At 60.4% G+C, this 55,918-nt stretch carries 57 protein-coding genes and 1 riboswitch (2 of these 58 only partly in view); of the genes, 33 read left to right on the plus strand and 24 right to left on the minus strand.

Annotated features, from left to right (window positions below):
• Together P0D73_RS25715 and P0D73_RS25720 are read left to right on the plus strand one after the other, a co-directional pair.
• Positions 1-189, plus strand: partial view of a class II aldolase/adducin family protein gene (locus tag P0D73_RS25715; RefSeq protein ID WP_408433291.1) — the end only. Its footprint begins 681 nt before the window's first position; only the last 189 of its 870 coding nucleotides appear in the window; the start codon falls outside the window, past its left edge; it ends in the stop codon at positions 187-189.
• A gap of 84 nt (positions 190-273) precedes the next feature.
• The gene (locus tag P0D73_RS25720; RefSeq protein ID WP_408433294.1) at positions 274-1,578 is read left to right on the plus strand and encodes an MFS transporter; all 1,305 of its coding nucleotides are present in this window, start codon (positions 274-276) and stop codon (positions 1,576-1,578) included.
• 99 nt (positions 1,579-1,677) lie between these two features.
• Here P0D73_RS25720 and P0D73_RS25725 read toward each other — a convergent pair whose 3' ends face one another.
• The gene (locus tag P0D73_RS25725; protein WP_408176797.1) at positions 1,678-4,419 is read right to left on the minus strand and encodes an MGH1-like glycoside hydrolase domain-containing protein; all 2,742 of its coding nucleotides are present in this window, start codon (positions 4,417-4,419) and stop codon (positions 1,678-1,680) included.
• A gap of 138 nt (positions 4,420-4,557) precedes the next feature.
• On the opposite strand from P0D73_RS25725, the gene P0D73_RS25730 reads away from it, so the two are divergent.
• Complete coding sequence (locus P0D73_RS25730; RefSeq protein ID WP_408176798.1) at positions 4,558-5,505, plus strand: pseudouridine-5'-phosphate glycosidase; 948 nt, start codon at positions 4,558-4,560, stop codon at positions 5,503-5,505.
• 118 nt (positions 5,506-5,623) lie between these two features.
• On the opposite strand, the gene P0D73_RS25735 is transcribed toward P0D73_RS25730, so the two are convergent.
• Positions 5,624-6,925: an aspartate aminotransferase family protein gene (locus P0D73_RS25735; protein WP_132374532.1), complete on the minus strand. Its 1,302-nt coding sequence runs from the start codon at positions 6,923-6,925 to the stop codon at positions 5,624-5,626.
• 105 nt (positions 6,926-7,030) lie between these two features.
• Between P0D73_RS25735 and P0D73_RS25740 the strand changes: the two genes are divergently transcribed.
• Both P0D73_RS25740 and P0D73_RS25745 read left to right on the plus strand, forming a co-directional pair.
• Positions 7,031-7,888, plus strand: coding sequence for a LysR family transcriptional regulator (locus P0D73_RS25740; RefSeq protein WP_408433296.1), 858 nt, complete (start codon positions 7,031-7,033; stop codon positions 7,886-7,888).
• A gap of 306 nt (positions 7,889-8,194) precedes the next feature.
• Positions 8,195-9,148, plus strand: coding sequence for a LysR family transcriptional regulator (locus tag P0D73_RS25745; RefSeq protein WP_408433298.1), 954 nt, complete (start codon positions 8,195-8,197; stop codon positions 9,146-9,148).
• Here the strand turns inward: P0D73_RS25745 and P0D73_RS25750 are convergent.
• Together P0D73_RS25750 and P0D73_RS25755 are read right to left on the minus strand one after the other, a co-directional pair.
• On the minus strand, positions 9,145-10,089 hold the full coding sequence (locus tag P0D73_RS25750; protein WP_408282431.1) for a cupin domain-containing protein: 945 nt from the start codon (positions 10,087-10,089) through the stop codon (positions 9,145-9,147). The genes P0D73_RS25745 and P0D73_RS25750 overlap by 4 nt on opposite strands.
• Positions 10,090-10,285: 196 nt before the next feature.
• Positions 10,286-10,438: a hypothetical protein gene (locus tag P0D73_RS25755; RefSeq protein WP_408433300.1), complete on the minus strand. Its 153-nt coding sequence runs from the start codon at positions 10,436-10,438 to the stop codon at positions 10,286-10,288.
• A gap of 232 nt (positions 10,439-10,670) precedes the next feature.
• Here P0D73_RS25755 and P0D73_RS25760 point away from each other — a divergent pair, with 232 nt between their 5' ends.
• Together P0D73_RS25760 and P0D73_RS25765 are read left to right on the plus strand one after the other, a co-directional pair.
• The gene (locus P0D73_RS25760; protein ID WP_408433369.1) at positions 10,671-12,125 is read left to right on the plus strand and encodes a catalase; all 1,455 of its coding nucleotides are present in this window, start codon (positions 10,671-10,673) and stop codon (positions 12,123-12,125) included.
• A gap of 72 nt (positions 12,126-12,197) precedes the next feature.
• Complete coding sequence (locus tag P0D73_RS25765) at positions 12,198-12,812, plus strand: ankyrin repeat domain-containing protein (RefSeq protein WP_408176805.1); 615 nt, start codon at positions 12,198-12,200, stop codon at positions 12,810-12,812.
• Positions 12,813-12,916: 104 nt separating this feature from the next.
• On the opposite strand, the gene P0D73_RS25770 is transcribed toward P0D73_RS25765, so the two are convergent.
• The 4 genes from P0D73_RS25770 to P0D73_RS25785 all read right to left on the minus strand — a co-directional run bounded on the left by P0D73_RS25770 (position 12,917) and on the right by P0D73_RS25785 (position 17,026).
• The gene (locus P0D73_RS25770; RefSeq protein ID WP_408433302.1) at positions 12,917-15,181 is read right to left on the minus strand and encodes a xanthine dehydrogenase family protein molybdopterin-binding subunit; all 2,265 of its coding nucleotides are present in this window, start codon (positions 15,179-15,181) and stop codon (positions 12,917-12,919) included.
• Positions 15,178-15,630 carry a (2Fe-2S)-binding protein gene (locus tag P0D73_RS25775; protein WP_132374537.1) on the minus strand — a complete coding sequence of 151 codons (453 nt, stop codon included), beginning with the start codon at positions 15,628-15,630 and terminating at the stop codon, positions 15,178-15,180. The genes P0D73_RS25770 and P0D73_RS25775 overlap by 4 nt, the downstream gene beginning before the upstream one ends.
• Positions 15,631-15,701: 71 nt before the next feature.
• Positions 15,702-16,013, minus strand: coding sequence for a high-potential iron-sulfur protein (locus tag P0D73_RS25780; RefSeq protein ID WP_408176807.1), 312 nt, complete (start codon positions 16,011-16,013; stop codon positions 15,702-15,704).
• Positions 16,014-16,027: 14 nt separating this feature from the next.
• Positions 16,028-17,026: an aldo/keto reductase gene (locus P0D73_RS25785; RefSeq protein WP_408176808.1), complete on the minus strand. Its 999-nt coding sequence runs from the start codon at positions 17,024-17,026 to the stop codon at positions 16,028-16,030.
• A gap of 157 nt (positions 17,027-17,183) precedes the next feature.
• Between P0D73_RS25785 and P0D73_RS25790 the strand changes: the two genes are divergently transcribed.
• Complete coding sequence (locus P0D73_RS25790) at positions 17,184-17,618, plus strand: winged helix-turn-helix transcriptional regulator (RefSeq protein WP_408176810.1); 435 nt, start codon at positions 17,184-17,186, stop codon at positions 17,616-17,618.
• Between the two features lie 113 nt (positions 17,619-17,731).
• Positions 17,732-18,949 carry an MFS transporter gene (locus tag P0D73_RS25795; protein ID WP_408282439.1) on the plus strand — a complete coding sequence of 406 codons (1,218 nt, stop codon included), beginning with the start codon at positions 17,732-17,734 and terminating at the stop codon, positions 18,947-18,949.
• 158 nt (positions 18,950-19,107) lie between these two features.
• Here the strand turns inward: P0D73_RS25795 and P0D73_RS25800 are convergent, their stop codons facing one another.
• Positions 19,108-19,965: an oxidoreductase gene (locus P0D73_RS25800; RefSeq protein WP_408176812.1), complete on the minus strand. Its 858-nt coding sequence runs from the start codon at positions 19,963-19,965 to the stop codon at positions 19,108-19,110.
• 116 nt (positions 19,966-20,081) lie between these two features.
• Here P0D73_RS25800 and P0D73_RS25805 point away from each other — a divergent pair, with 116 nt between their 5' ends.
• Positions 20,082-21,017: a LysR family transcriptional regulator gene (locus P0D73_RS25805; RefSeq protein ID WP_408311685.1), complete on the plus strand. Its 936-nt coding sequence runs from the start codon at positions 20,082-20,084 to the stop codon at positions 21,015-21,017.
• A gap of 43 nt (positions 21,018-21,060) precedes the next feature.
• Here P0D73_RS25805 and P0D73_RS25810 read toward each other — a convergent pair whose 3' ends face one another.
• Positions 21,061-21,477, minus strand: coding sequence for a response regulator (locus tag P0D73_RS25810; RefSeq protein WP_408176815.1), 417 nt, complete (start codon positions 21,475-21,477; stop codon positions 21,061-21,063).
• A 131-nt stretch (positions 21,478-21,608) separates the two neighbouring features.
• Here P0D73_RS25810 and P0D73_RS25815 point away from each other — a divergent pair, with 131 nt between their 5' ends.
• From P0D73_RS25815 to P0D73_RS25845, 7 genes are all read left to right on the plus strand, one after another.
• Complete coding sequence (locus tag P0D73_RS25815; protein ID WP_408176816.1) at positions 21,609-22,730, plus strand: ATP-binding protein; 1,122 nt, start codon at positions 21,609-21,611, stop codon at positions 22,728-22,730.
• Positions 22,731-23,148: 418 nt separating this feature from the next.
• Entirely contained in the window at positions 23,149-24,021 is an 873-nt protein-coding gene (locus P0D73_RS25820) for a manganese catalase family protein (protein ID WP_132374546.1), read from the plus strand.
• A 283-nt stretch (positions 24,022-24,304) separates the two neighbouring features.
• Positions 24,305-25,087: an ABC transporter substrate-binding protein gene (locus P0D73_RS25825; RefSeq protein WP_408176817.1), complete on the plus strand. Its 783-nt coding sequence runs from the start codon at positions 24,305-24,307 to the stop codon at positions 25,085-25,087.
• Positions 25,088-25,428: 341 nt separating this feature from the next.
• Entirely contained in the window at positions 25,429-26,628 is a 1,200-nt protein-coding gene (locus P0D73_RS25830; RefSeq protein ID WP_408433304.1) for a DesA family fatty acid desaturase, read from the plus strand.
• A 276-nt stretch (positions 26,629-26,904) separates the two neighbouring features.
• Positions 26,905-28,878, plus strand: coding sequence for an acetate--CoA ligase (gene acs / locus P0D73_RS25835; RefSeq protein ID WP_408433371.1), 1,974 nt, complete (start codon positions 26,905-26,907; stop codon positions 28,876-28,878).
• A gap of 55 nt (positions 28,879-28,933) precedes the next feature.
• Complete coding sequence (locus P0D73_RS25840) at positions 28,934-29,533, plus strand: acetate uptake transporter (RefSeq protein WP_323048661.1); 600 nt, start codon at positions 28,934-28,936, stop codon at positions 29,531-29,533.
• A 72-nt stretch (positions 29,534-29,605) separates the two neighbouring features.
• Positions 29,606-30,643, plus strand: coding sequence for a zinc-dependent alcohol dehydrogenase family protein (locus tag P0D73_RS25845; RefSeq protein WP_408311487.1), 1,038 nt, complete (start codon positions 29,606-29,608; stop codon positions 30,641-30,643).
• Between the two features lie 24 nt (positions 30,644-30,667).
• On the opposite strand, the gene P0D73_RS25850 is transcribed toward P0D73_RS25845, so the two are convergent.
• Entirely contained in the window at positions 30,668-31,192 is a 525-nt protein-coding gene (locus P0D73_RS25850) for a universal stress protein (protein ID WP_408176822.1), read from the minus strand.
• Between the two features lie 359 nt (positions 31,193-31,551).
• On the opposite strand from P0D73_RS25850, the gene P0D73_RS25855 reads away from it, so the two are divergent.
• Both P0D73_RS25855 and P0D73_RS25860 read left to right on the plus strand, forming a co-directional pair.
• Entirely contained in the window at positions 31,552-32,595 is a 1,044-nt protein-coding gene (locus P0D73_RS25855; RefSeq protein ID WP_408176824.1) for a DnaJ C-terminal domain-containing protein, read from the plus strand.
• On the plus strand, positions 32,592-32,903 hold the full coding sequence (locus tag P0D73_RS25860) for a chaperone modulator CbpM (RefSeq protein ID WP_323047375.1): 312 nt from the start codon (positions 32,592-32,594) through the stop codon (positions 32,901-32,903). The genes P0D73_RS25855 and P0D73_RS25860 overlap by 4 nt, the downstream gene beginning before the upstream one ends.
• 10 nt (positions 32,904-32,913) lie before the next feature.
• Here P0D73_RS25860 and P0D73_RS25865 read toward each other — a convergent pair whose 3' ends face one another.
• The 3 genes from P0D73_RS25865 to P0D73_RS25875 all read right to left on the minus strand — a co-directional run bounded on the left by P0D73_RS25865 (position 32,914) and on the right by P0D73_RS25875 (position 34,938).
• Positions 32,914-34,203: an NRAMP family divalent metal transporter gene (locus P0D73_RS25865; protein ID WP_408176825.1), complete on the minus strand. Its 1,290-nt coding sequence runs from the start codon at positions 34,201-34,203 to the stop codon at positions 32,914-32,916.
• A gap of 197 nt (positions 34,204-34,400) precedes the next feature.
• Positions 34,401-34,616 (minus strand): hypothetical protein, encoded by a 216-nt coding sequence (locus P0D73_RS25870; protein WP_132374555.1) that lies wholly within the window; start codon positions 34,614-34,616, stop codon positions 34,401-34,403.
• 88 nt (positions 34,617-34,704) lie between these two features.
• Positions 34,705-34,938 (minus strand): hypothetical protein, encoded by a 234-nt coding sequence (locus P0D73_RS25875; protein WP_408176826.1) that lies wholly within the window; start codon positions 34,936-34,938, stop codon positions 34,705-34,707.
• 620 nt (positions 34,939-35,558) lie between these two features.
• Here P0D73_RS25875 and P0D73_RS25880 point away from each other — a divergent pair.
• From P0D73_RS25880 to P0D73_RS25890, 3 genes are all read left to right on the plus strand, one after another.
• Positions 35,559-36,278 (plus strand): Crp/Fnr family transcriptional regulator, encoded by a 720-nt coding sequence (locus P0D73_RS25880; RefSeq protein ID WP_408176918.1) that lies wholly within the window; start codon positions 35,559-35,561, stop codon positions 36,276-36,278.
• Between the two features lie 56 nt (positions 36,279-36,334).
• Positions 36,335-36,754: a DUF1810 domain-containing protein gene (locus tag P0D73_RS25885; protein ID WP_408176828.1), complete on the plus strand. Its 420-nt coding sequence runs from the start codon at positions 36,335-36,337 to the stop codon at positions 36,752-36,754.
• Between the two features lie 198 nt (positions 36,755-36,952).
• Positions 36,953-38,347, plus strand: coding sequence for a short-chain fatty acid transporter (locus P0D73_RS25890; RefSeq protein ID WP_408433307.1), 1,395 nt, complete (start codon positions 36,953-36,955; stop codon positions 38,345-38,347).
• Here the strand turns inward: P0D73_RS25890 and P0D73_RS25895 are convergent.
• Entirely contained in the window at positions 38,292-38,666 is a 375-nt protein-coding gene (locus P0D73_RS25895) for a hypothetical protein (protein WP_408433309.1), read from the minus strand. The genes P0D73_RS25890 and P0D73_RS25895 overlap by 56 nt on opposite strands.
• A 44-nt stretch (positions 38,667-38,710) precedes the next feature.
• Here P0D73_RS25895 and P0D73_RS25900 point away from each other — a divergent pair, with 44 nt between their 5' ends.
• The 4 genes from P0D73_RS25900 to P0D73_RS25915 all read left to right on the plus strand — a co-directional run bounded on the left by P0D73_RS25900 (position 38,711) and on the right by P0D73_RS25915 (position 41,099).
• Positions 38,711-38,905: a hypothetical protein gene (locus P0D73_RS25900; RefSeq protein WP_408433311.1), complete on the plus strand. Its 195-nt coding sequence runs from the start codon at positions 38,711-38,713 to the stop codon at positions 38,903-38,905.
• A 106-nt stretch (positions 38,906-39,011) separates the two neighbouring features.
• The gene (locus tag P0D73_RS25905; protein ID WP_408433313.1) at positions 39,012-39,548 is read left to right on the plus strand and encodes a hemerythrin domain-containing protein; all 537 of its coding nucleotides are present in this window, start codon (positions 39,012-39,014) and stop codon (positions 39,546-39,548) included.
• Between the two features lie 363 nt (positions 39,549-39,911).
• Complete coding sequence (locus P0D73_RS25910; protein WP_408433373.1) at positions 39,912-40,316, plus strand: GFA family protein; 405 nt, start codon at positions 39,912-39,914, stop codon at positions 40,314-40,316.
• 270 nt (positions 40,317-40,586) lie between these two features.
• Positions 40,587-41,099 carry a low affinity iron permease family protein gene (locus P0D73_RS25915; protein WP_408433374.1) on the plus strand — a complete coding sequence of 171 codons (513 nt, stop codon included), beginning with the start codon at positions 40,587-40,589 and terminating at the stop codon, positions 41,097-41,099.
• A 245-nt stretch (positions 41,100-41,344) separates the two neighbouring features.
• Here P0D73_RS25915 and P0D73_RS25920 read toward each other — a convergent pair whose 3' ends face one another.
• The 4 genes from P0D73_RS25920 to P0D73_RS25935 form a co-directional block, all read right to left on the minus strand.
• Positions 41,345-41,629 carry a hypothetical protein gene (locus P0D73_RS25920; RefSeq protein ID WP_408311508.1) on the minus strand — a complete coding sequence of 95 codons (285 nt, stop codon included), beginning with the start codon at positions 41,627-41,629 and terminating at the stop codon, positions 41,345-41,347.
• Between the two features lie 485 nt (positions 41,630-42,114).
• Positions 42,115-42,348: a hypothetical protein gene (locus P0D73_RS25925; protein ID WP_408176834.1), complete on the minus strand. Its 234-nt coding sequence runs from the start codon at positions 42,346-42,348 to the stop codon at positions 42,115-42,117.
• A 374-nt stretch (positions 42,349-42,722) separates the two neighbouring features.
• Complete coding sequence (locus tag P0D73_RS25930) at positions 42,723-43,109, minus strand: hypothetical protein (protein ID WP_408433316.1); 387 nt, start codon at positions 43,107-43,109, stop codon at positions 42,723-42,725.
• 190 nt (positions 43,110-43,299) lie between these two features.
• Entirely contained in the window at positions 43,300-43,890 is a 591-nt protein-coding gene (locus P0D73_RS25935) for a TMEM165/GDT1 family protein (RefSeq protein ID WP_132374566.1), read from the minus strand.
• Positions 43,891-43,899: 9 nt separating this feature from the next.
• Positions 43,900-44,082: riboswitch (yybP-ykoY riboswitch) on the minus strand.
• Positions 44,083-44,572: 490 nt separating this feature from the next.
• Here P0D73_RS25935 and P0D73_RS25940 point away from each other — a divergent pair.
• Entirely contained in the window at positions 44,573-46,804 is a 2,232-nt protein-coding gene (locus P0D73_RS25940; RefSeq protein ID WP_408433318.1) for a TonB-dependent receptor, read from the plus strand.
• Between the two features lie 238 nt (positions 46,805-47,042).
• Here P0D73_RS25940 and andR read toward each other — a convergent pair whose 3' ends face one another.
• Positions 47,043-48,002, minus strand: coding sequence for an anthranilate 1,2-dioxygenase regulatory protein AndR (gene andR / locus P0D73_RS25945; RefSeq protein ID WP_408176838.1), 960 nt, complete (start codon positions 48,000-48,002; stop codon positions 47,043-47,045).
• 203 nt (positions 48,003-48,205) lie between these two features.
• Here andR and andAc point away from each other — a divergent pair, with 203 nt between their 5' ends.
• Genes andAc through P0D73_RS25965 form a run of 4 tightly spaced genes read left to right on the plus strand, consistent with a single transcriptional unit; the run spans position 48,206 to position 51,550 of the window.
• Positions 48,206-49,477, plus strand: coding sequence for an anthranilate 1,2-dioxygenase large subunit AndAc (andAc, locus tag P0D73_RS25950; protein ID WP_408433375.1), 1,272 nt, complete (start codon positions 48,206-48,208; stop codon positions 49,475-49,477).
• A gap of 18 nt (positions 49,478-49,495) precedes the next feature.
• A complete protein-coding gene (gene andAd / locus P0D73_RS25955; RefSeq protein ID WP_408433320.1) occupies positions 49,496-49,972 on the plus strand; it encodes an anthranilate 1,2-dioxygenase small subunit AndAd in 477 nt (158 codons plus the stop codon).
• 12 nt (positions 49,973-49,984) lie between these two features.
• On the plus strand, positions 49,985-50,314 hold the full coding sequence (gene andAb, locus P0D73_RS25960; protein ID WP_408433322.1) for an anthranilate 1,2-dioxygenase ferredoxin subunit AndAb: 330 nt from the start codon (positions 49,985-49,987) through the stop codon (positions 50,312-50,314).
• 27 nt (positions 50,315-50,341) lie between these two features.
• A complete protein-coding gene (locus tag P0D73_RS25965; RefSeq protein WP_408433324.1) occupies positions 50,342-51,550 on the plus strand; it encodes an NAD(P)/FAD-dependent oxidoreductase in 1,209 nt (402 codons plus the stop codon).
• 268 nt (positions 51,551-51,818) lie between these two features.
• Here P0D73_RS25965 and P0D73_RS25970 read toward each other — a convergent pair whose 3' ends face one another.
• The 3 genes from P0D73_RS25970 to P0D73_RS25980 are packed head-to-tail and all read right to left on the minus strand — an operon-like array spanning position 51,819 to position 52,920.
• Positions 51,819-52,208: a CDGSH iron-sulfur domain-containing protein gene (locus tag P0D73_RS25970; protein WP_408311694.1), complete on the minus strand. Its 390-nt coding sequence runs from the start codon at positions 52,206-52,208 to the stop codon at positions 51,819-51,821.
• The gene (locus tag P0D73_RS25975; protein WP_408311525.1) at positions 52,108-52,356 is read right to left on the minus strand and encodes a CDGSH iron-sulfur domain-containing protein; all 249 of its coding nucleotides are present in this window, start codon (positions 52,354-52,356) and stop codon (positions 52,108-52,110) included. Before P0D73_RS25975 ends, P0D73_RS25970 begins: the two co-directional genes overlap by 101 nt.
• 45 nt (positions 52,357-52,401) lie before the next feature.
• The gene (locus tag P0D73_RS25980; protein ID WP_408311528.1) at positions 52,402-52,920 is read right to left on the minus strand and encodes a flavin reductase family protein; all 519 of its coding nucleotides are present in this window, start codon (positions 52,918-52,920) and stop codon (positions 52,402-52,404) included.
• Positions 52,921-53,238: 318 nt separating this feature from the next.
• On the opposite strand from P0D73_RS25980, the gene P0D73_RS25985 reads away from it, so the two are divergent.
• Positions 53,239-54,126, plus strand: a complete 888-nt coding sequence (locus P0D73_RS25985; RefSeq protein WP_408176845.1) for a LysR family transcriptional regulator — start codon at positions 53,239-53,241, stop codon at positions 54,124-54,126.
• A gap of 356 nt (positions 54,127-54,482) precedes the next feature.
• On the plus strand, positions 54,483-55,562 hold the full coding sequence (locus P0D73_RS25990) for a porin (RefSeq protein ID WP_408433326.1): 1,080 nt from the start codon (positions 54,483-54,485) through the stop codon (positions 55,560-55,562).
• Between the two features lie 83 nt (positions 55,563-55,645).
• Here the strand turns inward: P0D73_RS25990 and P0D73_RS25995 are convergent, their stop codons facing one another.
• On the minus strand, positions 55,646-55,918 hold the 3' portion of the coding sequence (locus tag P0D73_RS25995) for a cupin domain-containing protein (RefSeq protein ID WP_408176847.1). 102 nt of this gene lie beyond the right edge of the window; the window shows 273 of its 375 coding nt (coding positions 103-375); its start codon lies off the right edge, out of view — the gene reads right to left on this strand; it ends in the stop codon at positions 55,646-55,648.

The following is a 55,918-nucleotide window of genomic DNA, read 5'->3' on the forward strand; positions in this document are numbered from 1 at the left end:
TTCATCGCGCTGGAGCGCTGCTGCCAGCAGCAGTTGCTGGTCGAGGCCACCGGCATCAAACCCGTCATGGTGCCGGAGCACAGCGCGCGCTATAGCCGCGAACACGTCGGCAGCGAATACATCGGCTGGCTGCATTTCCAGCCCATCTATGACCAGCTCGTGCAGACCAGCCCGGACATGTTCGACTGAACGGCCAGCATAGGCCGTCGCATACACAACAAGCCGCACTGGCGCGACAGTCAAGCGCGCCGGCGGCGATTCAAGGAGACAACGATGTTGAAGTCCGCTTACGGCGATGTCGTCACGCCAGCCAATGCCGACGACCGGACCTACGCCAAGGTGACGTGGCGGCTGATTCCTTTCCTCTTTATCTGTTACGTCTTCGCTTATCTGGACCGGGTCAACGTAGGCTTTGCCAAGCTGCAGATGCTGACCGACCTCAAGTTCAGCGAAACCATCTACGGCCTGGGCGCGGGTATTTTCTTTATCGGCTATTTCATCTTTGAAGTGCCGAGCAACATCGCGCTGCATCGTTTCGGCGCGCGCAAATGGATCGCCCGAATCATGCTCAGCTGGGGCGTGATTTCCGCCGCGATGATTTTCGTGAAGACGCCTACCGCCTTCTACGTGCTGCGCTTCCTGCTCGGCGTCGCTGAGGCCGGATTCTTTCCGGGCATCATCCTCTATCTGACCTACTGGTTCCCGTCCTCGCGCCGCGCAAAGATCACCGCGATGTTCATGACGGGGATTCCAATTGCCGGCGTCATTGGCGGTCCGCTGTCGGGCTGGATACTGAACACCTTCAACGGCACGGGCGGCATGGTGGGCTGGCGCTGGCTGTTCCTGCTCGAAGCGCTGCCTTCCATTATCGGCGGCATTGCCGTGCTGTTTTACCTCGACGACAAGATCAGCGCGGCGAAATGGCTGAGCGCTGAAGAAAAGTCGCAGCTCGAGAAGGGGCTCGCGAACGAGTCAGGGCACATCGAGGTGCATAGCGCAAGCGGCGCATTCACCAACAGGCGAGTGTGGGTGCTGTGCCTGTGCTACTTCGGCATCATCATGGGCCTGTACGGCATCAGCTTCTGGCTGCCCACGCTCATCAAGGCCTCGGGCGTGAACGACGCTTTCAATGTCGGCCTGCTGACGATGATCCCCTACGGCGCCGCGGCCATCGCGATGGTGCTGCTGGGACGCAGTTCGGACCGGAGCAAGGAGCGGCGCTGGCATGTGGCGCTGCCCGCCGTGATCGGCGCAATCGGCCTGGTGGCGAGCACGCTGGTGCCCCACAGCGTCGCGCTGGCTGTCGTGTCCCTCACGTTCGCCACGATCGGCATCCTTGGTGCACTGTGCCAGTTCTGGGCGATCCCGCCTGCATTCCTGGGTGGCGCGGCAGCGGCCGCGGGCATTGCGCTGATCAATTCGGTCGGCAATCTGGCGGGCTTTGTCAGTCCCTATCTGGTCGGCTGGATCAAGGATATGACGCACAGCACCGACATGGGTCTGTATTGCGTGGCAGCCTCGTTGCTCGTGGCGGCGGCCATCGTGCTGACGATGCCGAGGAGCGTGGTCAACCGTTAAGGACAAGTTTGCGCGGCAGCAATGCCCGAGATGTCGAATGCAGCGGCGGCCACCAGCTTTCGTTCCGGCTGGTGGCCGCCGATTCCAGCGGCCCAAACGCTACCGGCCCATGGCCGGTGCGGTGTCTTCCACCACTGGCGCCTCCACCGACGCAACATCAGCCGCAACATGGGACAGCTTCATCATGCGCGGCTGCAAGAGCAGCGCCACGAGCCCGCTCCAGCCGGTCTGATGCGAAGCGCCGACACCGCGTCCGTTGTCGCCGTGAAAGTACTCATGGAACAGGATGAGATCTTGCGACCGCGGGTCGGCTTGCAGCATCGGATAGGCCGCCATCGCCGGCCGCACGCCTTGTGCATCTTTGAGAAAGAGCGTGGTGACGCGCCGTGCGAGGTCGTCGGCAATCTCACTCAGCGAAAAACGCTTGCCCGATCCGGTCGGGTACTCGACGCGAAACTCATTGCCGTAGTAGCGATGGAACTCATATAGCGATTCGATCAGCAGGTAGTTGACCGGTATCCAGACCGGCCCACGCCAGTTCGAATTGCCGCCGAATACGCGCGAGTCTGATTCGGCCGGCTGGTATTGAATGCAGACGTTCACGCCATCATGGTCGAAGACATAAGGTGCGTCGCGATGCACACGGGACAGCGCCCGCACGCCGTGCCCGGAGAGAAACTCGGCTTCATCGAGTGCGCGGCGCAGCAGCGCGGTCATCCGCTGTCCGCGCAACAACGACAGCAGCGTGGTGTTACCCGTGCCGGGTTCGGTCCAGCGCGACACCAGCCTGGCGAGATTCGGCCGATGATCGAGAAACCACGCCAGCCGTTCGCGCAATCCCGGCAGATGGCCGTACACGCGATCCTCGAGCACGTGTACGGCGAATAGCGGAATCAGGCCGACGATCGAACGAATGCGCATCGGCACACGGGTGCCGTCCGGCAGGTGGAGTACGTCGTAGAAGAATTCGTCTTGTGCGTCCCATAACCCTGTTCTGCACCCTTCGCCGCAACTGACCGCTTCCGCGATGTACAGAAAGTGCTCGAAGAACTTCACCGCGATTTCGACGTACGCGCTGTTCGTCATCGCCAGTTCGAGTCCGATCTGCATCAGGTCGAGCGCGTAGGAGGCCATCCATGCCGTGCCATCGGCCTGATCAATGCGGCCGCCGGTGGGCAGCGGCGAAGACCGGTCGAAGATGCCCACGTTGTCGAGCCCGAGAAAGCCGCCCTGAAAGATGTTGTGGTCCTCGGCGTCCTTGCGGTTGACCCACCACGAGAAGTTGAGCAGCAACTTGTGGAACATGACTTCGAGAAATTCGTGGTCGCCGACGCCGGTCACCTCGCGGTCGAGTTCGTACACACGCCATGTGGCCCATGCATGAACCGGCGGATTCGCATCGCCGAACGCCCACTCGTAGGCCGGCAATTGCCCGTTCGGATGCATATAGCGTTCCTTCACGAGCAGCAGCAATTGCTTCTTCGCGAAGTCGGGATCGATCACGGCGAACGCGACCGCATGAAATGCAAGATCCCACGATGCGTACCACGGGTATTCCCACTTGTCGGGCATCGACACGATGTCGCCATTGCACATGTGCCGCCAGTCCGCGTTGCGGCCGTGCCTGCGTGCTCCCGGTGGATTCGGTTGCCCGGGGTCGCCGTCGTGCCAGCGCGTCACGTCGAACTGGTAGTACTGCTTCGTCCACAGCATGCCGGCGAGCGCCTGGCGCTGCACGAGCCGCGCATCCGCGTCGGGGATGTCGTGCTGAAGCGCAGCATAGAATTCGTCGGCTTCCGCCTGCCGGCGCGCGAAGAGCGCTTCCATGTCGAGCGGCACGGCATCCGCAGCCGATTCGGGACGCCAGCGCAGGTACAGCACCGAGCGCTCATGAGGCGCGAAGCGCAGGCACACATGCGCGGCGGCGCGGGTGCCCTTGTCGCGCCGGATTGCCAGCTCGTCGCCGTCGACGAGGTAGTCATTGAAGCCGTCCTTGAACGGCCCCGCGCCTTCGGCGCCGAAAATACGGCGCACATTTGTTTCGTTTTCGCAGAAGATCCACTCGAGCGGCTGTTGCGCCGACGCCGTCACGATCATCGTTCCGTGCGCGGGGCTGTGCGCGACGACGCGAGCGCCTTCCTTGGTGTTCGACTCAAGCGTGAGCGACGGCTTGCCGGGCTTGCCCGACCACGCCCATCTGTTGCGCGCCCAGAATTGCGGCAACACATGAAGCGCCGCGCACTGATCCGCGCGGTTTTCGACGCTGACGCGCATCACGATGTCGTCGGGTGTGTGCTTCGCATACTCGACGCAGACGTCGAAGTAGCGGTTATCGTCGAACACGCCCGTATCGAGGATTTCATATTCGGGCTGATCGGCGCCGCGCCGCATGTTTTCGTCGATCAGATCCTGGTACGGGTACGCATCATGAGGATACTTGTACAGCATCTTCATGTACGAATGCGTCGGTGTGCCGTCGAGATAGAAGTAAAGCTCCTTGACGTCCTCGCCGTGATTGCCTTGCTCATTCGTCAGCCCGAAGAGCCGTTCCTTGATGATCGGATCGCGCCCGTTCCAGAGCGCGAGCGACACGCACCAGTCGAGCGGGTCGTTGCCGAATCCGGCAATGCCGTCCTCACCCCAGCGGTACATTCGGCTGCGCGCATGATCGTGCGGAAAGTAGTCCCAGGCAGTGCCATATTCGCTGTAGTCTTCGCGAACAGTGCCCCATTGCCGCTCGCTCAGATAAGGCCCCCAACGGCGCCAGCGGTCGCGCTCCGGACCATGGAGCCGGACACCTTCCGTCGACTGGAGAAGATTGATTGCGCGTAGCGGTGGCATGGAACCTCCCGACCCGACATCGACCATCCGACATGTTCAGTACCGTAATGATAGGCGCCATCGCGCTGTAACGCGTGAACCGCGGACCAGCCCTGTGTTGCATACTTAAGCGAATCACACACTGCCGGAAACATCGACATGGTTGCGAACCTTGCACGCTCCTGGCTAACCTGCAGCGCACCCGTGGCCGCGGCACAGGCCGCTGGCCGCCCGCTCGTGGCGCTTGAATCGACCATCATCGCTCACGGCATGCCTTACCCGGAGAATGTCCGCACGGCACGCGAAGTGGAGGCCTCGATCCGTGACCTGGGCGCCGAGCCCGCCACGATCGCGCTGATCGATGGGCGAATCCGCATCGGCCTGTCGGACGACGAACTGGAACTGCTCGGCCGCGCGGACCACGTGCACAAAGTCAGCCGCCGCGACCTGCCGGCTGTGCTGGCCGGCGGCGGGCTCGGCGCCACGACAGTGGCCGGCACGATGATATGTGCCGCGCTGGCGGGCATCGAGGTCTTCGTCACCGGAGGCATTGGCGGCGTGCATCGGGGCGCGCCGGAAACCTTCGACATCTCGGCCGACCTGCAGGAACTGGCGAAGACCTCCGTGGCGGTGGTCTGTGCCGGTGCGAAGTCCATCCTGGACATCGGCCTCACATTGGAATACCTGGAGACGCACGGCGTGCCGGTGCTCAGTTGCGAGCAAGACAATTTTGCTGCGTTTTACACGCGGGACAGCGGCTTCCGCTCGGACTTCCGACTGGACGACCCGGCGCAGCAGGCACGCTTCATCCGCACCAAGTGGGACTTGGGCCTCGTGGGCGGCGTGATATTGAGCACGCCGGTGCCGGAAGCGGCAGCGATGAGGTTCGAAGAGATCGACGCGCTGACCCAGCAGGCGCTCGCCGAGGCCGCGGCGCAAGGAATCACCGGTAAGGCCGTGACACCGTTCCTGCTGGCTCGCATCAAGGCGCTGACGGGCGGGCGCAGTCTGGCGACAAACATCGCGCTCGTGAAACACAATGCCGAGGTGGGGGCAAGGCTGGCGCTGGCGTTGGCACACGCAGGGCGCGGGGCGGACGCGGCGTAGCCGCCTGAGCGTCTCGGCCATCGAACTTCCGCATCCGGCGAGCAACGGACCTGGGTCGTGGCCTCAACGCGCATCACTGAACGGGCCGCCCGTCGCTTATCGCCGAATGCCGAGGCAGCTACAGCGAACGCTCGATCGCCTGCCCGAGCAGTGCCAGGCCCAGGTCGATCTCATCCTCGTGGACGGTCAACGGAGGGGCGATCCGGAAGACACCGCCCATACCCGGCAACTGCACGATGTTCATGCTGAGCCCCAGGTTCATGCATTCGCGCGTGATCTTTGCGCCAAGCCCATCCGCCGGCTCCTTCGTGCGGCGGTCCTTGACGATCTCCATACCCAGAAGCAGCCCCCGGCCGCGAATGTCGCCGATGCACTCGAAGCGTTCCATCAGATCCAGCAGGCCGCGTTTGAGTCGCTCGCCCATCAGGTTCGCACGCGCGACCAGCCCCTCGCGCTCGACCACATCCAGCACCCGCAGACCGACGGCGGCGGGGAGGGGATCGGATACATGAGTCGTATAGAACAGGTAGCCCAATTCGTGGGCCCGCTCCTCTATCTGTGCGGAAGTTACGACGGCCGCGAGCGGCAGACCGGCGCCTAGCGTTTTCGACAGAGTAAGAATGTCGGGCGTGACGCCGTCGCGCTGGCACGCGAACATCGTGCCCGTGCGGCCGACCCCGGTTTGCGCTTCATCGAGAATCAGCAGCATGCCGCGCTCCTCGCATTTGCGCTTCAACGCGGCCATGTAGCCTTCCGGCAGTTCGATGATGCCGCCGGAACTGAGGATCGGCTCTGCAATGAAGGCGGCGAGATTGCCACTGGACTGACGATCGATGAGATCGAACGCATAGTCCAATTCCGCCAGGTAATCGTACTCACCGTGGCGCTCGAAACGCGGCCGGTACAGGAAGGGGGCAGGGATCGCAAAGGAGCCGACTGCTGCCGGACCGACGCCTTTGCGACCGGCGCTGTAGGTGGCGGAGGCTGCCGCCCCCGTCATGCCATGCCAGGACTGCGCAAAACCGACGATTTCATATTTGCCGGTGACCAGCTTCGCCATGCGAATCGCGGCCTCGTTCGATTCCGCGCCCGTGCTGAGCAACAGTGCCCGGTCGAGTCCGTCAGGCGTGATGTCGGCGAGGCGGGTCGCAAGATCGACCACCGGCCGCGAAAGCATCCCGCTGAAAAGATGGTCGAGCTTGCCGGCGTATTCGTTGATGACCGCGACGATTTCCGGATGGCTGTGCCCAAGCACCGCGCTCATCTGCCCGGAGGTGAAATCCAGAATCGCGCGGCCGTCCGCGTCATAGACGAAGCTGCCCTGGGCGCGCTCGATGATCATCGGCTCGAAGGTGCCGCCATAGCGGATCAGGTGCTGCCTGGCGTTGCGCCAGAAAACTGCATCATTGTTCAGGGACACCTTGCTTCTCCTTGGCGGGTAGCGGGAATAACTTGCAGTCTAGATGGCTCTCTGGTTTCATAGAATCGAATAGTTCTTATCGAAGCTAGAAGCGGACCTAATACCTTGAGTCTTTCACTTGAAATCGATCTGCTGCGATCGTTTACTGTCGTCGCCGAAGTTCGGGCGCTCAGCTGGGCGGCGAGCCGGATCGGCCGAACCCAGTCGGCGCTGAGTCAGCAGATGAAGCGCCTCGAAGAAATCGTCGACCAGCCGTTGTTCCAGCGCACGGGTCGTGGGGTGGTGCTGACCAATCCCGGCGAACGTCTGTTGATCCACGCCCAACGCATTCTGCGACTGCACGACGAGGCGATGGCCGATCTGTCCGGCAAAGGGCTGTCGGGGACGATCCGCTTCGGCTGCCCGGACGATTACGCCGCTGTTTTTCTGCCGCATTTACTGCGTCAGTTCTCGAGCCAGCATCCGCATGCGCTGGTCGAAGTGATCTGCGCTCCCACGCCGCGATTGCTCGAACAACTGGAGATGCATGCGCTGGACCTTGCCATGATCTCGTTGCCGGAAGACGCCTCGAACGACGACATCATTCGCCGCGAGCCGCTGGTCTGGGTTGGCTATCCGGGACTCGACTCCGCACACTTCGACCCGTTGCCGCTGGCGCTTTCCGATCCGGACACGCTCGACCACGTGGCGGCCTGCGAAGCGCTGCGACGTGCCGGCAGGGCCTACCGCATCGCCTATGCGAGCAGCAGTCTTGCCGGCCTCACGGCCCTGGTCCGCTCGGGGCAGGCCGTTGCCGTCCTCACACAGACTGCCGTCGCCCCGGATCTCTACATACTCAATGGCGATCCTGCACTTCCGCCTTTGCCGACCATAGGCATTACGCTGAAGTTCGAGCGAGAGCGGCCGGCTCATCTGGTCACGGTATTCGCGGAGCACATCAGACTGACGCTGCCGTTGCTGTGATCGAACGGGTTCAACGAGGTCGACGATCGTCGACTCGCAGTTGCTACGCTCTCGCAGTTGGCAAGCAGGGCGGCACTGGCTTTCGACGACGATCCGCGAAAAATCACGCCCCTGGCGTCGGAACGATCGGCGCCCGCGACCGCCGTAGCGCTCATGGTTTCATGCGCTCCTGCCAGTACACTACCGGTCTAAGCAAAATCCGGCTTGTCCGGTCCGCGCACATGCGCCGAAGTCTCGCGGGCAGAGCGTTGCGCGGGTCCGGTTTTGAAGTTCCCTGTAGAACGCTCGATTCGCCTCAGACATGCCATGGATTATTTTGCCGCGGTACGCGCCTTCGTTTGCGCAGCGGAACTGCAGAGCTTCAGCAAGACGGCCCATGAAATGGCAGTCAAGACCTCGACCATCTCGCGCTACGTGAGCGAACTGGAAAAGGATCTGGGCATTGCCCTGTTCAACCGGTCGACGCGGGGGCTCGTCCTGACCGAAGGCGGCAGACTATTTCGTGAGCACGCCATGCTTGCCCTGCAGGCACTCGATGACGCGCGCCAGGTGACGTCGTCATTGAACCGCACACCGCAAGGCGTGCTGCGCGTCACGATGCCGCCGGCATTTGGGCGCCGGCATATCGTGCCGCATCTGCCGGCGTTCATGACGCGCTACCCTGACATCGGCCTCGATATCGTGTCGACCGACGAAACGCTCAATATGATCGAAGGCGGCATCGACGTGGCGATCCGTATCGGCGTGCTGCCCGATTCGTCATTGATGGCCAAACGCATGGCGCCGCATCGCCGTATCGTCTGCGGCAGCCCGGCGTATTTCGAGCGGAGCGGGATGCCTCGCGTCCCTGAAGATCTGGCCACGCACGATGTGCTTCGCTTGTCCCTGCTGCCGGACGACAAATGGTCGTTCACACGCATCGCGGATGCACAGGCATCGCCCGAGCAGGTGCTGGTGGCATTGCGAGGGCGCCTGCGCGCGGACGACTCCGAAGCCGTGCTGGAACTCGCCGTGGCCGGCTGCGGGCTTGCTCTCCTGCCGACGTGGCTCGCCTCTACGGCCCTACGCGACGGGCGCCTGCAGCACGCGCTGCCTGAATGGGAAGCGCGCACGGGGCGCGCCGAACCAGCGGTCTGGGCAGTCTACCCGCCAAAGAAAATCGTATCGTCGAAGGTGCGCGCGTTCGTGGACTTCTACGCCGAGGCGATTGGCGAGCCGCCGTACTGGGACGACGGACTCGCACCGGCGCTTCGGGCTTAACGGGCGAAGCGAATGTCGAGCGTGCGCAGCCAGGTCTGCAAGCCGGCATCCTGGATCGGAATCACATAAGCGTTCTCGTCCGTTTCATTGAAGTGCGCATGCCAGTATCCCGGCGGCGTCACGAACGCCATCCCGGCTTCCCAATCGACGCGGGTGGGATGCGCGATATTGCCGCTCTCATCCAGTTCGGTGCCGACCAGCGTATACACGCCCGGCTTGCCCCCGGCGATGAAGTCGAGTGCAATCGACTGATGGCGGTGCGGCTTTTGCATCGAGTTGGGCGGCACGATGCCGAACATGGCCCACAACACATGCGTGACCGTTCGCGTCTGCGGAAAGTTGGCGTTGCCCATCAGCACGCTGATGCGGTTGCGGCGGCCCGCATTGGCTTCTTCTGAAACCCTGCGCAATTCCGCCTGCGCCTGAGCGGCCGGATAGAGCGTCGGCGCAAAGCGCGCCGTGACGCCGGTCGTGCCGAGATAGGTGAGCAGCGGCGCGTCGTTGACGTAATAGAGCGTGGCCGTCGTGCCGGCGGATAGCACAGCGGCATCGCCGCCGGGCAAGGTGAAGAAATCGCCCTGTGCGAACGGGAAGTGTGTGTCGGCCTGCGTCACGCTGCCGGTCCCGCTGATGACGTAGCAAACCTGCGAGGTCGCGTTCGGGGCGAGCGTCAATGCGTCCCCCGCGTTGATGCGCAGAAAATTGGCGCTCAGGCCGGGACCGGTCGCGGGGCTAGGGCAACCCAACTCCGCGGAGAGGTCGAGCGGCACGATCCGGGTCACTCCGTCCGCGTATAGCGAAGGCGGGAAATTGCGGAAGGGCACCCGCGAGATGAGCTTCGCGCCGATCGGATTGGCGGACGACGTGTATTCGAAGTATTGCGCATCGAGGGTCGCGTCGGCGGGTTCGGCGAGAGGCGCCAGAGACGTACGGGTCAACATGGTCTGCTCCTTTGGATTGGGAAAACTTCGTGCGGATCCATCACGAAGTTGGATTGGCGTCCGAAAGCTGAGCTGACTATAGGCGCGGGTAGCTGGCCTCAGAAGTACCGGATGTCGAAATCACCTTTGCGCAAATGGGCACGCCGCTCATTCATTGCCGTTATTCCGCGCAATGATAAGGTTTAGTTAAGGTGGTTTATAAAATAATTGAATGCGGATCAGATATTCCAGATAAAAACATATTGCTCATAAGGGTATGTGCTGAAAGACTAAATTCAATTGTAATGGCTCTCATTACAGATAAAGCACGCAGCGACTGACCACCTGCAATCGTTCTGTTTTGAGGCACTGCGCGCATCTCCTCCTCGCGTCCCGCCATTGTTATCTTTGAAAGTAATTCGGCCTCTATTGAGATGATAGGAAAAAGAGATTGGCTAATCTAATAGCTGAGCAATAGGATTCCTCCGGCTTCTAACTGAACCCAGGAATACAACGTGAAAATACTGAAGACACAGATTGCGGCAAGCATTTTCTCAATCATCTCGGCAGTCTCGATCGCTCAACCGGCGCATGCCGCGGATATGACCCGGGATAGCGGGTCGCCGGTCGGCGACAACCAGAATTCGCAGACGGCGGGCCCTGAAGGTCCGGTTCTTTTGCAGGACTCTCATCTCATCGAGAAACTGCAACGCTTCGATCGCGAGCGCATACCCGAGCGCGTCGTTCATGCGCGCGGCACAGGTCTCTTCGGCGAGTTCGTGCCGACTACGGACCTCAGTTCGCTGACCACTGCCCAGGTGTTCACGCCGGGAACGAAGACTCCGGTCTTCGTTCGATTCTCGACGGTGATGGGCTATCGCGGGTCGCCCGAGCAGGCACGAGATCCGCGCGGTTTCGCTATCAAGTTCTACACGCAGCAAGGCAACTGGGACATGGTCGGCATCAACTGGCCGATCTTCTTCATTCGCGACGCCATCAAGTTTCCTGACTTCGTGCATGCGAACAAACCGTCGGCGGTGACGGGTGTGCAGGATCCGAATCTGGCGTTCGACTTTTTTGCTCACTCGCCCGAAGCGACGAACATGCTGACGCATCTCTACACGGACGAGGGCATGCCGGATTCGTATCGTCACATGGACGGTTTCGGTGTGCACGCATTCAAGTTCGTGAACGCGAAAGGGGAAGTTCACTACGTGAAGTTCCACTGGAAAAGCCGTCAGGGCGTCGAAGGCATTCGTCCCCAGGATATCCCGCATTCGATCGGCGCCGACTGGAACATGATGACCAACGACCTGTACAACTCGGTCAAGGCGCATTCCTATCCACAATGGGATCTTTATATCCAGGTGCTCTCGCCGAAGGATCTGGACAAGTTCGATTTCGATCCGCTCGATGACACGAAAGTGTGGCCGTCCTCCATCCCGGAGCAGAAGGTGGGCACGATGACGCTCAACCGCATTCCGGATAACTACTTCGAGTCCACGGAAGAATCGGCATTCGCGCCTTCACGGCTCGTGCCGGGCATCGAGCCGTCCGAAGACCGGATGTTGCAGGGCCGCCTGTTCGCCTATGCCGACACGCAGATGTATCGCCTCGGCCCGAACTACAACCAGTTGCCGATCAACCGTCCGATCGTCCCGGTCTACAACAACAACCAGGACGGCTTGATGAATGAGGATGGTCGAAAGGGCGAAGTGAACTACGAGCCATCCGGAGTCGCTGAAATCGCACAGCAGGACAAGTACAAGTCCGTGCAGACGCCGCTGAAGGGGACAACCCAGCAGAGAGCGATTCACAAGACGCTCGACTTCCGTCAAGCCGGCGAGTACTACCGGACGCTGTCCGCGACCGACAAGACAGATCTGATTACGGCGCTGTCGGGCGACCTTGGCCGCGTGACCAACGACGCGAACAAGTACGCGATGCTCTCGTACTTCTATAAGGCTGATGCCGACTACGGCACCCGCCTCGCGCAGGCGACCCATGCGGATGTCACCCGAGTGAAGGATGCGGCAGCACACCTGAGCGATAACTGAAGCTTGCGCGGGAGGCCTGCGCAAGCAGGCTTCCCGAATGATTAGGCAGGCTTTCTCACGGAGGACGTAGTAATGCAATGCTCTTTCACCGCCCGGCGCCTTGCTCGGACCGTGGCGGCCGCCGCCCTGGCCGCACTGTTGACGGCCAGTTGTGCGCAACACGTGTATCAGCCGGGAACGTATTCGGCCGCGACGGACACGCCGCGTTACACCGAAGACTGGTTTGCCGCGGCGCGCGCGGGACGCACGGATATTGTTCAGGCGTTGATCGATGCCCATTTCCCGCTCGAGACGACGACGCCCGAGGGCTATACCGCGCTGATCCTTAGCGCGTATGACAATCATCCGGAGACATTGAAGGCTTTACTTTCCGCAGGCGCCAACGCCTGCGCCGCCGACCGGCATGGCAACACGGCGCTGATGGGCGCGCTCTTCAAAGGCGAGACGAATATTGCAATGACGCTGCTCGACACGCATTGCGCCATCGATCAAACCAACAACGCGGGGGAAACGGCATTGTCGTTCGCCGCGTTATTCGGCCGGCTCGATATGATTGCGGTGCTTGTCGCGCACGGCGCCGACGCGAATCATGTCGATGCGCGCGGCGGGACCGCGTTGCAAATGGCGATCGCACAACACAACCCGGCCGCGGAAGATGCATTGCGGCACGCCGGCGCGACACAGTGAGACGTGGCCGATGGAACGTCTCTTATGCCGTGTCGCCCGTCGGTAAATCAAGTGATCGCGAGACTCGCACAAGCTGCTGCTTCCGGCACTCAACCATTCGCCGATCACGTCCGCTTCAATAGCGCGGTATCCACCGGCAACGCCCGGATTCGCTTGCCCGTCGCATTGAAGATCGCGTTGCAGATCGCAGCCGATGTCGGCGGCACGCCCGGTTCGCCCACACCGCCGGGCGGAGCGGCGCTCGGCACGATGTACACGTGCGTGTCCGGCACGGAGTCGATACGGGCGACCCGATAGTCCGTGAAGTTCGACTGATCGGCGGCCCCGCTGCTGAAGGTCAGTTCGCTGTACAGCGTGTTGCCGAGCGCCATCACCACCGCGCCTTCGAACTGCGCGATCACACGATCGGGATTGACGATGCGTCCGCAGTCGACCGCCAGATCGACACGCGTTACACGCACCGAGCCATCGTCGGCAACCTGCACTTGCGCGACCGCCGCGACGTACGTCAGAAAGCTGCGATGAACGGCGATGCCGCGTCCATGGCGGGCGGGCAACGCGGCGGACCAGTTCGAACGCACCGCCGCCGCGCGGACCACGGCGGCATAGCGCGCGGTATCGATCGGATACTCGTCGATCGACGCGCCGTAGTTCGGATAGTCGACTCCCAGCGCATGCAGATCGACATGGCGCGGACTGCCCAGCAGCGCGAGCAGATGCCGCACCGGGTCCTGGCGCGCGGCAGCGGCGAGTTCGTCGGCGAATGAGCCCAGCGCGAAGCCGTGCGGAATGTTGTACACCGAGCGATACCAGCCGATGCGTGTATGCGCCGGCGCCGCGCCGTTTTCGCATTGCACATTGGCGACTTCATAAGGCATGTCGGTCACGCCCTGACCGAGTTCGCCCGCCGAGCCGTACACCACGTTCGGCGTGAACGTCGAACCGATCGACGGAAACACGCTGCGATGCAACCACGCAATCGTCGCGCCCTGGGCGTCGAGTCCGCCTTCCATGTGCTGCGCGCACACGGCGTGGAAATAGTCGTTACGTATGTCGTCTTCGCGTGTCCACGTCAGCTTGACGGGCGCGCCGGCTTCACGCGCCAGGAATGCGGCCTCGGCCACATAGTCCGGCTTCGACTTGCGGCCGAAGCCACCGCCGAGCAACGTGACATTGATCGTCACGGCCTGCTCCTGCACGCCGAGCATCTGTGCGACGGTGGTACGCGCCTGCTGCGGGTTTTGCGTCGCGGTCCAGACCTCGACCGCGCCGTTCGCAAACGATGCCGTCGCGGCCAGCGGCTCCATCGCCGCGTGCGCGAGGTGCGGCACGTAATAGTCGGCCGATACGTGTTGCGTGGCGTTCTTCAGCGCGCCCGATGTATCGCCGTTGTTGCGCACCACCTTCCCAGGCTGTTGCGCAGCGTCTTCAAGCGTCTTGCGATACGCGTGGCTATCGTACGTGCCGTTCGGCCCGAGGTCCCATTCGAGCTTCAGTTGCCGGCGTCCTTGCAGTGCGGCCCACGTGCTGGTCGCAATTACCGCGACGCCGCCCAGCGGCCGGAAGCCGGCGGGCAGCGGGGCGGCTGGAATACGCACCACGCGCAGCACGCCGGGCACCTTCAGCGCCTGACTCGAGTCGACGCTCTTGAGCGTTGCGCCATAAACGGGGGCACGTTCGACCGATGCGTACTTCATCCCCGGCAATACGACATCGATGCCGTACGTCGCCCGGCCATGAACGATGTCGTCGAGATCGACGATTGGCAGCGACTTGCCGATATAGCGCCACGTGTCCTCGCTTTTCAGGCGCAGCGTGGCGACGCCGGGCACCGGCTGACGTGCCGCGGCGACCGCCAACGCACCGTATGAAAGCCGCCGTCCGCTCGCCGCATGCACGACATGGCCGGGTTCAGTCCGACAGCTCGCCAGGCTCACGCGCCACTGCGCAGCGGCGGCTGCCACCAGCATCTGCCGCGCGGCGCCGCCTGCTTCACGCAGTGGCTGGAAGAACTGGCGAATGCTGCGCGAGCCATCGGTATTCTGGTCGCCGTACTTCGCATCGCCTCGCGCCTGCACGACTTCGACGGTGTTCCAGTCCGCATCGAGTTCGTCGGCGAGGATCATGGCGAGGCTGGTGCGGATGCCGGTGCCCATCTCGGAGCGATGCACGACCAGCACGATTTCGCCGGACGGCGCGACCGACACATAGACGTTCGGCGCAAATACGGTTTTGGCGCCGCTCGCCGAAGCGAGCGGGCTCGCTGCAAACGCCATGCGCGCGCCGCCGACATGCAGGCCCAGCACCATCCCGCCCGCCAACGTACCCTTCAGCGCCCGGCGCCGGCTCAGATTGACGATTTCACTCATGACGCCTGCTCCGCTGCTGCCTTGATGGCAATCTTGATGCGTTGATAGGTGCCGCAGCGGCAGACATTGCCGGACATCGCTTCGACGATCTGCTCGTCGCTCGGCTTCGGCGTCTGTTTCAGCAGCGACGCTGCCTGCATCATCTGGCCAGGCTGGCAGTAGCCGCACTGCGGCACATTGGCGGCTTTCCACGCTCGCTGCACGGGATGCTCGCCGCCTTTGCCCAAGCCTTCTATCGTCGTCACGGGCTTGCCCTGGACATCTGCCAGCGAGGTCACGCACGAACGCACCGCCACGCCATCCAGATGCACGGTGCATGCGCCGCATGCGCCCACGCCGCAGCCGAACTTGGTGCCATGCAATCCCAACAGGTCCCGCACCGCCCATAGCAGCGGCATATTCGCGTCGGCGTCGAGGTTGTGACGCACGCCATTCACAATCAGTTCCATCCGTCCACTCCTTGTTGTCGACGCACGCACCTGTCGACGCTGCATGGCATCGCCTTACCGGCGCGCACCGTTCATGTTCTTGCCTGATAGGCGTTGCACCATCCCGCGCCGTTCACCTGCTTCGGGCCGAATAGCGCACACAGCGCGCTGGCGTCGGCTGGCTTGCCCTGGAAGAACTGGCAGTTCGAGCAGCGCTGGTTGTCGCTGTAATGGGGGTATTTCGAGCGATCGACGTGAGTGGCGTCGGTCTTGTACCCGAGCGCCTGCGCAGCGGGATCGCTCTCCTGAAGTTGCGCGGGCGCGGCCCAGACAGCGCGTCCGGTGATCGCGAGCGCTGCGGCACCGATTGAACGGAGCATGAAGGTGCGTCGATGAGTTCGCATGATCGATGGCTCCTTCACGCAACGAGTACGCGTTCCGGCGGCGCCATGAATTCCGGCCCCACGGGATCCTTGACGAACTGCGCGAGAATCGCGTCGATCTGCGCGAACGCCTTCTCGTCGAGATGCCAGCCGAACACATCGTCGATCCCGTCCAGTTGCGCAGGACGGCGTGCACCCCACAGCGCGATCGTCGGACCGCGGTCGAGCACCCAGCGCACGGCCAGCGCGAGCACCGACTTGTCGAAGTTATCGCGCGCGAACACGTTCAGTGCTTTCACCGCCGCGACATACTGCTCGCGACGCGGCTCGCGAAACTTCGGATCGCGCTGGCGCAGATCGTCGCCCTCGAAACGCGTCTCGACGCCGATGCGCCCCGCCAGCAGTCCGCGGCACAATGCCCCATAGGCCAGCGCGACGAGCCCATGCTGTTTCGCATACGGCAGCACGTCACGCTCGATATCGCGCTCGAACAGGTTGTACGGCGGCTGCGTGGCCGACAGCGGCGCCACACGGCGGAACGCATCCATTTGCGCCGGCGAGAAGTTGCTCACGCCCAGCGCGCGCACCTTGCCTTCCTTGCGCAGAGCGTCGAGCACCGCGGCGGTCTCTTCGATCGGCACCAGCGGATCGGGCCAGTGGACCTGATACAGGTCGATGTAATCTGTCCGCAAGCGCCGAAGCGTATCCTCTACTTCCTGACGAATGCGCTCTGGCGACGAATTGCGAAACACTGCGCCGTCGTGCCATTCCAATGCGACCTTGGTCGCGATGACCGCCTTGTGCCGATACCCGTCGGCCAGCGCCTTGCCGACAATCTCCTCCGAAGCGCCGAAGCCATACACCGGTGCCGTGTCGATCAGATTGACACCGCTGTCGAGCGCCCGGCGGATCACCGCGATCGAGTCTTTCTCGTCGGTGCCGCCCCACATCCATCCGCCGATCGCCCAGGTGCCAAGGCCGATGCGTGAGACGGGGGTCGTTAAACCTTCAATTGCGATTGTTTCAATAGTCATGTGAAGCTCTTTAATCAAAGCACTGCGTAAAGCACCGCATACGGGTCGAATGCAATCTGACTAACGGCGACGTGCCCATCGAACGGGCAGGCGAGCCGATTATTTCAGCGGCATCCGGCGATCACAAGAAGGCACCTGACGGTTTCATACTTTCCCCATGGAAACTAATTGCTACGACGGCGCTTGCGCGCACGACAACCCGCAAAAAAAAACCGATGACCTCGCGCGCAACATCATCGAGCAGATCGCGGACAAGTGGACGATCCTCGTCATCGACGCGCTCGGCACGCACGGCGAGATGCGCTTTTCGCGGCTGCGCGAAGTGGTGGAGGGCGTGAGCCAGAAAATGCTCACCAAGACATTGCGGCAGCTGGAGCGTGACGGCCTCGTTACGCGCTACGTGCATCCGGTGATTCCGCCGCGAGTCGACTATCAGCTGACGCCATTGGGACGCAGCCTGCTCGACAAGATCTGCGGGATATGGGATTGGGTCGAAGCCCACATGAGTGAAATGGAATTGGCGCGCCGCGAGTTCGACCACGGCGAAAAGCGGAGCGATCATCTACGTCCGCGTGATGTGCCCATCGCTTAGCGTAGTCGTAGCAAGAGGAGCTCGACGCTCAGCATGAGCGTCGAGCTGTCAGCAAGGTCGTGAGAAATTGCCCATAATTGCGCGCACTGTTCGAGCAACCGTTGGGACGTTTCATGAAAGCCGCTTCTGCCGCACCGCAATCCCCGATCGCATTTCTGGCTGTCGCGTTGGCGTTCGCGATCAACATGATGGGCACTACGCTACCAACGGCGATCTATCGGTACTACGAGCTGCAATATGGTTTTACCCCGACCATCATCACGGTAATCTATGCGTCGTATGCAATCGGGGTGCTGGGTGCGCTGCTGCTGGTCGGCAACTGGTCCGATCAGCTAGGCCGTCGTCGCATGCTGCTGGCGGGACTGTGTGCGTCGGCCGCGTCGGCGCTGACATTTCTGCTCAGCGACGGGCTGGCGCTTCTGATGCTCGGCCGCCTGCTGTCGGGTATCTCCGCCGGCATCTTCACAGGAACCGCCACCGTCGCCGTGATCGAACTCGCGCCGCCTGCGTGGCGCAGCAAAGCGATGCTCGCGGCTACCGCCTCCAATATGCTGGGGCTGGGTTGCGGCCCGTTGCTAAGCGGCATCGTCGTCGAACTGTTTCCCTTGCCGATGCGCTTGCCTTATGCGGCGCATCTCGTGCTGGTCGGTGTTGCCGCACTGATCGTCCTTGGCGTGCCGGAGACCGCTGCGATTCCTTCGCGCGTGAAGCTCGGCGTCCAGAAAATTTCGCTTCCCGCCGAAGTACGCCCTGCGTTTATTCCTGCCGCGCTGGCAGGCTTTGCAGGCTTCGTCGTGGTGGGCTTCTTTGCGGCGGTCGCCCCTCAACTGATTCGCGGTGTACTCGGCTTTCACAGCGGCATCGTGACCGGCGCGATCGTGTTCCTGCTGTTCGCGTGCTCCGCCCTCGGGCAGATCGTGCAGACGTTCATTACTGCCCGATGGAGGCAAGCGGCCGGCTGCGTGGGACTCGTCGTGGGGCTGATGTGTGTCGGCCTGTGCGTGCCGGCGCAATCGCTCGGCGCGCTTTTGCTCGGCACGGCCCTGGCAGGCATCGGGCAGGGCATCAGCTTCCGCGCCGGGTTGGGCGAGATCGCGGCGGCGGCGCCTGCGCAACGGCGAGCGGAAGTCACGTCCAGCTTTTTCGTCGTGCTTTATGTGGCGATCTCGCTACCTGTGATCGGCCTTGGTATCGCCGTGCAGATGTCCGACATTCAACGCGCGACGCTGCTCTTCGTCGGCTTGACGATAGTCCTCGTGCTTATCGCGTTGCTCCTGCTGATGCGTAAGCAAGCGGATACGGAGCAAGATGCCAGAGCGATCGGTGATTGATAGGCCATTCGCTCCGCTCATCGAGACGAGCTCTGCCTACGGCGATTATTTTGTCGATCTCACCGGTGACGGCTTCGATTGCTCAATTCGCCCGGCTTGTCTTCCGGACGGAATTGCTGGCCGTCACCCGGCGCTCGTCTATCTGATCGCGTCAATTATCAATCGTTGAAGTCAGTCGATGCCGACAGGGCCTTCCAGGTTTCGGTTTCCTGCGCGACATAGGCATTCTTGTCAGCGATGGCCTTCAGCGTATCGGTGCCAAGCGGCAGACGCAGCGGAGGCGTTTGCGCATCGACCAGTTCGATCATCGCCGCTGCGAGCTTGGCGGGATTCCCCGGTTGGTTGTGGTTCAGGTTGGCAGCGATCCGACGCACGTTGCCCGATGTCGCGTCATAGTCCGCAATGACCTCGCGTGCGACGACGAGCGATGACGTGTCGAGGAAGTCAGTCCGGAAATAACCTGGCTCGACGACCGTCGCGTGAATGCCGAGCGGCTTCAGTTCGGCGTGCAATGCTTCGGTCAAGCCTTCGACCGCGAACTTCGTCGAACTGTACGCGCCGAATCCCGCCGCGGCCCGATAGCCGCCGATCGACGACATATTGATGACGTGACCGGCGCGCTGCGAGCGCATCGCCGGCAGAACGGCGCGCGTGACGGTCAGCAGCCCGAACACGTTGGTGTCGTACATGCGGCGCACGTCCGCGTCGGTGGACTCCTCGATGGCGCCGAGCAAACCGAATCCCGCGTTGTTGATCAGAACGTCGATACGGCCGAATTTTTCGAGCGCGGCTTGAACGGCGGCTTTCGCCTGCGCTTCGTCCGTGACGTCCAGCGCCACGGGCAGCAATGCCGGCGAGTCGCCGAGGCGCTCGACGATCGCCGCAACATTGCGGCCGGCGGCGACCACCGCATTGCCGTCAGCCAGGGCCGCCTCGGCGATCAGCGCGCCCAGGCCGCGCGACGCGCCCGTGATGAACCAGACACGCTTGAAGCCGTTCTTCGTGAGTTCAACCATGATGCTTCTCCTACGTTTGGGGTGGGTGTGAACGGATCATAGGAGTATTGATTCGCACGAACTAGGCGTAGATTGCTAGACTGATAATCAACTTTTATTTGCTAATGGGGGTGGCGGTGAACGAAGTTCGTGCGATCACCATATTCGTCCGGGCGGCGGAACTCGGAAGCCTGCGCAAGGCGGCCGTGGATCAGGGCATTTCGCCGCAGGCCGCGAGCCACGCGGTGATGCAACTGGAGAAGGAGCTGGGCGTGCGGCTCTTCCATCGAACCACGCGCAAGCTGAGTTTGACCGAGGAGGGGCAGGGCCTGCTCGACAGCGTGAAGCCTGCTTTGGCCGTCCTCTCGTCCGCACTCGACGACGCGCGCCGATCGAAAGCCGAGATTGCGGGCCCGCTGCGGGTGAGCGCGCCAAGGGCGATAGGGCATCTGGTGCTGTGGCCTTACTTTCTGGAATTCGCTGAATTGCATCCGAACGTGCAGCTCGATGTGCAACTCGACGACCACTTCACCGACCTGATCAACGATCGCGCCGATGTGGGGTTTCGCGGCGGGTCTCCGCCGTCGGGTGGCACCATCGCGCGGCGGCTTTTGCCGATCCAGTTGATCGTCTGCGCGTCGCCCGCCTATATCGAGCGCCATGGCGCGCCGCGCACTATCGACGAACTCGACGCTCACCGCTGCACGGGATACCGGCGCGCGAACACGGGCAAGCAGGCCCCGTGGGAATTCCTGATCGGGGATGAAATCGTCTACCGCGACGTTGCCACCGCCCTATGCGTCAATGACACCGACGCCGAGACGGCGGCCGTGATCGCCGGACTCGGCATTGGTCAACTCGGCAGCTTTTCAGCCATCGCGCCGATCAGGAGCGGCCAACTGGTTCCGTTGCTGGTTCAGCATGTCACCCAGCGCGAGGCGGTCTATATCTACTATCGTCATCGAACCGAGCAGCCGCTGCGGGTGAGGACATTTATCGACTTCATGGTCGCGCGCCTGGCGGGGAACAGGAGTTTTTATTTCGAGCCGTCCGAACTTCGTGCGGCCCGTTGAATCTGCGAGGTTGCCGGCGTGCGCATGCTCCGAGAACGGATGGTCAACAACGGCTCTGAAGCTGGGCGATGTCCGGGTCGCGGGTACGTGAGCGGAAAGCAATCGCGGAAAGAATGACCGGAAGCTGGGCCGGTTTGGCGAAATGGTGATCGAAACCGGACCTGAGCGATACGGCCCTCTCGGTCTGCGACGACAACCCGGACACCGCGACAAGCAATGGTATGGGCTTGCCCCTGAGACCCCTGATTTTCCTGGCCACCTCTCGACCGTCGAGTCGAGGCATCTGGACGTCAAGAATAACCACTGCGGGAAACCACCGGCAGTACTCGGATAACGCATCGGCTCCGTCTCGTGTGGCTCGAATCTCGTAGCCGTGAAGCTCGAAATACTGGACGTATGCGGCGAGCAGAGCAGGGTCGTCGTCTGCAATGAGTAAATGGTGAGAGCGGACAGGCTTCATCGCCGTTTCTCCGGATCGTGTAGCGGACGAACGCAATTGGCGGACCCGGACCGATCGCACGGCGGATTTCCGCGTAACATGGACGTGGCATCACCGCGCAGTTCAAGGTTTTGCCACTATTCGAGGCGCACATGCGATTGGCTGACTTCATCCTGCGGAACATGGAAGCGATCCTGGCGCAATGGGAGGCGTTCGCCGGCACCCTGTTGCCAGCCGCGGGGAATATGCAATCCCCGGCTTTACGCGACCACGCGCAACAGATTCTCGAGGCAGTGGCGAAGGATCTGTCGACCGCCCAGACGAAGGAAGCACAACTTGAAAAATCACAGGGGCGCGCGCCCCGAATGATCGATGCCCCGGAGACGGCGGCACAAACACATGCCATTCTTCGAGCACGAAGCGGTTTCGACATCCGGCAACTGACGGCCGAATACCGCGCTCTGCGCGCCAGCGTCCTGCGGCTATGGATGGACCAATGCCCGCGCGAGGAACTGGTCATGGACGACGTCATCCGCTTCAACGAAGCAATCGATCAGGCGCTCGCCGAATCGGTCAGCTTTTTCAGCGCGCAAGTGGAGCAGGCTCGCAACCTGTTGCTTGGAATGCTCGGGCACGACATGCGCAGCCCGCTTCAGACCATCCAGATGACAGCGTCGTATCTCGCCGCGTTGAATGCCGGGGAGAGGGTGGCGAGTGCTGCGAGCCGCCTGATCCGAAGCGGCTCGCGCATGCAGGCTCTGCTGGACGATCTGTGTGATTTCAACCGGACGAAGCTCGGTCTGGGTATTAACATCGTTCCGACCCACATTGATCTCGCGACCGTCTTTCGCGACGAACTGGACCAGCTTCGCACAATACATCCTGATCGCCAGTTCGATCTGGAGATGCGGGGCAAATCCGAGGGCGATTGGGACGGCAAACGTCTGCAACAATTGCTCGGCAATCTCGTTCTGAACGCAGTCAAGTACGGCGCGCCGAATACACCGGTGCATGTCATTGTGACCGGTGAGGCGGAGGATGTTCGTATCGTTGTCGCAAATAGCGGAACTTCAATTGAGCCGCTAGCCATGGAACAGATTTTTGAGCCTCTGAGGCGCGGCGTGGGTCCTGAGGAAGGCTACGAGGAGGACAGCCACCTCGGTCTCGGACTGTATATCGTGCGCGAAATTGCGAAGGCTCACGGGGGCGAGATCGAAGTGCATTCCGGACAAGGCGAAACTGCGTTCGCCGTACGACTGCCGCGCACCAGGTAGCAATTCACTGTGCCGTTACCCAAATGCCTGGCGGCGAGCACGTAAATAACTCTTCTGTACTTGCGGGCGTGCCTGTCAATTGAACTCACGAGGCGTCGGCGCCACCTCGCTGATTTTTCCGCAGAGCCATGGTGCTAGCCCCGCATGGCCAGTTGAGCAACGGTATTTGCACGATGGGCACAGCGCATGCTGAACAACGATCGGCAATGCGTTGCCATGCACGGCATTTCCGCCGTGCATCCGCCAGAGCGTCCGCTCTGAGAGCCGGACGCCCACCGTTGGGTGCGGGCAGCCATTCGGTTGCACCGCTGTCCGGGTTGATCCATGGTCGCATGCGACTCTGGACAGGTACAGGGACATAACAGGTCCACGTCTGCACCCGTACGGAGTTGCTTCGGCCAGTTACCGGAGAAACCTCATGTTCATCCATAACAAACGCCTCCAGTACACCGTGCGCGTCGCCGCGCCGAATCCGGGTCTTGCGAATCTGCTGCTGGAGCAATTCGGTGGGCCGCAGGGCGAACTCGGTGCCGCCTGCCGGTACTTCACCCAGGCAGTCGGCGAAGATGATCCTGGCCGTAAGGATCTGTTGTTCGATATCGCAACCGAAGAGCTGAGCCATCTGGAAATCGTTGGCTCGATCGTCGCGATGCTGAACAAAAGTGCCAAGGGCCAACTGGCCGAAGCCGTGGAAGCGGAGGCGGAGCTCTATCGTTCGATGACGGGGGGAGGAAACGACTCCCACACGACGGCGCTGCTGTACGGCGGCGGCCCGGCCCTGACCAATTCGGCCGGCGTGCCCTGGTGCGCCTCCTATGTCGACACGATCGGCGATCCGACGGCCGATCTGCGCTCGAACATCGCGGCAGAAGCTCGCGCGAAGATCGTCTATGAACGCCTGATCAATGTCACCGACGATCCGGGCATCAAGGAAACACTCGGCTTTCTGATGACACGAGAAATCGCCCACCAGAAATCGTTCGAGAAGGCGTTGCATTCGATCCAGCCAAACTTTCCGCAGGGCAAGCTCCCTGGCGTGCCGCAATACACGAGTGTGTACTACAACATGTCGCGAGGCGACGATGCGCCGCGTGGGCCATGGAACGAAGGCCCGGATTGGGAGTTCGTCGAGTCTCCGGAGCCGGCCGTGGATGGCGGTGACGGCATGGCCACCGTCAACGTATCGCAACGCGACGTGAAGGTGTTGCAGGCCATGGCATCGAGAACGGCGTCGGATGTGGCTTCGGATCCGACGACAGGTGCGGACCTCGGCGCGGGTCAGACTGTCTGACGTTGTCGGCGAAGGCGCAGCCGTCCTGACGGCTGCGCCTTCCATTCCGTGGGCCTTGCCTCAGTCCGACGCCCGCTCATCTCGTCATGGAATGAAAAGGCGCGTCAGGAACTCGGCCGCCGGCCGGTGGCGTGTTGACATGCACCGCACGCATGAGTTGATTTTTTTAATGAATTGGTCAGACCGGACAAATTACGGTCGAATGGCGGGCGCTGCGCGCCGGACGTGGCTCCGACAACGGGGCCCGCCGCTCATTCGTTTAAAAAATCATGAAAGGAGAAACATGAAATACCTGCTTGCAAGCCTGACCATTGCGCTGCTGGCCATATCTTCCGGCAACGCGATCGCGAAGGAATGGTCGACCGTGCGGTTCGGTGTCGACGCGAGCTATCCGCCGTTCGAATCGAAATCCGCCGATGGCAAGCTCGTCGGCTTCGACATCGACCTGGGCAATGAGATCTGCCGCCGTCTGAACGCAAAATGCGTGTGGGTCGAAAACGCGTTCGACGGGATGATTCCGGCGCTGAAGGGGCGCAAGTTCGACGGCGTGCTGTCGACAATGTCGATGACGCCGGCGCGTCAGGCGCAGATCGCGTTTTCGTCGAAGGTGTTCCGTATCCCGACACGCCTCGTTGCGAAGAAGGGCTCGGCGATCACGCCGACGCCGGAAACGCTGAAGGGCAAGCGAATTGGCGTCGAGCAGGGCTCGATCCAGGAAACTTATGCGAAGACGTACTGGGAGCCGGTCGGCGCGGTGATCGTCTCTTACCAGGATCAGGATCTGGTTTACTCCGACCTGATCGCTGACCGCATCGACGCATCGCTGCAGAACGCCGTGCAGGCTGACGTCGGTTTCCTGCGCACGGCGCGAGGCAAGGATTTTGCGTTTGCCGGGAATGCGCTTTACGATGCGAAGACGCTCGGAAGCGGCACTGCTATCGGTTTGCGCAAGGAAGACACCAACCTGAAGGCGAAGATCGACAAAGCGATCGCCGACACACGCGCGGACGGCACATACGACAGGATCGCGAAAAAATATTTCGACTTTGACGTCTATGGCCAGTGAACGCGGCCACAACGCGTGGACGCGGCGGATGAGCGCGTTCAATGTCCGCTTAGGGACAATGTCACCCTAGTTCGCGCAAAGCTCTCATCTGGCCGGGTGCTGCGATCCCGGACATTTCGCTCCGGGTGCGCGGCAACCTTCGGCGAAGAACCTCCACTTCTACCGCCACGCTGTCCCCACTTAAGCGCGCACCTGTCACGAAGTGTTGTCAACCGGTGCGGCACCGTACCGACGCCTCCTACGAATTCCGGCATGCTGAAGGTCTTGCACGCTGCGCGATACGACTGATCGGCAGCGAAACGTTCGGATCGGCGCTACGTTGCTGTAGAAAGAAGGCCAACTTGTTCAGTACTTCGCTCGCATTCCTCTCGGACGGCCTGCTTGCCCTTTCCGGGTGGCAGATCCTGCTGGCTACGCTGATATCGACGCACGTCACGATTGTCAGTGTGACGGTCTACCTGCACCGGTGCCAGGCTCACCGCGCACTCGACCTACATCCTCTCGTCAGCCATTTTTTCCGGTTCTGGCTGTGGATGACGACCGGCATGGTGACAGGCAAGTGGGCTGCGGTGCACCGCAAGCACCACGCGAAGTGCGAGACACAAGAAGATCCTCACAGCCCACAAATCAAGGGCATCTGGAAAGTACTGCTCGGAGGTGCCGAACTCTATCGCACTGAAGTGAATAACGAGGAAACACTGCGCAGGTTCGGCCACAGCACGCCGGTCGACTGGATTGAGCGGAACGTCTATGCGAAGTATCCGAACCTCGGCATCAGCCTGCTGATCGTAATCGATGTCGCGTTGTTTGGAATCGTTGGTGTGTCGGTGTGGGCCATTCAGATGATTTGGATTCCTTTCTGGGCTGGCGGCGTGGTCAACGGTCTGGGGCATTTCTGGGGTTACCGCAACTTCGGCACTCCTGATGCGAGCACGAACGTGATTCCCATCGGCGTGCTGATCGGCGGCGAAGAACTGCACAACAATCACCACGCCTATGCGACATCCGCAAAGTTGTCGAACCGATGGTACGAGTTCGACATCGGTTGGATGTACATTTGCGTCCTTTCCGCGCTTGGGCTGGCCACGGTCAGGAAAGTGGCGCTGCGGCCGCATCTGGTCAAAGGTAAAGCGGAGATCGACGACGACACGCTGCAAGCTGTCCTTCGAAACCGTTTCGAGGTGATGGCAAGCTATGCCCGAACGGCTGAGCGTGCCTTCCGGCAGGAACTGGTGCATGTGAAATACACGAGCCGCCGCGAGAAAGCCCTGCTTATGCGTGGCGTCAGACACTGGTTTCGCGACGACGGGCAGGCAGGGCAAGCCAAGGCGTGTCAACCGGTGCCCAAAGGGCTATACGACCACGCCCCGACGCTTCGTGTCTACGTCGAATTGCGCGAGGATCTGTCGGCAATCTGGACGCGCTCGAATCTCTCTCGTGAACAGCTACTCTGCCAGTTGCAGGACTGGTGCCATCGTGCGGAACAAAGTCGCATCGACGCCCTGAGGCAATTTTCGCTACGTCTTCGTCTTTACGGTTGATACCTGGGTTTAGATCGATCGCGGCCTGGCCGGCGATCTCCGTAGCGAAGCGGATTTCCCAGACTGGTACGCCACCGTACCGACTTCTGGTCACTGCGCGTGCACCGTCATTGCAAGGTCCTGGCGTCGCGCAGCCACCGGAAACGAAGCAATCTCTCGTGTCACGATCTCCCTCACCGATTTCTATTGCCATGCCCGGTCATTGCGCCACGGCGGCGCGACGGCTTGCCGGAAAGCATTTTTCAAGCACGCGCAAAAGCGTGCGAGGAACACATGATGTCAACTACCGATTCGACTCTGGAGGAGCCACAGGCATTCCTCCCACACCCCAGTGTCGCGGCTTACGCCGAGATATCCGGCATGGATGCCTATCGCGCGCTGGTTGCCGAGGCGGAGCGCGATTACACCGGATTCTGGGCCCGTCTCGCACGCGAAACGCTGCAATGGAAAACGCCGTTTTCCTCGATTCTTGATGAATCCCGCGCGCCGTTCTATGAATGGTTTAAAGACGGGACCCTGAATGCCTCGTACAACTGCCTCGACCGCCATGTCGAAGCGGGTAACGGGGACCATGTCGCCGTGATTTTTGAAGCCGACGACGGTACTGTCACGCATGTCACCTATCGCGCGTTGCTCGAACGGGTGAGCCGCTTTGCCAACGCGCTGCGAACCCGCGGTGTGAAAAAAGGCGACCGCGTGGTGATCTATATGCCGATGTCGATCGAAGGCATCGTGGCCATGCAGGCCTGCGCCCGGATCGGCGCGACGCATTCAGTCGTGTTCGGCGGCTTTTCGTCGAAGTCGCTCAATGAACGGATTGTCAATGTGGGGGCGATTGCGCTCGTCACTTGCGATGAGCAGATGCGCGGCGGCAAGGCGTTGCCTCTGAAGAACATTGCAGATGAAGCCCTCGCGATGGGCGGCTGCGACGCGGTGAAGAGCGTGATCGTCTATCGGCGCACGGGCGGCAAGGTCGCGTGGCACGAAGGGCGCGACCTGTGGATGCATGATCTCACGCAAGCCGAGGCAGACGTTTGCGAGCCGGAATGGGTGGGCGCGGAGCATCCGCTCTTCATCCTTTATACCTCCGGTTCGACCGGCGTGCCGAAGGGCGTGCAGCACTCTACGGGTGGCTTCCTGATGTGGGCCGCGCAGACCATGAAGTGGACTTTCGACGCAAAGCGTAGCGACGTGTTCTGGTGCACCGCCGACATTGGCTGGATCACCGGTCATAGCTATATTGCGTATGGTCCGATGGCAATCGGCGCAACCCAGGTCGTGTTCGAGGGCGTGCCGACGTGGCCGAACGCCGGCCGCTTCTGGGAGATGATCGCGAAACACCGGGTGACCGTGTTTTACACCGCACCGACCGCCATCCGCTCGCTGATCAAGCTGGCCGATTCCGATCCGAAGGTTCATCCGGACCGCTTCGACCTGTCGACGCTGCGTCTGCTCGGCACGGTCGGCGAGCCGATCAACCCGGCTGCGTGGACATGGTTCTATGAGCACGTCGGTCACGGCCATTGCCCCGTTATCGACACCTGGTGGCAAACCGAAACGGGTGGTCACATGATCGCGCCGATGCCGGGCGCCACGCCGCTCGTGCCGGGCTCATGCACGCTGCCGTTGCCGGGCATCATGGCCGCGGTGGTCGATGAGACCGGGCGCGATGTGCCGAACGGGCAGGGCGGCATCCTTGTCGTCAAACGTCCATGGCCTTCGATGCTGCGCAACGTATGGGGCGATCCGGACCGCTACACGAAGAGCTACTTTCCCGAAGAACTCGGCGGCAAGCTGTATCTCGCGGGTGACGGGGCGGTCCGTGACGAAGACACGGGCTACTTCACGATTACCGGTCGGATCGACGACGTGCTCAACGTATCGGGCCACCGGCTCGGCACCATGGAGATCGAATCGGCATTGGTCGCCAATCCGCTGGTTGCGGAGGCCGCTGTTGTCGGGCGCGCTGACGAGACTACCGGCGAAGTCGTCGTCGCGTTCGTGGTGTTGAAGGGCGAGCGGCCAACCGGTGACGTGGCGATCAGAATCGCGAATGAGTTGCGCAACTGGGTCGGCAAGGAGATCGGGCCGATTGCAAAGCCCAAGGAAATCCGCTTCGGCGAGAATCTGCCGAAAACCCGTTCAGGGAAGATCATGCGCCGTTTGCTGCGTTCGCTTGCGGCCGGCGAAGAAATCACCCAGGACATATCTACACTGGAAAATCCGGCGATTCTCGATCAACTCGGGTGATTCGTCGCGCAGGCCGCGGGATCGCCGGATTGAATTTTATCTTCAGGAGCAGGCCATGGCCAGCGCACCGAACCAAACACCACTCGCGAACCCCGCGCCACTGGGTCTCGCCGGCTTTGCATTGACGACGTGGCTGCTGAGCATGATCAACGCCGGCTGGTTCTCGGGCGAGTCGATGGGTCTCGTGCTCGCCTGCGCGCTTGCCTACGGCGGGACGGCGCAGGCGATTGCCGGCGTGATGGAGTTGCCGCGCGGCAACACCTTCGGCGCGACGGCCTTTCTAAGCTACGGGGCTTTCTGGTGGTCATTCGCGCTCTTCGTGCTGTTTCTGCACGATAAAGTGCCGGCCGCTTTCGTTGGCTGGTATCTGTTTCTGTGGGGCGTGTTTACGTTTTATATGTGGCTGGCCACGTTTCGTTCGCCCCGCGCGCTGCAGGCTATCTTTCTGGCGCTGTGGATCACGTTCGGCTTGCTGGCGGGTGGCGAGTGGACGGGTTCGGCTCTCTTGCGAATGGCCGGTGGTTACATGGGACTTGTCACGGCGGCGCTCGCGTTCTATCTGTCCGCAGCCGATGTGATCAACGAGGTGCACGGCCGGATAGTCATGCCGATTGGCGAGCCACGAGTCTTCAGCCGGCACGCCGTCGCGCTCTGACCGCTCGAACCGATGCTGAATCCGCAAGAGGCGAGAGTCAGCACCTCGCGCATGCAACCGGAGTTACCGAAAATGAAGGCACTGGTCTATCTCGGCCCAGGCAAGAAAGCGGTTGAAGACCGTCCCAAACCGGTCATCGACGCGGCCACCGACGCCATCGTCAGGATCAGCAAGACGACGATCTGCGGAACAGACCTGCACATTCTCAAGGGTGACGTCGCGACCTGCCAGCCGGGCCGGGTGCTCGGGCATGAAGGTACGGGCGTCATCGACGAGGTGGGGCCGGGCGTGACCACGTTCAAGCCGGGTGAGCGCGTTCTCATCTCATGCATTAGTGCTTGCGGCAAATGCGAGTATTGCCGCAAACAGATGTACTCCCATTGCGTGAGCGGCGGCTGGATTCTCGGCAACAAGATCGACGGCACGCAGGCCGAATTCGTCCGGATCCCGCATGCGGATACCAGTCTTTACCGCATTCCCGACAACGCCGACGAAGAAGCGCTCGTGATGCTGAGCGATATCCTGCCGACGGGATTCGAATGCGGCGTGCTCAATGGCAAGGTTGAACCGGGCAGTACGGTAGCCATCGTCGGTAGCGGGCCGATCGGACTCGCGGCGTTGCTCACGGCGCGCTTCTATTCGCCTGCCGAGATCATCATGGTCGATCTGGACGACAACCGGCTGGAGACCGCGAAGCGTTTCGGTGCAACCGTAGTGATCAACAGCGCGGACGGCAACGCAGTGAATGCGATCATGAAGCTCACGTCCGGGCGTGGCGTCGATACTGCCATCGAAGCGGTGGGCATACCCGCCACCTTCGAATTGTGCGAGGAGATCATCGCGCCGGGCGGCACGATTGCGAACGTCGGGGTGCATGGCGTGAAGGTGGACCTTCACATGGAGCACCTATGGGACCGGAATATCACCATCACCACGCGGCTGGTCGATACCGTGAGCACGCCGATGCTGCTGGAGACGTTGCGCTCCCGCAGGCTCGATCCCAAACTTCTGATCACCCATCGCTTCACATTCGAGCAGATCCTCGATGCGTATGAAACCTTTGCGCACGCGGCCGAAACCCGCGCGCTCAAGGTGATCATCGCCGCCTAGCGCGCCGCGATGCATCGGCCGCCATTAGCGCGGCAGTTCATACATTGCCGCAGCGACGTCGGTGTGTGCGGGACCGGCGGTCTGCGCGACCGTGGTTTGCGTTTGCCGGCTCGGGACCAGCAACACGGGCAGGCTTGCACTGCGCACGACGCGTTCGGCCACGCTGCCCAGGAACAGTCGCTTGAAACCTCGTCGCCCATGCGTGCCGAGCACCAGCAGGTCCGCATTGAATTCGTTGGCGGAAATGCGGATCCGTTCCGAAATGTCCTCGCCGATCGGCGCGACGTCGACGATCCGCGGTGTGCCGGCTACGTTCTCGTGCTTCATTCGCGCCAGTGCGTCGGCCAGCAGTTGCTCGCCCTCTTTAACAAAGGCATCGCGCAGGATTGTCGGGTCATAGCCGGAGGCGTCGTATGCCATCAATGGGTTGTCGACCACATAGAGTGGCTGCAACTGCGCGTCATTGGCGCGTGCGAGTTGCAGCGCGCTGTCGAACGCGTGTTCAGACGTCTCGCTACCGTCGATCGCTACCAGAATGCGTTTATACATGTCGGCCTCGAAGAATTCGTTCGTGTCCGTCGTATGTCGCGGTAGGGATAATCATTGTGGTGGGCTCCTTGACGAACGGTGTATTTCGCTGGGCTCGACTCGGATATCGACGGCGTGCCAGTCGACCGTAAACAGCACAGTGAATAGCCCACCTTGCGCTCAATAGCGGTGTAATGCAATGAACAGATCACCTGAATTGTCGCGATGCGGTACGGCAGCGTACCGACTTCGGTCGGTCCTGCGCGCACCGTGAAATGGAAGGGTTCGCATTGCCTCGACGGTGCCATTTCATCGGCTCCTTCGTCCCGCTGTGGTACCGCTGAAGTCAGCGCGCGCGGATTTTCTCAAAGGTCTTCGGTATGAAATACAAAGACTACTACGAAGTGCTGGGATTGCCGCGCAGTGCGACGCAGGACGACATCAAGCGTACGTATCGCAAGCTCGCCCGCAAGTATCATCCGGACTTGAGCAAACTCGACGATGCGGAGCCGCGCTTCAAGGAGGTAGGCGAGGCGTATGGCGTGCTCAAAGATACGGAGAAGCGCGCGGCCTACGACCGGCTGGGGGACCAGTGGCGCAACGGTCAGGACTTCGAGCCGCCGCCGCGGTGGGACGAAGGGTTCGAATTCAGCGGCGCGGACAACAGCGGTGCGGAGGATGCACGCTTCAGTGAATTTTTCGACGCGCTTTTTCGTGGCCAGGATGCCGGTGGTGATCGTAGGTCGACCAGGCAGGCGCGACATACTGCCGGCGCCGGTCACGCACGCGCGACGGACCAGGAGTTGGAAGATGCTTATGCCGGTGTCGGTTTCTCGGTTCCGGGTCAGGATCACCACGCCAAAGTGGTGATCGATCTGGAGGATACCTATCGTGGAGCGCAGCGCACGATTTCGCTGGAGACGCCGGTGCTCGAAGCAAGCGGACATGTCGTGCTGAAATCGCGCACGCTCGATGTCTCCATTCCGAAGGGCGTGCACGGTGGGCAGCATCTGCGGCTGGCCGGCCAAGGGGGCGCCGGTTTCGGAGAGGGGCGTGCCGGAGACCTGTACCTGGAAATCACGTTGCGCCAGCATGCACATTTCCGTGTCGACGGCCGCGATGTGACGATCATCGTGCCGGTTGCGCCCTGGGAAGCGGCACTGGGCGCACGCGTTACCGTGCCGACGCCTGACGGAGCCGTCGAAATAACCGTGCCCAAAGATTCTGGCGGCGGCCAACGCTTGCGCCTGAAAGGCAAGGGAATCCCCGCGAGCGGTCCGGCCGGTACATCGGGTGATCTCTATGCGCAATTGAACATCGTCCTGCCGTCGGCTGACAGTGAGCCGGCACGCGCGGCTTACGAGGCACTACGACAGGCCTGCGAATTCGACCCGCGCGCGCATTTCTCAGGTGATCCATCATGAACGAATCGCGCACGGCCTGGCTCGAATGCCTGATCGTCGAGGAAGAGATCGAGTTCACGCTACACGAATTGTGCCGGGTGTCCGGCGCTTCTGAGAATGAGATATTCGATTGGATCGAGCAAGGCGCGATCGAGCCGAAACGCGTCAGCGAGGACGACGGCCCGCACTTCGACGGCGCCTCGTTGCGACGTGCCCGCAAGGCCCGTCATCTTGCGCGGGATCTCGAGATCAACGCTGCGGGTATCGCGCTCGCACTCGATCTGCTGGATGAAATCGAAGCCTTGCGAGCGCAGTATACGAGGCGATAGAACGGCTCCCTCATGTGAACCAGGCGAGCCCCATCGCCACGACCGTAGCCGCCATCACGCCTGTCGCCACCCAGCCGAGGATGCGTAGAGCTGGCGGAAGCGTGAAGCCGGACATGATGCGGGTACGCATCGAGAGATGCATCATGACGATCATCACGGGCACCGCGACAACACCGTTGAGGACGGCGCTCCAATAGAGCGCTTTGACCGGATCGATCGACGTGAAGTTCAGACCGGCGCCGACTGCCGTCGCGGCGGCAATCACGCCGTAGAACGCCTTCGCCTGCGAGGGCAGCCGCGCGAGGCCCACCCGCCACGCGAACAATTCTCCCACCGCATAGGCACCCGAGCCGGCCAGCACAGGCAGCGTCAACAAACCGGTGCCGATGATGCCGGCGGCGAACACAAAGAACGTGAATGGACCTGCTATGCCACGCAGCGCCTCAGCCGCCTGCGCCGAAGTCTGAATATCGAAGAGTCCGTGCGCGTGCAAGGTCGTCGCCGTCGTCACGACGATGAAGAACGCGATCACATTCGAAAGCGCCATGCCGAGGTACGTGTCGACGCGGATCCGCGCGAACTCGGCAGGCGCTTCCCACGGTGCGTGGGTCAACGGATGCGCGCCGGGTCGCTCCTTTTCGTCTTCGACTTCCTGCTCTGCCTGCCAGAAAAACAGATAGGGGCTGATCGTCGTACCCATGACAGCGACGATGGCGACGAGATAATCCGGTTTGATGGATAGCGACGGCAATAGTACGGCCCAGCCGACCTGATCCCACGGCACTTTAACGACAAAGGCGCAGATCACGTAGCTGAACAACGACAGGCACAGCCATTTCAGAACCGACACATAGCGTGCATAGCGCGTGAATACTTCCAGCACGACCGACAGCAGCCCGAAACCGCAAACGTAGAGCAGGACAGGACCGGAGATCAGCAGCTTGAGCGCAGCGCCCATCGCGCCCAGGTCCGCACCCAGGTTGATGGTGTTCGCGACGAGCAGCAATCCGACCAGGCTGGTCGACAACCAGCGCGGATAGTGCTCGCGCAGATTGCCGGCGATGCCGCTTCCGGTGATGCACCCGATGCGCGCGCTGATCTCCTGGATCGCGGCCATCAACGGATAGCTGAACAGGAGTGTCCAGGCGAGGCCATAGCCGAATTGCGCACCGACCTGGGAATACGTTGCGATACCGCTCGGATCGTCGTCCGATGCGCCGGTGATGAGGCCCGGGCCCATCACCTGTAGCAGCTTTGGACGAGTCGGCTGTTTGACCGGATCGTGGGTGAGCGTGTCCATGAGCGGGGCGCTCCTCGTGGCGGGCGAGTCGGTATGGGACTCTCAGGCAGTATCGGGTGCGGTGGACCCGGCGTTACGGTGGTCGTCGAAGACCGCGATTCCGACGTCATAGGGAGCCATGCGAGTCGTCCTTGAAAAGGTGAGAGGTATGCAAGCTGCCGCGCCGTGTGCAACGAGCTTTGGAAGTGCGGCCCGTGCTATTTCAGATTATTGAGTTCGGCACGCGCGAGCGTCTCGACCGATTCCCATGCGACATCTTCACGTTCGAAGAAAGTGTCGAGTTTGATCAGTTCCTTGCCCTTTGCCGCGCCTTTCCGAACGATACACACACTCGCCACCCAGCCATCGGCGACATGATCCTTGACCGTCATGTAGGCGTCGTGTGTCCTGCTTGAAATGATTCTGTCTGCCATGGTGCCGCCTGTCTGATTGAACGACAGCCACGCTGGTCGCCGTCGCTGCCGGGTTAAGCTTGAGGTTCGTCGATAACTGTCGGCACTGCTACATCCCGAACTTGTGTTCCGCAATGTATCTGTCGCCATATGCGAGTGCAGCCGCATAGCCTTCCTCGCTGGTTGCAAAGACGCCGACGTCATAGTGCTTGTCGGCGGAAGGAAGGCAACCTTCCACAGCATGCCGAAGATGAAAATTGAAGGTGCCGTCCTGCAGTTCCATGCATTCGGGGGTGAATGTATGAATACGGGCCTGATACAACTTCTGGATGTTTTGCCTCATGACCTGCTCCTGCCTTATATGCCTTTGAATACAACGGACTAGCGACTCCTCGGTCATCGCTGGGCGACGATAGTAGACACGCTACGCGCACGCGCGGGAGAAAGCGGTACGACAACGTACAGACGCCCGTCCATGTTCAAACGCACAATCCGCGCCGGTCTCGCGAGATTCTTTGGATGTCGGCGGGCACTGATCCGCCAAGGCTTGCGGCAATCATCAGACGTGGGCTAAACCTTCATTTCGCTGAATTCCGGCTCAATACGCGTCCGGCAGCGCCTTTTTTGGCAACGTACAAGTGGAACCAACGATTGCCGTTCAGCCGAGCGTTAGGTCGAGAAGGCCGAGCATGGCAATCGTTTCGAAGGTCGTGCAATCCGCATGCACGGCGTCTCGCACCGCGAATTCATGCCAGGACACGGATCGGCGCGTAACTTCGACGCGACTTATAATCTTTTTTGCGTATTAGCCAGATCTCGAGTAACGCGAAGATTACCGCATCGTGACGCGCTGCGGCACAAGCCGCAAAGGTGTTGGAGCATTCCTCCTTCTATCCATATTCACCCGTCAGGAAATCGTCGGCGAAAGCGGCGCGGTTCCGGGCGAGCTGCGGAGAGTGTGAAATGTCTCAAGATCACCGTCAAAACGAAAATCATCTGATGGCCGTGTTGCCTGACCTGGAGTGGGAGCGTCTGGCGCCGCATCTGTCGCTCGTGGAGATGCCGCTTGGCAACGTCGTCTATGAATCCGGCGATCGCCTCAGTTACGTTTATTTCCCAACCACCTGCATTGTGTCGCTGCTGTATGTGATGGAGGACGGGGCGTCCGCCGAAATCGCGATCGTCGGCAACGAAGGGCTCATCGGCATCGCGCTTTTCATGGGTGGCGAGACCACGCCGAGCCGCGCGGTCGTACAAAGCGCAGGGCAGGCATATCGCCTGGACGCTCAAATCCTGAAAGAGGAGTTTCATCGTGCAGGGCCTGTCCAGCGCCTTTTGCTGCGCTATACCCAGGCGTTGATCACGCAGATGGCGCAGACCGCCGTATGTAATCGTCACCATTCGATCGACCAGCAGTTGTGCAGGTGGCTGCTGCTCAGCATCGACCGCCTCTCGTCGAACGAACTGAAGATGACGCAGGAGCTGATCGCCAATATGCTGGGCGTGCGCCGCTCCGGCGTAACCGAGGCCGCACTGAAACTGCAGGATGCAGGTTTGATTCGGTACAGCCATGGACACATCGAGGTATTGGATCGGCCGGGGCTAGAAAAGCGTGTGTGCGAATGTTACGGCGTAGTGAAGCGCGAATTCGACCGGTTGCTGCCCGCCTTGAAAGCGCTATAAAAAACGGCGTGAGCGCGTGCTGGCGCGAATTCAATTCAGTGTGAACGGAGAGCGAATTGGACGATCCTTTCAACCTTCAGCGCTTTGTCGACGCTCAGGATCCGCTGTACGCGCAGGTCTGTGACGAACTGCGCAACGGGCGTAAGCGCAGCCATTGGATGTGGTTCGTGTTTCCGCAGATCCAGGGGCTTGGAACGAGTGCGATGGCGCAGCGGTTCGCGATTTCGTCGTTGGCCGAGGCCGATGCTTATCTGCGCCACCCGATTCTGGGCGAACGGCTGAGGCAATCGACGCAACTGGTCAACGTTGTCGATGGCCGTTCAATCGAGGAAATTTTCGGGTATCCGGATTACCTGAAGTTTCACTCGTCGATGACGCTATTCGAGCGCGCGGCGATCGACAAAGAGCTTTTTGCGCAAGCGCTCAGCAAGTATTTCCATGGCCAAGGCGATCCTCTAACGTTTGAGCGCCTCTAACGCGCACTTGCCGGGGCAGCGCAATTGCGGCGCCCCGCATTGATTCAACTTACCCTCCATCGACCACCTTTCAGGCGAACAGTAAGCCTTGTCCAGGACGCTTCGCGAGCGTACAAAGTAGCGAACGCATCTGCGAGCGGCCCGTCATCGATTGCCGGTGCTGTAAGCGATGTAATGTCAATAACGCTTTGGACAATCATGAACGAGAAAGACATTCACTCAGCCAGCACAACTCGCAGCGCGCGCCGCCGGAACGTCGTCGCGGGTCTCGTCTACGTGTTCGAACAGGTCATGCCGGACCCATTCGTCCTTGCAATTGGCTTGACCCTCGTGGTGGTCCTGCTGGCCATGGCCTTCGCACCGCATGCGTCGCTCGCCGTCATCCTGAGCGCGTGGTACGGCGGCACGTTCAACATTCTCGGCTTCGCGCTGCAGATGATCCTGATTCTCGCGACCGGCTATGCAATCGCCGACGCACCGCTCGTCCAGCGCGGACTGCGGGCGATGGCTGCGGGCGTGCGCACGCCGACGCGCGCCGCGCTGTTGGTCTTTCCGATCGTCGCGGTGGCCGCGTGGCTCAACTGGGGGCTCGGCCTGGTTGTCGGCGCGCTCCTGTCGCGCGAAATCGCGAGGCGCGTAAAGGTAGATTTCGCATGGCTCGTCGCGGGTAGCTACTCCGCGTGGTCGGTCTGCAATAGCGGCTTGTCCAGTTCGATCGCGTTGTCACAGGCATCGCACGGCAATGCATTGAACCTGGTCGAAAAAGCCACCGGACAAGTGATTCCGTTGAGTGAGACCGTGTTTGCGCCTTTCGTCTTCATCCCGACCGTCCTCGTCGTTGTCGTCATGACGGCGATCTTCATCTGGATGCACCCGAAGCAGGAGAATGTGGTCGCTTTCAATGAAACGCAGCCGGCGCCTGAAGCACAGACAGAGGCCGATCCGCATGCGAGGGACGCGAAGACATCATCGTTCGCTGCCCGCGCCGAGCGGTCCATGCTCGGTACGCTGCTCCTGCTGGCGCTGGGCGTGGGCTATCTCGCGCTGACGTGGTCCAGCAAAGGCTTCGAGTTGGACATCAACACGACGATCCTGATCTTCCTGCTGGCAGGGCTGGCGCTGCAGCGCACACCGATCGCCTATGCCGATGCAATTCGCCGCGCCGCGCGGCAGACCGGCTCGATGTTGCTCCAATATCCGATGTACGGCGGCATCATGGGCATCATGACGGGGACCGGATTGGCGTCGACGATCGCCAAGACGTTTGTGGCCATCGCCACGCCGGTGACGCTTCCCGTCCTGAGCTACTTCAGCTCGCTGATCATCACGCTGCTCATTCCCAGCGCCGGCGGACACTGGGCCGTTCAGGGGCCTTTCGTTCTGCCGGCCGCATTGAGCCTGCATGCTTCGGTTCCACGCACGGCGATGGGCGTCGCCATGGCCGAGAACGTCTCGAACATGCTGCAACCTTTCTGGGCGGTGCCCGTTGTTGCGATCGCTGGCATTCGTATCCAGCGCGTTATGGGCTACACGGCGATCACTTTTGTAGTATCGCTCGTGATCTATGCAGCGGCGCTTTGGCTGATTCCGTGATTCGATTGCACATGCGCCGGGCAGAAGAAGCTGCTGGCGCGCCGCTGCGTCTTTTGATGAAGTGGTTCACGCGCGTCGCTCGGAAGCGGGTGGGCATGGTCTGATGAATCGCACGCTCCATCGAGCTCGACACGCCGCACGCGATCAGAGTCAGCGACGCGTTCGTCTTTTCTTTTTGGGTTTCGGCGGCGCGAGCGCAGCGGTCCAGAAAGCGGTGGTCCCGCGCTTCGCCGCCGCCGTCGCGTGACCGCGCGCTGAACCCGCCACTGCATTTGCGCCGCTCAACCACATGCTTAGGAAGGGATTCTTTTTCATCCACGGATTTTTCATGTCAGGCTCGGTCGAATAGGGGTTGTCCAGTTCATGCCGAACGAAGATCGCAACGGGCATACCTATCGGACCGCGATCGGCGCGCCGGTGCAAATCGAGCGCGGAATCGATCCTGCCGAACGTAAATCGGCAGATCGCGCGCGCGAGACGGCAACTACCGGCAAAAATCGCTTCCCCGACCGACGGCGAATTGAACACACCAGTTGTACATTCGCGCAGTCGGGCTGACGCGAACACGTCCGGCCGATCACTTCGGCAGAACTCACCGTGACTGGGCATGACGCTTGCGCGATTAAGCGTTCAACCGTTAAACCCGATCACCGAGGAGAGCAGCATGGAAGCGACAAAGCAGGACAACAAGGCGACTGTATCCGGCGCGCACGATGCCTTAGCCTTTCTCGAGGCGGAACATCGCGCGGTCGAAAAATTATTCACGGCGTTCGAGAAAGCCGCGGACGATGATCTTGAAGCGAAGTCGGCGCTCGCGCAGCGCGCCTGCGAAGAGCTATCCATTCATGCGATGCTCGAAGAGGAACTGCTTTATCCGGCGGCGCAGGAAGCTCTGCCTGACAGCGACAAGGTCGACGTCGAAGAAGCGTACGTCGAGCACTTCCTCGTCAAGACGCTGATCGCGAAGTTTGAAACGATGAAAGCGGGCGATAAAGGCTTCGACGCGACCTTCAAGGTGATGAGCGAGATGGTGGGGCATCACGTCGAGGAAGAGGAGGAGGAACTCTTTCCGGAACTGCGCAAGTCGAATTGTAATCTGCGCACGCTGGGCGAGAAGATGGCGAAACGCAAGGCCGAACTGCAGAGCAAGCTCGATGCGGTGGGGAGCAGATCGGTGGGCGATAAGACGGCGGCGCTTTAAGGGTAGCAAAGCGATAGTGGATCGCGAACGCCTAGCAAATACGCGAAAACATATAACGCTAGAGCAGCCTGCTGCGAGTAAGGCACGCTGTATGCTGCCGTCGTTTTACCCGGCAGCCGCTTCGTTGAGCGGTTGCCTCTTCAATGCTCTTGATAGGACACGATCAGCACCGCAGAAGAAAGGAACGTCGAAGGGCACTGTGTCGCACAGTAGCACGGCCGAGACGAAACAGGGTAAGCCGCACAAACAGGCTGCAGCGATTGCGTCGAGCCGGGGGCGCAAGTCGGGCGCGAAGATTTCGAAGAAGAGCGACAAGTAAAGGCTGGTGCGCGGTCCTCGGAGTCCGCGAAGGAGGGCGTGGTGATGGCGACGAGTGAATCAGTCGAAGAAACCGGCGGATGTGCTTGCGGTGCGGTGCGATTCCGCGTCACCGCACGACCCCGGCGAGTGTCGATATGTCACTGCATGACGTGTCGGCGAATACATGGCAACGTGTTCGGCGGTTATGCCATGTTCGAGCGTGGCGGTGTGGAGATTTCCGGCGCTACGCAGGCGTGGCAGAGTTCGCCTGAGGCGCGAAGACATTTTTGCCCGACACGTGGTTCGATCGCGTTCATGGAATACCTCGGCAGCGACGAACTGGATCTCCCGCTGGGAGGCTTCGACCGCGTCGGCCTGTATGAGCCGAGCTACGAGCTTTGGTGCTGCCATAAAGAGCCGTGGCTGCCCGGCGGAGTGCGCGCCGAATATAACGAGAACGGACCATGACGCTTGTTCGATGAAAGCAGGGGAAGTGTGATGACGTGGATGCTACGGTCGCCTACCAGTGCCGAACGCGGTTTGCTTGCTGGATCTGGAAGTCGCTCTCGCCAGGCAAGAAGTACAAAGCCGGTATCAGTTGCCATAGCGCAATCCACGCGGACGCCGCTGTGAGCGATCAATCGACGTCAGCGGCGGCTCTATCCTTGCAGAACGATTTCAACCGGCCGCGGCATGAAGTTTGCAGAAAAGGAGACGCGCAACCTTCTGGAGCCGGTCATGACCACCCAACCTGTCGCCCCTTCGCCAACTGACGAACTCGACACCGTTCCAGACACATCGAGTCCTGCCTACGCCGGCCGTGACCCGCTAACGCGTCTATTCGACCGGTTTGCAAGCCTCGTCACGCGATGGGCCGGCTCACCCGCTGCGTTCTGTCTCGCGGTGCTGACAGTCGTTGCCTGGGTGGTTACGGGGCCTATCTTTCACTACTCGGACGGATGGCAACTTGTCATCAACACCGGGACCACCATCGTTACGTTTCTGATGGTCTTTCTGATCCAGCAGAGCCAGAACAAAGACAGCGTCGCGTTGCATCTCAAGCTGAATGAACTGCTTTCCTCACATCGAGCCGCAAACAACAATCTGATCGGCATCGAGGACGCGTCTGAGGAAGAACTCCGAAGACTGGCGGCAGCTTACCTACGTTTGTCCACTCAGTGTGATGCTCAAGGTGCGCCCGGAAAGGGCGGCGTGGTCAAGGGACCCGTGGGGCATCCCGTCGAAAGTTGACTTCAGCGCTGGCGAACAAGTGTCGCGCGAAGCGTTGCATCAACGTTTCATGGCCCGCTTTTATATGAGCGGGCGTTCAGGGTGGAAGACGAGTCGCTCGCCCGGCTTAGGCGATTGCGTGGGGCTGTGCCGGGCTCGCGCGCCGTTCCGCTGGCAGCGTTGACGGGCGTGGCAAGGGCCATTCGATCATGGCGGCGTGAAAGCCGGCCAGTACCTGTTGATCAACAACTGCCTACATCGCTCCTTTACAGGCGGCTAATTCCACTGTCTATCTGGTCAAACATGAATCGCAGGCGAGTCACCCGCCTGGCACTGCCGGGAAGCAATGTCTGCGCTGTTTCGAGCGCTGTAATACGCTGACGCCAATAGACAAGTCCAAGAACATTGTTGGTGACGAGTTGCGGGAGTATGTGTTCGAGGTGAGCGAGATCTTTTTCAAGCTGATGATGCGACATATTGATCCTTTTGCCGAGATTGAAGCTCCGGAAACCTGACGCTCCAGTCGATATGGCGGCCAGTCCCTCCGCCATTTATCGGCAGAGCCTTGTATACGGTTCACTTGGCTACGCCGACCGACTAGTCCTCGAAGGCAACCAGGAGCCTCGGAAAGGAGGGTGCGGAGATCACCGGCGAAGCGGCCGAAGCGCACAGGCAACGAATTACCGCTTGGTGTTCGAAGATCACTCACCGTTTTCGGCGTTGGCCATTGCCGCGCATAGCCATGCCGAGCGCGTCACGGACTGTGCTCAAGCCTCTATACGCATGCGCTGTCGGCCATCAACATCTGGATGTGGACATGCGACAGCGAAATTTTCGTTTCGCCCATATCGACACTATCCAAATAGAAATCATCACATGGACGCTTTAACGGCCATATGTGCGGTTCGCGGTGCATCACTGCAGCATTGCAATTGTCGTTTCCACTCTATCTGGCATGCGGGAGCATGTCCGTACGGTGCCGTACCGCGAAGGCCTTGTTTCTCGCGTGGGAATGGATAACGACGCTGCGCGGCATTCATACGTGGCGAATCAAGATCGAGTTCCGCCGCAGGCCCGTGAATATCCAGTTCCTACGGGCATTTCCCGTGTGCCTGATCCATCGTTTGGTCGTTACGGATTGAGCCGACTCCGTGTCGCGTTCCTTTTCTTCCACAACCACTGGCATGCCATCATCCGTCGCATTTTCCGCGGCTTCTCTTCGCCTTCTGTTTTCTTCCAATTCCTCTGTATTGACCTGATCATCATTCATGATTCTCTCCTACCAAAAGAAAACGGCTTCACCAACGGGATGTCGGCATCCGTCCCGTAGCGTCGGCGACGGGGCACATTCGTAGTTCGGGGCACGGTCTTCTTTGCGCGTCAGCGCGTACGATCTTTTTCGTACACGAAGTGCCGCCGGAATCGACATCCGGAATAGTTGCGTTGCAGCGACCGCAGCAACGAGTGAAAGCGGCAAGACACGATTCGGACAGGACGATACAGAAACGCGTTCGCTGAGCCAGTGGCAAGTGCCGCCGTTGACTCTTCAGGCCTTGCAGTCAGTGTGCAATCCGGAACGGCCGCGTGCCGCAATGCCAGTAGGCTTGCCGGTCAATCAAGTGGATGTGGTCAGAGACCTCGGCGTCAACGCTCTGCCGACGGCGCTGAATAGCGCCACTTGCTTGCGTTTGAATCGATGCGGGCGTCATTGACGCGTCGTTTTTCCGCCCGTGCACGATCCGCCTGTTCGAGGGAGAGTGCTTGTGCCTGACGCGACAGAGCATATTCGCTCACGTTTCCAGACGTACGTGCTGCAATTTTGATTTGTGATCGCATGATGATTCCAGAACAAGGGACACTGAGTGCGACCCATGTACTGACTGTATACCCATCGCCCGATGCAAGCACGATTTCCTTTACAAAGGTGAAAACCGGAACGGTAGGGCTGCTTTTTTCTCGAACGCACAACGGCACGCCGGAAATCTTCGGCAACACATCCTTTCGCGTGTTTTTGCAAAAGGTGTTCATCAAAACAGTGCCCGCGAGGCAGTGCGGGCACTTTGACTCTTTAGCGTTCGTCAGAGCGTGTTTATCAGCCGTGCTGAAGTAACTCGTCCAACATCGCAGGCAACAGACGTCGGGGCCGGCTCTGTGATCTTCGAGGGCATCTCAGGCGACCGCGGACGGCACGACCTCGATCATACAAAAGCAACCCTTCGACCTAGAACAGCGGGTGCTCGTGCGGATACAGCGCCGTCCTGAGGGCAAAGCCACCGAGGACAACGAAGATGACGGCGGCCAGAATGTGGACCGCCTTGGTTGGCAGACGGTCGGCGAACTTGTGCCCCAGGTAGATGACGGGCACGTTTGCCAGCATCATGCCGAGCGTGGTGCCGGCGACCACCCCGAAGAACTCGTGAAATCGCGCAGCCAGAGCGATCGTTACGATCTGCGTCTTGTCACCCATTTCGGCCAGAAAGAACGTTAGAGCCGTGGTGCCGAACACACCCATCGGATGCCTGGTCGACACCGCCTCGGCACCGTCGAGCTTGTCGGGAATCAGAATCCAGACGGCCATGACGGCAAATGATGCGACGACCGCCCAGTTCAGGATCGTGGGGCTCAGAACGCTCGCAAGCCATGCCCCCAACGCGCCGGACGCCGCATGATTGACGAGCGTTGCGACAAAGACGCCGAGAATAATCGGAATGGGCTTGCGATATCTGGCAGCCAGCACCAAGGACAGCAGTTGGGTCTTGTCGCCGATTTCGGCTAGGCCGACCACGCTGGTCGAAACGAGGAACGATTGCATAGGTTGTGGGCCGGGCCGCGCAATAAGTACGCGATGACGCGCATTCCGGCGACCCGGTCAGGTCGGAATGCGAGTCATCGGTCTTGCCAGGCATAGTGCTGTGCACGCCATGGCGGTCTGTCGACCACCAAGTATGTTGACGGGCACCCTCGAACATTGCGGTCGAGGCGGCTACTCCCCAATGAGAGGGGCGATTCTACAGTGTCCTGGCCCGGTAACGCAAATCGTCAGCTTTCCGAAAGCGGGTGCGTCGAGATGGACCGGCGTGAGGTTACGAATGCGGAATCTGGCAGACGGAGGCAAGGGCGCCAGGTAAGGGCGAGCATCGGGGCCGTTATAACCGACTGTAATGGCTGGCGTTCGTCCAGCGGGAATAAAAATCCGACCGATACCGTTCACAGGGAGCCGTCATGGTTCCCTTTCGCTTTGTCCGCCAGACGCGGGCAAGAGCGGGCGACGAGTTGCAACGGCACGAAGTGGACTTCCACGGCAGATTCCGTCGACGGGGGTCTCAGCCTTGAATAACCGGAAGAAAAATCAGATTTTTTATGAATATAAATCGTAATGATTTGCATTCTGAAGAGGGCTTTCTATGCGGACGCGCTTGCGTTGGCAGCCGGTACGTAGAGGCGCAAGCAGGGTCGCGAACCGGCAACAGACAAATGAGACAGGAGAATGAAACGTGAAGAAAGTGGATGTCCGAAGGTTTGGGAAAAGGGCGAGCGTGGGACTGACCAGTTCACTTATTGCACTGACGCTGGCGCATTCTGCTGCGGCACAGGACTCACTGCCATCGGGCGGCGAACAGGACGGTGTCGCCGACGCGCCGACACTGCCGCCCGTACAGGTTCGCGCGGCAACACCCGGGCAAGTCGTTCAGGACGATAACGTGAACGACCCCGACCAGGTTGCCGCCGTAAGCAAGACAGGAACCGCGCTCAAGGATTTGCCGGCAAGCGTGCAGGTGATCCCGCGCGCGCTGATGACCGAGCAGGGCGCGACGATGCTTCGGCAAGGCGTCAGCAACGCCAGCGGTGTGAATGTCGGTGGTCAGGATACGAAGGGCTATTACGACCATTTTCTGATTCGCGGCCTGAACGCGCAGATCTACAACGACGGATTCTCCGACGGAGACCTTTTGGGCGGCATCTCGCATTCGTTGAACGGCGTCGAGCGCATCGAGATTCTGGAAGGCCCGGGGTCGGCGCTGTTCGGCAGTGGCCCGCCGGGAGGCACGATCAATATCGTCCACTACACGCCATCTTCCGACTTCCACTACGGCGGCAATATACAGTCGGGCTCGTTTGGCACGATCTCCGGTAGCGGCTACGTGACGGGACCAACAGGAATATCTGGGTTGAACTATCGGGTCGATGCAACCGTATCGCGTTCCGATGGATTCCGCGACCTGGCGAGCCGTGACGAGGAAATCAGACCCGCCTTCGAATGGAAGCTCGACAATCACAAGATCAATTTCTCACTCGATGCGCGCGACATTCACGAAACGCCTGACTCGTATGGTCTGATCTATTTTCATGGCTCACCCATCACGAACGTATCAATCGATTCGAAGTATTCGACGCCCTTTGCGTTCGCACGCGGCAACTACGTCCGCCCGACGCTCACCGACGAGTGGAAGGTCAATGACTTTCTGACCATCAATAACCGCTTCTCGTATTTGCACCAAAGCCTCGATGTGCTCGGCAATGGCGATAGCACGAGTACGAAGGTGAGCGGCAGTGAAGTGGTCGGCCGGCAGCTACGGCAGCAGGATGATTCGGATAACAGTTTCGACTATCAGCTGGAGCCGGTGTGGCGGTTTGGGACCGGCAGCGTCAAACACACGCTGCTCACGGGATTCGAATATCAGCATCAGACGATCGATACTGAGCGTACCACGGCGGATCTGCCGAACATACCGAACGCATTCGCTCCTGTGCCACCAGAGACGTCGCTCGCCGGGCTGGCGTTTCTTTGCGACGCGAAGCATTCGTGTGATAACGATCACCTGGTTGCAAATTACTACAGCGTTTATGCAACCGATCAGATCGACGTGACCGACAAGCTGAAAGTTCGCGCGGGCGTGCGCAAGGACTGGTGGGACACGTCGCTCACGCCGAATATCACGGTGCCTGGCCGCTTCGACACAGAAGGGCAGCCGCTGGTTGCCGGGGTGACCGACTCACGCAACGATGCGCCGGTGAGCTGGAACATTGGCGTGCTGTACAAGGCACTGCCGTGGATGTCGCCGTACTTTGGCGTGTCGAAGAGTCATCTCGCCAACTTCAACTCCGAAAACACGCAAAATGGAATCGGCGCTCCGGAATCTGCCTTGCAATACGAGGCGGGCATCAAGTTCTCGTTTCTCGACGACCGGTATGTTCTGAATACGGCGTTGTTCGACGTGGAGCGCGATAACGTGGCTGCGCTGACCACGATCAACAATGTGGAAAGCGTCGTCTTCGACAGTCAGAGGACGAAGGGCGCCGAGGCGTCTCTTGACGCAAGCATTACCTCGCAGTGGCACGTCGTCGCCAATTTCACGGCGCAAGACGCGAAGATCACCGACAATCCGCAAGGGGTGGCGTCGGTGGGCAATCATCCGCAAGGCGCGCCTGCATACATTGCGAACCTCTGGACCACATACGACTTTTCCATCGCGGGCCTGCCGGGGTTTCATGTCGGCGCCGGTGTCAACTATGTCAGCAAGACCTATAGCGACATCACGAACGTCAATTCCATTCCGTCGTATGTGATTGCGAATGCCGCGCTTGGCTATGAAACGCGCCGGTGGGGCGTCGACCTCAACATTCACAATCTCACGGATCGGCGCTACTTCATTGCTGCAAATGCTGCCGGAGCGTATGTCGGCGAATCGTTGAGTGCGTTTGTGAACCTTCACGCCAATTTTTGAGCCTTGTGAGTTGTCGGCCGGTGAAGTCGCGGGCGCTCAACTGGATTCATGAATAGACGTTGAGACAGTGACGCGGTTTGCGTCACCAGTCACGTTCGCGGTCGCGAGCGGTCACCCGGATTAGCTCACGGGTGACCGCCGCAAGGACTGGAGAAAGCCTTCCTCGCGCCGAGTAGTCAGTCGGAACCTGGGGCGGCACTGATCCTTGCGACCGCCACGACCTTTATCATCCCTGGAGTTACATCCGCCGCGCGAGCGTATCGGACGGTGATTCGCCGAATCGTTTCCTGTACTCGATCGAAAATCGCCCTAAGTGCATGAAGCCGCAATCCAGAGCGACGTCTGAGACATAGACGCCGGCTGTCGCTTCACGAAGAATCTTGTGCGCCTTGTCGAGACGTATTTGTCGTAGATACTGCGTGGGACTGATGCCCCGGAACTGTTGGAAGCCATCACGCAGTGTCCGCTCGGCCAACCCTAGCGCCATTGCCATATCCGGCAGTCTCAAGACCTCTCCGCAATGTTCGCGCATGTAATCCTCGGCCCGCTTGACGAAGCCTGGCGACGCCGTCCGACGATTCGGCTCAGGCGCCGCGGTTGTGTGACCTGGCGTCAGCAACTCCAGCAGTAGTCGACCCATTTGCCTGCCAACGCCATCATTTTTTCGAGCCAGATCGAGCAGAGCCGAGGAATTGGCAATCAGATTGAGTTGCTGCATCCAGCCTCCAAGTGCCGGGCTGTCGACGTGAATGTGCGAGCCGAGGCCGAGGCGCGCGGACCACGCTTGAGTGCCTGGCAGATCAGTGTCAATGCGCAGAATGAACTGCTCGCAATCCGGCGAAAGAACGGCGTCGAACGGCTCGCCCGCCGCACATAGCACCGCGTTCGACTGATCCACGCAGACAGTTCGCCCTCTTGTCCGTACTTTCGCCTGACCGGTGACGCAAAACATCAACAGGTGATAGCCGTCAACCGCTTCGACATCAACGCGCATCGCGGTTCCGAACGCAATGGTGCCGATCCCGACGCCGCCGAGCCTGACAAAGTCCATATGCGAGAGGCCAGCCTTTGCGCCAGAGGGCACGAGAAGGTGGGGCTGCATCACACGGGAGATGCGCTCACGCGTTTCATCGAGATCAGCGGATTCGAAGAGTCTGAATTCGCGCAAGGCCGGCGCGCTAAACGGAGACGTGAGCATGACTAACCGATAGGTAAGTGCTGCAATGATTCAACTGTGGAAGTGTGGCTTAAAAATGGCCACGGCGAAACACGATTCACCCTTCCCGACGAAACGTGCCGAAAATGGATAGCGCATCCAGTTCTCACCGGAAACGGATAGCGAATGCTTTTTGGCAGCGTCAGCATACCTCCATGGCGATATTCCAAACATGGAGAAGCATGATGCAAACGACTGAGATACTCCTGCGGCCAGCCGCCGAACTGGACGATGATTTCGTCAGATTTCCGCACACTGACGGCTCGCGTGTCCCGTACAAGGTGTTCAGCTCTCAAGCGGTATTCGAACGGGAGCAGGCACGGATTTTCCGCGGCCGGACATGGAACTTTGTGGCCCTCGATGCTGAGATTCCGAATATCGGCGACTTCAAGAGCACGTTCGTTGGCGATACGCCGGTTGTCGTTACCCGCATGGAAGGCGGCGTGGTTGCTGCGTGGGTCAATCGCTGCGCGCATCGAGGTGCGATGGTTTGTCGGAAGGCGCGCGGCAACGCGACGTCGCACACCTGCGTCTATCACCAGTGGAGTTTTGACAACGGCGGCAATCTGCTTGGTGTTCCGTTTCGCCGCGGGCAGAAAGGCATGTCCGGGATGCCCGCGGACTTCGATCCGAAGGCGCACAGTCTGAAGCAACTGCGTGTCGAGACCTATCGCGGCCTCGTATTCGCCACGTTCAGCGACGAAGTGGCTCCGTTGCCGGAATACCTTGGCAACGAAATGCGCCCGTGGATCGACCGCATCTTCCACAAGCCCATCGAATATCTCGGTTGCACGCGCCAGTTCTCCAGATCGAACTGGAAGCTCTACATGGAGAACGTGAAGGATCCGTACCACGCGAGCATGCTGCATCTCTTTCACACCACCTTCAACATCTTCCGCGTGGGCATGAAGGCGCGCTCGATCCCGGATGCGAATCATGGCCTGCACAGCATCATTACGGTGACGAAAACAGAGGACGACACGTCGAGCGCGTACAAGCAGCAAAACATCCGCTCGTTCGACGAGGGCTTCGCGCTCGAAGATGATTCGATTCTTGCGCTCGTTTCCGAATTCGAAGAAGACACAACCAATCACATCCAGCCGATTTTCCCGCAACTGGTGATCCAGCAGATTCATAACACGCTGGTTGCACGTCAATTGCTGGCGAAGGGGCCGGACAGCTTCGAGCTGATTTTCCACTTCTTCGGCTATACGGACGACACCCCCGAAATGCGTGCGCTGCGCATCAAGCAGGCCAACCTCGTCGGGCCGGCGGGGTACATCTCGATGGAGGATACGGAGGCCACCGAACTCGTGCAGCAAGGTACGGTGCGCGACGCCGACGCGACCTCGGTCATCGAGATGTCGCGTGGAAATCCCGATCAGCAGGACACGGTCATTACGGAAAGCCTGATCCGCAAATTCTGGGTCGGCTATCAGAAGCTCATGGGTTATTGAATCAAGGGGTGTCGAGAGATGGAACAGGAAACACAACTGTGGATTGACCTCCATATGCTGCAAAGCCGCTACGTCAACGCGCTGGACAATGATCGGCTCGAAGCCTGGCCCGACTTCTTCGTCGAGGACTGCCTGTACGAGATCGTTCCCCGCGAGAACGACGACGCCGGCTTGCCAATCGGCATCATTCACTGCACGAATCAGCGCATGTTGCGCGATCGGGTCGTGTCGCTGCGTAACGCAAACATCTTCGAAGAGCACTCCTATCGTCATATGACGTCCGGCTTGACGGTCCTCGAGCAATCCGCAGATGAAGTACGCACGGAGAGCAGTTACGTCGTCATTCAAACGCTGACAAACGGTGAGTCGTTCGTCTACCAGGCGGGTCGTTATCTTGACCGCGTGGTTCGGACGCCCGAGGGCTGGCGCTACGCTGAAAAGCGTGTGATCTACGACACGTCGCGGGTACGGACGCTGCTCGCAACGCCGATCTGAATGGGGGTTTGAATGTCGGAAATTATGCAGTGGGTTGACGTGGGCGCGACGAGTGACTTTGCGGCGGACGAGCCGGCTCAGGTTGCCGTCGGCGCGCATCCGGTAGCGGTGTTCCGCGCCGATGGCGAATGGTTTGCCCTGCACGACCTGTGCTCTCATGGTCATGCGCGCCTGTCGGAGGGATTCGTCGAGAACGGCTGCGTCGAATGCCCGCTTCACCAGGGGCTGATTGACCTGCGTACGGGTGCACCGTGCTCTGCTCCGATTACCGAACCGGTTCGCAAGTATCCGATTCGGGTGGTCAATGGTCGAGTGGAAATCGGCAGTAGCGGAACAGAGTGACGGTCGGGCAACTGCGGGAGCTGAGCTATGCAGAATCAAAATCTTGTTATTGTCGGTGGCGGTCAAGCCGGCCGCAGGGCGGCGGAAGTGTTGCGCGAGCGCGCGCCCGACGCGCGCATCTGCATTATTGGTGATGAAACCCATCTGCCGTATGACCGGCCGTCGCTTTCGAAGGATGCGCTGCTCGACGCAGAGCGGGAGCGGCATGCGTTCATTCGAAACGTCGACTACTACCGCAGCCAGCGCATTGAAGTGCGGCTGGGGCTGACAGTCACGGCGATCAATCGCGCGGATCGTTTGCTCACCTTGAGCGATGGTTCGGAGATCGCTTACGACCGTCTTCTGCTGGCGACCGGATCGCGTGTCCGCAAATTGCAAGGTGGTCCCGTGCATTACCTGCGCACGCTCGACGACGCCCGGAATCTGAGAATGCGGCTCGCACAAGGGGCGCGAGTCGTGATCGTGGGAGGCGGATTCATTGGACTGGAGGTCGCGGCAACCGCCATCAGCCGAGGATGCGCAGTGACGCTCGTCGAACCGGCTGACCGGCTGCTCAAGCGCTCGATGCCGCCGGAAGTCAGCGAGTTCATGCGACAACTCCACGTTAGTCGCGGCGTGGAATTTCGCCTTGGAGCGCAGGTCACGGATATCCGGCAGGCGCTCGACGGTTCGGTGCGCGTTGCAACTAGCGAAGGTGAACTGTTCGCGGACGTAGTCGTGGCCGGCATTGGTGTAGTGCCGAACACGGAGCTGGCTCAGCAGGCCGGACTCGAGGTTAGAGATGGCATCGTGGTCAACGACGAATGCCGCACATCCGACCCAGACATTTTCGCTGCCGGCGAGGTCACGCAGCACTTCGTCACCTCGATCGGACGTCACGTGCGTGTCGAATCCTGGCAGGTCGCGGAGAAGCAGCCGGCAGTGGCGGCCGCCAACATGCTCGGTGCGACCGAGCGCTATGATGAAACGCCGTGGCTTTGGTCGGATCAATACGACTGTAATGTGCAATCGCTTGGCACTTTCGAAGGTGCTCATACGGTGGTCCTGCGCGGTGCGATTTCCGATGGCACTTTCAGCATGATCGGCCTCAATGACGCCGGCAATGTACGGGCCGCGGTAACGGTCAACAATGGCAAGGACATGGCCATATTCGTAAGAATGGTCGCTGGTGGTCCGGTAGACGCGAATCAGTTGGCCGATACGTCCGTCTCGCTTCGTTCGCTGCTCAAGCGATAGCTGCCTGCGGTGTTTCTCGCGAGGCCGATCTTGCGGAATGCAAGGTTGGCCTCTTTTCGCTCTCATTGTCCGCGAACGAAATTATTGTGTGTAGTCTGGGGGAATGCGGATCGTGTGCGGTAGGCGGCCAGTGCTGCGACTGGCTCTCCACTTGATGCAGGCTCGGTCATTTCGAGCGTGGCCGCCGCAGACGGCGATAGCGAGTTCAAAGCTCGAGGCAGAATCTAGTCCACCGGATCGCCGTCAGTAAGCTCGAGAACGCCTTGGTTCAGCCAGGGTTCGATTCACCCACATGCTCGTTCGGAGCAGGCGGACTGGTTTCCGTTCGAACTGGTGCGGCGGCCGCGGCGCATCCCGACCACCGTTGCGCCCGATGCGCACCATCGCAATAGGGCTTGCTCTCCGAGTGCCCGCATCGACAGAGACTGAAGATGCCACTGTTCGGAAAGCGATTGCCCAACGCGTCGACGATTTCAAACTCGCCGACCAGATGAAGCGGGCCGGCGTCCATGATTTGACCTTTGACGATAGACATAGCAGTGCCAAGTGGAACCTGATTATTGCGGAGCGACGCTGGTATTCGACGTCGGAGCGGAGCCGGCTTCGCTTTGCGGTGCTCTCGGAGAGCTCGCGAAGCCGGCAGTCTCGTGCGATGCATCACAGAACGGTAGCCGCGTTGACAGGCCGCATCGGCATAACGTGTAGACCTTGCGAGCGCGTACGATCTGCCCGTTGTCATCCACAAGTTCGAAGTCGCCCGTCAGTTGCATGGGACCGTTGTCTACTATTTGAACCCTGTTCGTCATGGAGAATGTCCGCTGTGTCGTAGTAAGTGACGTCGCTTGCCGCTATCAATCGGATTTACCGACGGCTTGCAGGTCCGGATGGACGGCTTCCACCGGCTGACCCAGCGAATAGAAAGCCCCGCGATTGCAAACTAGCGGTCGATCATCCGTGCGGTGAATCTGCAATGCTTCGCCAACCAGAATGGTGTGGTCACCGCCTTCGTATGCGGCCCAGCGGCGGCATAGAAACCAGCCCATGGTCCCGGTGAGAATAGGCGTGTCCGCGATCCATTCATGCGGAGGATCCCAGCGCTCGGGTATCCGGTTAGCGAAGTAGTGGCCGTGAAAGCCCTGATTTTCAGCCAGAATGTTGATTGCGTAATAGTTGTCGCTCGACAGAAACGCATGCGACTTCGCAGTCTTCGCGATACTGACTGCTACCAGCTGGGGGTCGATTGAAACGGCTGCAAATGAACTCGCGGTCATAGCGTGCATGCCGCCCTGGCCGTCAGGCATGGAAACGACGGTGACGCCCGTCGTAAAGGCTCGGAGTCCTTTGCGGAACTCTTCGGGATCGATCTTCAACACTAGCCTCGTAGGTGGGGTTTGTGGGAACGCGCGCCTGCATACGCTGGTCAAGTCCTATCGTTGCACTCGCCGGTCGCGATATCAAGACGAAGCCGTGAAACGTCACGTTCCATGCGGGGAACAAGGTGGCGAGCGAATGCAGATGCGAACGGTTGAGCAGCGCTCTCAAAGAGTGCTGGAAATCCCGGTTTGACAGATATTTTTGTCACCGCTACAAGTCGATAGGTAAGGAATGAACTGCAGTTTGCCGAGTGGAAAGCATTTTGTTGCAATCGGGAACGGCGTCAGCATCAACGGTTCGGCATCCAGAAACCTATGATTGAACTCATCGACATTCGCGTATTTTCGAAACTCTCCGAGTTGATGAGCTTCAGTGCGGTAGCCCGGGTGCTGGCGATGCCGAAATCTTCAGTCAGCCGGTCTCTGTCGCGGCTTGAGGAGCATCTGGGCGTGGCGCTGATTATCCGGTCCAATCGCAAGGTGGCGTTAACGGATACCGGTCTGCTGTTCGCCGAGTCCGCAAAGAAGATACTAGACGACGTAGAAGAGGCGGAGGAGAAGGTCGGGCAAGTGCGGCTGACCCCACGAGGACTTCTGCGGGTCAGCTCGCCAGTGACGCCCGGGCAATTCATGATCGCGCCGCTGGTCCCAGCCTATCTCGCGGCCTATCCGGATGTCCAGGTGTCCCTGGAGCTCACCAGCAATAAGATGGAGCCGCTAACGGACGAAATGGATGTCGTCATTCGGACCGGCACACTGGAAGACTCCAGACTGATTGCAAGAAGACTGGGGAGTGCCCGGCTGGTCCTGGTTTCAACTCCTGCTTATCTCCGCAAGAGCGGCACACCTGAGTCGCCGGAAGATCTTCCGGCCCATTTTCTCCTCGACATTGCCGACGGCCCGTCCGAGTGGCGCTTGCGTCGAGCCGAGGAGTTGTCGACCGTCGGCGTCCATCCGCGCTTCTTTGCCAATGACACGAGCACACTCCGGACAGTCTTGTTGTCCGGATCGGGATTGGCCTGGTTGCCTGATTATCTGTGTCGTCAAGACATCGCAGATGGCAGATTGGTGCGCGTGATGCCGGATTGGGAAAGAGGCGAGCGGGAGATCAACGCGGTCTTTCCGCGGCACCGAACACTGTCGCCAAAAGTACGGTCATTCGTGGACTTTCTGGCCACTCATTTCAGCAGCGAAACGCGGTAGATCTCGCTGCGCTGACCTCCTTCCCCGAGAGGGGAATCCATTCGCTTCGGCGCTCCACGAGTGAAACGTCGCGCCTCGTCTCCACGCGAAATCTGAACGCCGGCTGATCCGCGCACTGGCGTCCTGCGGTGCAAGAAATCTTTTACCGAATCCCATAGGCACGTTCTCGCTAACACCGTGAAAACCCGGATGACCAGATTCGGAATGTGGTGTTCCAGTCCGGAGCCTTGTGCGCTGAATAATGGCTGGGCACTTTTGAGTCATTGCACGGAGCATGGTACGGCCAACTCAATCAATAGAACGTGCCGTCACGCAAGCAGCGATTTTGTGAAACTCATCGGTACAAGGGGACAAAAGTGAAGTCATGGTTCTATCCAGGCGTTGCAGCTGTTGTTGCAACGGCCACACCCATCGCGCACGCGCAGAGTTCCGTTACATTGTACGGAATCCTTGACGTTGGGATTCAATACACCACGAATCAAGGTGGTCACCATAGTGTGCAGGAGGCCAGCAGCATGATGCGTGGAGACCGATGGGGTCTTCAAGGCCGTGAGGATCTTGGCGGTGGGCTCAGGGCGGTATTCAGGCTCGAAAGCGGGTTTTCGTTGAATAACGGCGTGCTGGGGCAGAGCACAGCGACTGCTCAGAGAATATTCGGTCGCTACGCCTATGTCGGACTGGCAAACGACAAGGTGCAGGTGCTATTCGGACGACAGCCCGATTTCATGCTGGACTACCTGCAGACCACGGCGAATTCCTGGTACGGCACATCGCTGGAATTTCACCCCGCAATCAACGCCAATTTCTTTGGGAACAACGGCAGCAATCCCTCGCTTGATCGCATTGGTGGAGGTGAAGTCGACAGCTCAGTGAAGGCGACGTGGAGCCCTGTGGAGTCGCTCCACTTCGGCGCGATGTACGGGTTCGGCGATGCGCCCGGAATCGGATCGCCCAATAGTACGCAAAGCTATGGCGCGACATGGACGACGACCGGTGCGCTTTTGGGCGCCGTCTACACGACACGGAAGGACAATCTGACGCCAGGCACGCTGCGTACGCTAGGTGTGGGCGGCACGGCATCTTTCGGCGATTTCATCTTCAATGCGCTCTACACCAATTCGAGATGGACGCTTACCGGCGACGTGGCCGACATCTTCGATGTCGGTGTCCGGTACAACATCACGCCGTTCCAGGTTGTCGGAGCGGAATACACATTCCTCGACAAGAACAATGGTCCGAAAAATGTCTTCTACGCAAGTATTCGCAGCACATATGGCGTGATCTACGACTACAAATTCAGCAAGGCCACGGATATCTACGTGACCTACGTCTTCCAGCATGCGACGGGTGGGCGTCAGGCTCAGCTATTCGGAATGTCACTTAGCTCGAGTTCCGCGCAGGGCGTCGCGGCAATCGGCCTGCGCCACTACTTCTAGAGACGGTGGCCGCTGCGGACTGAAGACCGCAGCGGCCTGTCTGGGCGCCACGCCCAATCGCCAGCCCCCTCAAACGATCGACCTCAGGTGGTTTCCACCGCCTGCTGCTTGCGGATGCGAGGCGGGTCATAAATGCTAAGCAACATCAACCAGCCCTCGCCAATATTTCGGATCGCATGCACCACGCCGCGCGGAATCCGCACGACTGATCCTGGTTTGACCTGAAAACACTTATCGGCGATGTCAATTTCGCCTTCGCCGTCGAGGATGTAAAACGCGTGGTTATCCTGATCAATATGCAATGGCGAATATCCGCCTGGAGCCACCTTCGCAATATCGATGTTGTAGGCATCGGT

This window comes from Paraburkholderia sp. RL18-101-BIB-B (genome assembly GCF_046026985.1).
Lineage (GTDB): Bacteria > Pseudomonadota > Gammaproteobacteria > Burkholderiales > Burkholderiaceae > Paraburkholderia.

What these genes read in the sequence shown, in the direction of transcription:
- P0D73_RS25720 (WP_408433294.1), top strand. Translation starts at nt 274, where the DNA reads ATGTTGAAGTCCGCTTACGGCGATGTCGTCACGCCAGCCAATGCCGAC.
- P0D73_RS25725 (WP_408176797.1), bottom strand. Translation starts at nt 4,419, where the DNA reads ATGCCACCGCTACGCGCAATCAATCTTCTCCAGTCGACGGAAGGTGTC.
- P0D73_RS25730 (WP_408176798.1), top strand. Translation starts at nt 4,558, where the DNA reads ATGGTTGCGAACCTTGCACGCTCCTGGCTAACCTGCAGCGCACCCGTG.
- P0D73_RS25745 (WP_408433298.1), top strand. Translation starts at nt 8,195, where the DNA reads ATGGATTATTTTGCCGCGGTACGCGCCTTCGTTTGCGCAGCGGAACTG.
- P0D73_RS25750 (WP_408282431.1), bottom strand. Translation starts at nt 10,089, where the DNA reads ATGTTGACCCGTACGTCTCTGGCGCCTCTCGCCGAACCCGCCGACGCG.
- P0D73_RS25760 (WP_408433369.1), top strand. Translation starts at nt 10,671, where the DNA reads ATGACCCGGGATAGCGGGTCGCCGGTCGGCGACAACCAGAATTCGCAG.
- P0D73_RS25765 (WP_408176805.1), top strand. Translation starts at nt 12,198, where the DNA reads ATGCAATGCTCTTTCACCGCCCGGCGCCTTGCTCGGACCGTGGCGGCC.
- P0D73_RS25770 (WP_408433302.1), bottom strand. Translation starts at nt 15,181, where the DNA reads ATGAGTGAAATCGTCAATCTGAGCCGGCGCCGGGCGCTGAAGGGTACG.
- P0D73_RS25775 (WP_132374537.1), bottom strand. Translation starts at nt 15,630, where the DNA reads ATGGAACTGATTGTGAATGGCGTGCGTCACAACCTCGACGCCGACGCG.
- P0D73_RS25780 (WP_408176807.1), bottom strand. Translation starts at nt 16,013, where the DNA reads ATGCGAACTCATCGACGCACCTTCATGCTCCGTTCAATCGGTGCCGCA.
- P0D73_RS25785 (WP_408176808.1), bottom strand. Translation starts at nt 17,026, where the DNA reads ATGACTATTGAAACAATCGCAATTGAAGGTTTAACGACCCCCGTCTCA.
- P0D73_RS25790 (WP_408176810.1), top strand. Translation starts at nt 17,184, where the DNA reads ATGGAAACTAATTGCTACGACGGCGCTTGCGCGCACGACAACCCGCAA.
- P0D73_RS25795 (WP_408282439.1), top strand. Translation starts at nt 17,732, where the DNA reads ATGAAAGCCGCTTCTGCCGCACCGCAATCCCCGATCGCATTTCTGGCT.
- P0D73_RS25800 (WP_408176812.1), bottom strand. Translation starts at nt 19,965, where the DNA reads ATGGTTGAACTCACGAAGAACGGCTTCAAGCGTGTCTGGTTCATCACG.
- P0D73_RS25810 (WP_408176815.1), bottom strand. Translation starts at nt 21,477, where the DNA reads ATGAAGCCTGTCCGCTCTCACCATTTACTCATTGCAGACGACGACCCT.
- P0D73_RS25815 (WP_408176816.1), top strand. Translation starts at nt 21,609, where the DNA reads ATGCGATTGGCTGACTTCATCCTGCGGAACATGGAAGCGATCCTGGCG.
- P0D73_RS25820 (WP_132374546.1), top strand. Translation starts at nt 23,149, where the DNA reads ATGTTCATCCATAACAAACGCCTCCAGTACACCGTGCGCGTCGCCGCG.
- P0D73_RS25825 (WP_408176817.1), top strand. Translation starts at nt 24,305, where the DNA reads ATGAAATACCTGCTTGCAAGCCTGACCATTGCGCTGCTGGCCATATCT.
- acs (WP_408433371.1), top strand. Translation starts at nt 26,905, where the DNA reads ATGTCAACTACCGATTCGACTCTGGAGGAGCCACAGGCATTCCTCCCA.
- P0D73_RS25840 (WP_323048661.1), top strand. Translation starts at nt 28,934, where the DNA reads ATGGCCAGCGCACCGAACCAAACACCACTCGCGAACCCCGCGCCACTG.
- P0D73_RS25845 (WP_408311487.1), top strand. Translation starts at nt 29,606, where the DNA reads ATGAAGGCACTGGTCTATCTCGGCCCAGGCAAGAAAGCGGTTGAAGAC.
- P0D73_RS25850 (WP_408176822.1), bottom strand. Translation starts at nt 31,192, where the DNA reads ATGTATAAACGCATTCTGGTAGCGATCGACGGTAGCGAGACGTCTGAA.
- P0D73_RS25855 (WP_408176824.1), top strand. Translation starts at nt 31,552, where the DNA reads ATGAAATACAAAGACTACTACGAAGTGCTGGGATTGCCGCGCAGTGCG.
- P0D73_RS25860 (WP_323047375.1), top strand. Translation starts at nt 32,592, where the DNA reads ATGAACGAATCGCGCACGGCCTGGCTCGAATGCCTGATCGTCGAGGAA.
- P0D73_RS25865 (WP_408176825.1), bottom strand. Translation starts at nt 34,203, where the DNA reads ATGGACACGCTCACCCACGATCCGGTCAAACAGCCGACTCGTCCAAAG.
- P0D73_RS25870 (WP_132374555.1), bottom strand. Translation starts at nt 34,616, where the DNA reads ATGGCAGACAGAATCATTTCAAGCAGGACACACGACGCCTACATGACG.
- P0D73_RS25875 (WP_408176826.1), bottom strand. Translation starts at nt 34,938, where the DNA reads ATGAGGCAAAACATCCAGAAGTTGTATCAGGCCCGTATTCATACATTC.
- P0D73_RS25880 (WP_408176918.1), top strand. Translation starts at nt 35,559, where the DNA reads ATGTCTCAAGATCACCGTCAAAACGAAAATCATCTGATGGCCGTGTTG.
- P0D73_RS25890 (WP_408433307.1), top strand. Translation starts at nt 36,953, where the DNA reads ATGAACGAGAAAGACATTCACTCAGCCAGCACAACTCGCAGCGCGCGC.
- P0D73_RS25900 (WP_408433311.1), top strand. Translation starts at nt 38,711, where the DNA reads ATGCCGAACGAAGATCGCAACGGGCATACCTATCGGACCGCGATCGGC.
- P0D73_RS25905 (WP_408433313.1), top strand. Translation starts at nt 39,012, where the DNA reads ATGGAAGCGACAAAGCAGGACAACAAGGCGACTGTATCCGGCGCGCAC.
- P0D73_RS25910 (WP_408433373.1), top strand. Translation starts at nt 39,912, where the DNA reads ATGGCGACGAGTGAATCAGTCGAAGAAACCGGCGGATGTGCTTGCGGT.
- P0D73_RS25915 (WP_408433374.1), top strand. Translation starts at nt 40,587, where the DNA reads ATGACCACCCAACCTGTCGCCCCTTCGCCAACTGACGAACTCGACACC.
- P0D73_RS25920 (WP_408311508.1), bottom strand. Translation starts at nt 41,629, where the DNA reads ATGGCGGAGGGACTGGCCGCCATATCGACTGGAGCGTCAGGTTTCCGG.
- P0D73_RS25925 (WP_408176834.1), bottom strand. Translation starts at nt 42,348, where the DNA reads ATGAATGATGATCAGGTCAATACAGAGGAATTGGAAGAAAACAGAAGG.
- P0D73_RS25935 (WP_132374566.1), bottom strand. Translation starts at nt 43,890, where the DNA reads ATGCAATCGTTCCTCGTTTCGACCAGCGTGGTCGGCCTAGCCGAAATC.
- andR (WP_408176838.1), bottom strand. Translation starts at nt 48,002, where the DNA reads ATGCTCACGTCTCCGTTTAGCGCGCCGGCCTTGCGCGAATTCAGACTC.
- andAc (WP_408433375.1), top strand. Translation starts at nt 48,206, where the DNA reads ATGCAAACGACTGAGATACTCCTGCGGCCAGCCGCCGAACTGGACGAT.
- andAd (WP_408433320.1), top strand. Translation starts at nt 49,496, where the DNA reads ATGGAACAGGAAACACAACTGTGGATTGACCTCCATATGCTGCAAAGC.
- andAb (WP_408433322.1), top strand. Translation starts at nt 49,985, where the DNA reads ATGTCGGAAATTATGCAGTGGGTTGACGTGGGCGCGACGAGTGACTTT.
- P0D73_RS25965 (WP_408433324.1), top strand. Translation starts at nt 50,342, where the DNA reads ATGCAGAATCAAAATCTTGTTATTGTCGGTGGCGGTCAAGCCGGCCGC.
- P0D73_RS25970 (WP_408311694.1), bottom strand. Translation starts at nt 52,208, where the DNA reads ATGCATCGCACGAGACTGCCGGCTTCGCGAGCTCTCCGAGAGCACCGC.
- P0D73_RS25975 (WP_408311525.1), bottom strand. Translation starts at nt 52,356, where the DNA reads ATGACGAACAGGGTTCAAATAGTAGACAACGGTCCCATGCAACTGACG.
- P0D73_RS25985 (WP_408176845.1), top strand. Translation starts at nt 53,239, where the DNA reads ATGATTGAACTCATCGACATTCGCGTATTTTCGAAACTCTCCGAGTTG.